At 33.2% G+C, this 57,671-nt stretch carries 54 protein-coding genes (2 of these 54 cut by a window edge); 17 read left to right on the top strand and 37 right to left on the bottom strand.

What is annotated here, in order from left to right:
• The 4 genes in view from F6P99_RS04235 to F6P99_RS04220 are tightly spaced (at most 51 nt apart) and all read left to right on the top strand, a layout consistent with a single transcriptional unit that may run on beyond the window.
• On the top strand, positions 1-636 hold the 3' portion of the coding sequence (locus F6P99_RS04235) for an amidohydrolase (RefSeq protein ID WP_152286182.1). Its footprint begins 150 nt before the window's first position; only the last 636 of its 786 coding nucleotides appear in the window; its start codon lies off the left edge, out of view; the stop codon is at positions 634-636.
• 3 nt (positions 637-639) lie between these two features.
• Positions 640-1,518, top strand: coding sequence for an aldose 1-epimerase family protein (locus tag F6P99_RS04230; RefSeq protein ID WP_152286181.1), 879 nt, complete (start codon positions 640-642; stop codon positions 1,516-1,518).
• A 51-nt stretch (positions 1,519-1,569) separates the two neighbouring features.
• Entirely contained in the window at positions 1,570-2,172 is a 603-nt protein-coding gene (locus F6P99_RS04225; protein WP_152286180.1) for a hypothetical protein, read from the top strand.
• Positions 2,165-3,370, top strand: a complete 1,206-nt coding sequence (locus tag F6P99_RS04220; protein ID WP_152286179.1) for a flavin monoamine oxidase family protein — start codon at positions 2,165-2,167, stop codon at positions 3,368-3,370. The genes F6P99_RS04225 and F6P99_RS04220 overlap by 8 nt, the downstream gene beginning before the upstream one ends.
• 47 nt (positions 3,371-3,417) lie before the next feature.
• Here the strand turns inward: F6P99_RS04220 and F6P99_RS04215 are convergent, their stop codons facing one another.
• The 4 genes from F6P99_RS04215 to F6P99_RS04200 all read right to left on the bottom strand — a co-directional run bounded on the left by F6P99_RS04215 (position 3,418) and on the right by F6P99_RS04200 (position 6,209).
• Positions 3,418-4,410, bottom strand: a complete 993-nt coding sequence (locus F6P99_RS04215; RefSeq protein ID WP_152286178.1) for an acyl-ACP desaturase — start codon at positions 4,408-4,410, stop codon at positions 3,418-3,420.
• A 26-nt stretch (positions 4,411-4,436) separates the two neighbouring features.
• Positions 4,437-5,171 carry a lysophospholipid acyltransferase family protein gene (locus F6P99_RS04210; protein ID WP_152286177.1) on the bottom strand — a complete coding sequence of 245 codons (735 nt, stop codon included), beginning with the start codon at positions 5,169-5,171 and terminating at the stop codon, positions 4,437-4,439.
• A gap of 26 nt (positions 5,172-5,197) precedes the next feature.
• Positions 5,198-5,623 carry a hypothetical protein gene (locus F6P99_RS04205; protein ID WP_152286176.1) on the bottom strand — a complete coding sequence of 142 codons (426 nt, stop codon included), beginning with the start codon at positions 5,621-5,623 and terminating at the stop codon, positions 5,198-5,200.
• A gap of 76 nt (positions 5,624-5,699) precedes the next feature.
• Entirely contained in the window at positions 5,700-6,209 is a 510-nt protein-coding gene (locus tag F6P99_RS04200; protein ID WP_152286175.1) for a hypothetical protein, read from the bottom strand.
• A 94-nt stretch (positions 6,210-6,303) separates the two neighbouring features.
• On the opposite strand from F6P99_RS04200, the gene F6P99_RS04195 reads away from it, so the two are divergent.
• Positions 6,304-7,020 carry a DUF4397 domain-containing protein gene (locus tag F6P99_RS04195; protein ID WP_152286174.1) on the top strand — a complete coding sequence of 239 codons (717 nt, stop codon included), beginning with the start codon at positions 6,304-6,306 and terminating at the stop codon, positions 7,018-7,020.
• Between the two features lie 56 nt (positions 7,021-7,076).
• Here F6P99_RS04195 and pgi read toward each other — a convergent pair whose 3' ends face one another.
• From pgi to F6P99_RS04170, 5 genes are all read right to left on the bottom strand, one after another.
• Positions 7,077-8,639: a glucose-6-phosphate isomerase gene (gene pgi, locus F6P99_RS04190; RefSeq protein ID WP_152286173.1), complete on the bottom strand. Its 1,563-nt coding sequence runs from the start codon at positions 8,637-8,639 to the stop codon at positions 7,077-7,079.
• 27 nt (positions 8,640-8,666) lie between these two features.
• Positions 8,667-9,896: a M23 family metallopeptidase gene (locus tag F6P99_RS04185; RefSeq protein WP_226913010.1), complete on the bottom strand. Its 1,230-nt coding sequence runs from the start codon at positions 9,894-9,896 to the stop codon at positions 8,667-8,669.
• 41 nt (positions 9,897-9,937) lie between these two features.
• A complete protein-coding gene (locus F6P99_RS04180) occupies positions 9,938-10,696 on the bottom strand; it encodes a DUF3108 domain-containing protein (protein WP_152286171.1) in 759 nt (252 codons plus the stop codon).
• 137 nt (positions 10,697-10,833) lie between these two features.
• A complete protein-coding gene (locus F6P99_RS04175; protein WP_152286170.1) occupies positions 10,834-11,079 on the bottom strand; it encodes a NifU family protein in 246 nt (81 codons plus the stop codon).
• A gap of 39 nt (positions 11,080-11,118) precedes the next feature.
• Positions 11,119-12,264 carry an Mrp/NBP35 family ATP-binding protein gene (locus tag F6P99_RS04170; protein ID WP_152286169.1) on the bottom strand — a complete coding sequence of 382 codons (1,146 nt, stop codon included), beginning with the start codon at positions 12,262-12,264 and terminating at the stop codon, positions 11,119-11,121.
• 136 nt (positions 12,265-12,400) lie between these two features.
• On the opposite strand from F6P99_RS04170, the gene F6P99_RS04165 reads away from it, so the two are divergent.
• A complete protein-coding gene (locus tag F6P99_RS04165; RefSeq protein ID WP_152286168.1) occupies positions 12,401-12,685 on the top strand; it encodes a DUF6958 family protein in 285 nt (94 codons plus the stop codon).
• Here F6P99_RS04165 and F6P99_RS04160 read toward each other — a convergent pair.
• From F6P99_RS04160 to F6P99_RS04135, 6 genes are all read right to left on the bottom strand, one after another.
• Positions 12,674-13,030: an MGMT family protein gene (locus F6P99_RS04160; protein WP_226913009.1), complete on the bottom strand. Its 357-nt coding sequence runs from the start codon at positions 13,028-13,030 to the stop codon at positions 12,674-12,676. The two genes, F6P99_RS04165 and F6P99_RS04160, sit on opposite strands and share 12 nt — an antisense overlap.
• Positions 13,008-13,745, bottom strand: a complete 738-nt coding sequence (locus F6P99_RS04155) for a 3'-5' exonuclease (protein WP_152286167.1) — start codon at positions 13,743-13,745, stop codon at positions 13,008-13,010. The genes F6P99_RS04160 and F6P99_RS04155 overlap by 23 nt, the downstream gene beginning before the upstream one ends.
• A gap of 64 nt (positions 13,746-13,809) precedes the next feature.
• Entirely contained in the window at positions 13,810-14,148 is a 339-nt protein-coding gene (locus tag F6P99_RS04150; RefSeq protein ID WP_152286166.1) for a single-stranded DNA-binding protein, read from the bottom strand.
• A gap of 197 nt (positions 14,149-14,345) precedes the next feature.
• Positions 14,346-16,640, bottom strand: a complete 2,295-nt coding sequence (locus F6P99_RS04145) for an inorganic phosphate transporter (RefSeq protein WP_152286165.1) — start codon at positions 16,638-16,640, stop codon at positions 14,346-14,348.
• A gap of 352 nt (positions 16,641-16,992) precedes the next feature.
• Entirely contained in the window at positions 16,993-18,189 is a 1,197-nt protein-coding gene (locus tag F6P99_RS04140) for a hypothetical protein (protein ID WP_226913008.1), read from the bottom strand.
• A 174-nt stretch (positions 18,190-18,363) separates the two neighbouring features.
• The gene (locus F6P99_RS04135; protein ID WP_152286163.1) at positions 18,364-21,120 is read right to left on the bottom strand and encodes a TonB-dependent receptor; all 2,757 of its coding nucleotides are present in this window, start codon (positions 21,118-21,120) and stop codon (positions 18,364-18,366) included.
• Between the two features lie 181 nt (positions 21,121-21,301).
• On the opposite strand from F6P99_RS04135, the gene F6P99_RS04130 reads away from it, so the two are divergent.
• Positions 21,302-21,994, top strand: coding sequence for a response regulator transcription factor (locus F6P99_RS04130; protein WP_152286162.1), 693 nt, complete (start codon positions 21,302-21,304; stop codon positions 21,992-21,994).
• Positions 21,984-23,021, top strand: coding sequence for a sensor histidine kinase (locus tag F6P99_RS04125; RefSeq protein WP_152286161.1), 1,038 nt, complete (start codon positions 21,984-21,986; stop codon positions 23,019-23,021). Before F6P99_RS04130 ends, F6P99_RS04125 begins: the two co-directional genes overlap by 11 nt.
• On the opposite strand, the gene F6P99_RS04120 is transcribed toward F6P99_RS04125, so the two are convergent.
• The 7 genes from F6P99_RS04120 to porZ form a co-directional block, all read right to left on the bottom strand.
• Positions 23,018-24,121 carry a glycosyltransferase gene (locus F6P99_RS04120; protein WP_152286160.1) on the bottom strand — a complete coding sequence of 368 codons (1,104 nt, stop codon included), beginning with the start codon at positions 24,119-24,121 and terminating at the stop codon, positions 23,018-23,020. The two genes, F6P99_RS04125 and F6P99_RS04120, sit on opposite strands and share 4 nt — an antisense overlap.
• A gap of 71 nt (positions 24,122-24,192) precedes the next feature.
• Positions 24,193-25,473, bottom strand: a complete 1,281-nt coding sequence (gene purD / locus F6P99_RS04115; RefSeq protein ID WP_152286159.1) for a phosphoribosylamine--glycine ligase — start codon at positions 25,471-25,473, stop codon at positions 24,193-24,195.
• 11 nt (positions 25,474-25,484) lie between these two features.
• Complete coding sequence (locus F6P99_RS04110) at positions 25,485-26,060, bottom strand: sugar transferase (protein ID WP_152286158.1); 576 nt, start codon at positions 26,058-26,060, stop codon at positions 25,485-25,487.
• Between the two features lie 21 nt (positions 26,061-26,081).
• Positions 26,082-26,456, bottom strand: coding sequence for a ribonuclease P protein component (gene rnpA / locus F6P99_RS04105; RefSeq protein ID WP_152286157.1), 375 nt, complete (start codon positions 26,454-26,456; stop codon positions 26,082-26,084).
• Between the two features lie 58 nt (positions 26,457-26,514).
• Positions 26,515-29,001 carry a TonB-dependent receptor plug domain-containing protein gene (locus F6P99_RS04100; RefSeq protein WP_152286156.1) on the bottom strand — a complete coding sequence of 829 codons (2,487 nt, stop codon included), beginning with the start codon at positions 28,999-29,001 and terminating at the stop codon, positions 26,515-26,517.
• Positions 29,002-29,004: 3 nt separating this feature from the next.
• A complete protein-coding gene (gene recO, locus F6P99_RS04095) occupies positions 29,005-29,721 on the bottom strand; it encodes a DNA repair protein RecO (protein WP_152286155.1) in 717 nt (238 codons plus the stop codon).
• Positions 29,721-32,027, bottom strand: a complete 2,307-nt coding sequence (gene porZ / locus F6P99_RS04090) for a type IX secretion system anionic LPS delivery protein PorZ (protein WP_152286154.1) — start codon at positions 32,025-32,027, stop codon at positions 29,721-29,723. The genes recO and porZ overlap by 1 nt, the downstream gene beginning before the upstream one ends.
• 134 nt (positions 32,028-32,161) lie before the next feature.
• Here porZ and F6P99_RS04085 point away from each other — a divergent pair, with 134 nt between their 5' ends.
• Complete coding sequence (locus F6P99_RS04085) at positions 32,162-32,632, top strand: CYTH domain-containing protein (RefSeq protein ID WP_152286153.1); 471 nt, start codon at positions 32,162-32,164, stop codon at positions 32,630-32,632.
• Between the two features lie 264 nt (positions 32,633-32,896).
• On the opposite strand, the gene F6P99_RS04080 is transcribed toward F6P99_RS04085, so the two are convergent.
• The 4 genes from F6P99_RS04080 to F6P99_RS04065 all read right to left on the bottom strand — a co-directional run bounded on the left by F6P99_RS04080 (position 32,897) and on the right by F6P99_RS04065 (position 36,306).
• The gene (locus F6P99_RS04080) at positions 32,897-34,231 is read right to left on the bottom strand and encodes a sensor histidine kinase (protein WP_152286152.1); all 1,335 of its coding nucleotides are present in this window, start codon (positions 34,229-34,231) and stop codon (positions 32,897-32,899) included.
• A complete protein-coding gene (locus F6P99_RS04075; RefSeq protein WP_152286151.1) occupies positions 34,224-34,964 on the bottom strand; it encodes a LytR/AlgR family response regulator transcription factor in 741 nt (246 codons plus the stop codon). The genes F6P99_RS04080 and F6P99_RS04075 overlap by 8 nt, the downstream gene beginning before the upstream one ends.
• Positions 34,965-35,042: 78 nt before the next feature.
• Positions 35,043-35,684: a PAQR family membrane homeostasis protein TrhA gene (gene trhA, locus F6P99_RS04070; RefSeq protein WP_152286150.1), complete on the bottom strand. Its 642-nt coding sequence runs from the start codon at positions 35,682-35,684 to the stop codon at positions 35,043-35,045.
• 58 nt (positions 35,685-35,742) lie between these two features.
• Complete coding sequence (locus tag F6P99_RS04065) at positions 35,743-36,306, bottom strand: lysophospholipid acyltransferase family protein (protein WP_226913007.1); 564 nt, start codon at positions 36,304-36,306, stop codon at positions 35,743-35,745.
• Between F6P99_RS04065 and F6P99_RS13490 the strand changes: the two genes are divergently transcribed.
• Positions 36,305-36,433 carry a hypothetical protein gene (locus tag F6P99_RS13490; protein ID WP_262884976.1) on the top strand — a complete coding sequence of 43 codons (129 nt, stop codon included), beginning with the start codon at positions 36,305-36,307 and terminating at the stop codon, positions 36,431-36,433. The genes F6P99_RS04065 and F6P99_RS13490 overlap by 2 nt on opposite strands.
• A gap of 184 nt (positions 36,434-36,617) precedes the next feature.
• Positions 36,618-37,586 carry a tryptophan--tRNA ligase gene (gene trpS / locus F6P99_RS04060; RefSeq protein WP_152286148.1) on the top strand — a complete coding sequence of 323 codons (969 nt, stop codon included), beginning with the start codon at positions 36,618-36,620 and terminating at the stop codon, positions 37,584-37,586.
• A 50-nt stretch (positions 37,587-37,636) separates the two neighbouring features.
• Here the strand turns inward: trpS and ccsA are convergent, their stop codons facing one another.
• The 6 genes from ccsA to F6P99_RS04030 all read right to left on the bottom strand — a co-directional run bounded on the left by ccsA (position 37,637) and on the right by F6P99_RS04030 (position 44,368).
• Positions 37,637-38,440 (bottom strand): cytochrome c biogenesis protein CcsA, encoded by an 804-nt coding sequence (gene ccsA, locus F6P99_RS04055; protein WP_152286147.1) that lies wholly within the window; start codon positions 38,438-38,440, stop codon positions 37,637-37,639.
• Between the two features lies 1 nt (position 38,441).
• Complete coding sequence (locus F6P99_RS04050) at positions 38,442-39,692, bottom strand: cytochrome c biogenesis protein ResB (RefSeq protein ID WP_152286146.1); 1,251 nt, start codon at positions 39,690-39,692, stop codon at positions 38,442-38,444.
• A gap of 26 nt (positions 39,693-39,718) precedes the next feature.
• Complete coding sequence (gene nrfA, locus F6P99_RS04045; RefSeq protein WP_152286145.1) at positions 39,719-41,209, bottom strand: ammonia-forming cytochrome c nitrite reductase; 1,491 nt, start codon at positions 41,207-41,209, stop codon at positions 39,719-39,721.
• A gap of 2 nt (positions 41,210-41,211) precedes the next feature.
• A complete protein-coding gene (nrfH, locus tag F6P99_RS04040; protein ID WP_152286144.1) occupies positions 41,212-41,820 on the bottom strand; it encodes a cytochrome c nitrite reductase small subunit in 609 nt (202 codons plus the stop codon).
• A 157-nt stretch (positions 41,821-41,977) separates the two neighbouring features.
• Positions 41,978-43,015 (bottom strand): aldo/keto reductase, encoded by a 1,038-nt coding sequence (locus F6P99_RS04035; protein ID WP_152286143.1) that lies wholly within the window; start codon positions 43,013-43,015, stop codon positions 41,978-41,980.
• A gap of 168 nt (positions 43,016-43,183) precedes the next feature.
• Positions 43,184-44,368, bottom strand: coding sequence for a phosphoglycerate kinase (locus F6P99_RS04030; protein ID WP_152286142.1), 1,185 nt, complete (start codon positions 44,366-44,368; stop codon positions 43,184-43,186).
• A 210-nt stretch (positions 44,369-44,578) separates the two neighbouring features.
• Between F6P99_RS04030 and F6P99_RS04025 the strand changes: the two genes are divergently transcribed.
• Both F6P99_RS04025 and F6P99_RS04020 read left to right on the top strand, forming a co-directional pair.
• On the top strand, positions 44,579-45,721 hold the full coding sequence (locus F6P99_RS04025) for a DNA polymerase III subunit (protein ID WP_152286141.1): 1,143 nt from the start codon (positions 44,579-44,581) through the stop codon (positions 45,719-45,721).
• A 9-nt stretch (positions 45,722-45,730) separates the two neighbouring features.
• The gene (locus tag F6P99_RS04020; RefSeq protein WP_152286140.1) at positions 45,731-46,735 is read left to right on the top strand and encodes a radical SAM protein; all 1,005 of its coding nucleotides are present in this window, start codon (positions 45,731-45,733) and stop codon (positions 46,733-46,735) included.
• Here the strand turns inward: F6P99_RS04020 and F6P99_RS04015 are convergent.
• The 3 genes from F6P99_RS04015 to F6P99_RS04005 all read right to left on the bottom strand — a co-directional run bounded on the left by F6P99_RS04015 (position 46,732) and on the right by F6P99_RS04005 (position 50,857).
• Positions 46,732-49,311 carry a TonB-dependent receptor gene (locus F6P99_RS04015; RefSeq protein WP_193315986.1) on the bottom strand — a complete coding sequence of 860 codons (2,580 nt, stop codon included), beginning with the start codon at positions 49,309-49,311 and terminating at the stop codon, positions 46,732-46,734. The two genes, F6P99_RS04020 and F6P99_RS04015, sit on opposite strands and share 4 nt — an antisense overlap.
• A gap of 25 nt (positions 49,312-49,336) precedes the next feature.
• Positions 49,337-50,260 (bottom strand): FecR family protein, encoded by a 924-nt coding sequence (locus tag F6P99_RS04010; RefSeq protein ID WP_152286138.1) that lies wholly within the window; start codon positions 50,258-50,260, stop codon positions 49,337-49,339.
• An 84-nt stretch (positions 50,261-50,344) separates the two neighbouring features.
• Complete coding sequence (locus tag F6P99_RS04005; RefSeq protein ID WP_152286137.1) at positions 50,345-50,857, bottom strand: RNA polymerase sigma factor; 513 nt, start codon at positions 50,855-50,857, stop codon at positions 50,345-50,347.
• A 133-nt stretch (positions 50,858-50,990) separates the two neighbouring features.
• Between F6P99_RS04005 and F6P99_RS04000 the strand changes: the two genes are divergently transcribed.
• A complete protein-coding gene (locus F6P99_RS04000) occupies positions 50,991-51,959 on the top strand; it encodes a substrate-binding periplasmic protein (RefSeq protein ID WP_152286136.1) in 969 nt (322 codons plus the stop codon).
• 169 nt (positions 51,960-52,128) lie between these two features.
• The gene (locus tag F6P99_RS03995) at positions 52,129-53,139 is read left to right on the top strand and encodes a hypothetical protein (RefSeq protein WP_152286135.1); all 1,011 of its coding nucleotides are present in this window, start codon (positions 52,129-52,131) and stop codon (positions 53,137-53,139) included.
• 241 nt (positions 53,140-53,380) lie between these two features.
• On the opposite strand, the gene F6P99_RS03990 is transcribed toward F6P99_RS03995, so the two are convergent.
• Together F6P99_RS03990 and F6P99_RS03985 are read right to left on the bottom strand one after the other, a co-directional pair.
• A complete protein-coding gene (locus F6P99_RS03990) occupies positions 53,381-54,085 on the bottom strand; it encodes an SIMPL domain-containing protein (protein WP_152286134.1) in 705 nt (234 codons plus the stop codon).
• 19 nt (positions 54,086-54,104) lie between these two features.
• Positions 54,105-55,934 (bottom strand): vWA domain-containing protein, encoded by a 1,830-nt coding sequence (locus tag F6P99_RS03985; RefSeq protein WP_152286133.1) that lies wholly within the window; start codon positions 55,932-55,934, stop codon positions 54,105-54,107.
• A gap of 101 nt (positions 55,935-56,035) precedes the next feature.
• Between F6P99_RS03985 and F6P99_RS03980 the strand changes: the two genes are divergently transcribed.
• The gene (locus F6P99_RS03980; protein WP_226913006.1) at positions 56,036-56,623 is read left to right on the top strand and encodes an RNA polymerase sigma factor; all 588 of its coding nucleotides are present in this window, start codon (positions 56,036-56,038) and stop codon (positions 56,621-56,623) included.
• Positions 56,613-57,671, top strand: the 5' portion of a protein-coding gene (locus F6P99_RS03975; RefSeq protein ID WP_152286131.1) for a carboxypeptidase-like regulatory domain-containing protein. 180 nt of this gene lie beyond the right edge of the window; 1,059 of the gene's 1,239 nt are visible here — the first part of the coding sequence; its start codon is at positions 56,613-56,615; the stop codon falls past the right edge of the window. Before F6P99_RS03980 ends, F6P99_RS03975 begins: the two co-directional genes overlap by 11 nt.

Raw genomic sequence — 57,671 nt, 5'->3', positions numbered from 1 at the left:
GTAATGGAACCGCAACAAATTTCTGAAACCATGGAAGGGATTTCGGTAAATTGGATGAAAAAAACTGCAAAATCAAAGAATATAGCCCTAGGTGGTAGTTTGATTATCGAAGAAAACAATCGCTTTTACAACCGATTTATTTTTATTGAACCTAATGGAAAAATGGTTTGTTACGACAAAAAACATCTGTTCTCTCATGCAGGTGAGCACAACCATTATACATCAGGTACCGAAAAGATTATCATCAATTATAAAGGTTGGAAAATAGCACCATTTATCTGCTACGACTTACGTTTTCCCGCATGGTCAAGAAACCTAGAAGATTATGACATTGCCCTATATGTAGCAAACTGGCCTTCCACCAGAATAACTGCTTGGGACGTATTGTTAAAAGCCAGAGCCATAGAAAATATCTGCTATACCGTTGGCGTAAACAGAATTGGATCAGACGAAAATGGTTTGGAATATATCGGCCATTCTCAAATAATTAATCCACAAGGAAACGTAATAAAAAAATCAACTTTGGCGATAGAAGATATCATCTCTACGACCTTATACAAGGCAGAGATATTAGCCAATCGAAAAGATTTCAAATTTTTAAACGATCGAGATATTTTTACTTTTAAAAATTCGTAAAACATGCAAAACCTCAAAAACAACCACCTACAAATTTCAATTAACGATATTGGAGCTGAACTATCAAGTATTCGCTCAGTCAAAAACAACAAAGAATATTTATGGTGTGGTGATGCTAATTATTGGGGTGGTCAAGCTCCAATTTTATTTCCGTTTGTCGGGCGTTTGAAGGACGACATATTTTATGTGAACAACAAAGCCTATTCACAAAACCAACATGGATTTTTTAGGAGAAGTAATGAAATTTCTCTGATTGAAAAAACGGATTCGAAAATCACTTATCGTCACACTCATACAGAAAAAACATTAAAGGTTTACCCCTATCAATTTGAATTCACTACCAGTTACGAATTGATAAAAAACAAAATAATTATTGTGCATGAAGTAGTGAACTTGGGTAATTCGACCATGTATTTTTCAATAGGAGAACACCCAGCTTTTAATTGTTCTTTACAAAACGAAAATGAAAGCTATGATTCTTGTAGCATTGTATTCGAACAAGAAGAAACAGATGAAACTTGGAATCTGAGTAAAGACGGCCTATTCGACAACACAACAACACCTGTTTTGAACAAAACAAAATCACTCGCATTACACAAAAATTCATTTGAAAAAGATGCCTTGGTTTTCAAAAACCTTAACTCAAAGAAAGTAACCTTGCGAAACGAAACGGAAGGCCTCTTATTGACCGTAGAATTTGCCGATTTCCCTTATCTTGGTATTTGGTCTAAAGCCAATGCCCCATTTATTTGTATTGAACCTTGGCAAGGCTATGCAGATAGTATCAGTGCATCGCAAAAAATTGAAGAAAAAGAAGCCATTACCAAGTTGCGGCCGAAAGAAAAGCACCTTGCATCGTACAGTATTGAGATTCATCTCTAACATAACTACCTAAAAATTTCTTATATTTAATCAACCTTCATTACTTTCACCATGAAAAACTACTGGCTCTCATTTTGGGTAACGATACTGTTAATGACAAGTAGTTTTGCACAAGAAAAAGTCATTCCAAATCAAGAAAAAAAATATACTATACAAGTGGGCTACTTTGCTCCCTATGGTACTCAATATGGGGCAAGAATTGGAACAAATATTCTCATCAAACACTGGTTAGAAAAAACGAAACGTAATGAAAATAGAAGCCATACTCTTAGTATCACCCCCAGAATAGGCTACTTTGTTAATCCGAATATTCAAAAAAATTATTCGCTAGACGCAAATTTAGTTTACAGATGGTACAAGCAAAATCATGCCATCCACCCAAAAATTGGTCTTTCTGCAGGCTACTTAAACAGCCTACAAAATACTGATGGTACATTGAGTCTATCAGACGGAACAATCACTTATAACACGCGTACCTTAAATTCGTTTATTCCAACAATCAACATCGGTTTCGAAAAAAACAGAAAAACATTTATTGGCTATTATATATCACTATTTTATGGAAAAAAAATCACCGCTCAAGAAGTAAATTCTGCATTTTTTGGAGCAGAAATAGGAATCTCGTTTAACTTTAAAAACAAAAACGATGAATAGAAAAGAATTCATTAAAAAAAGTTTAGCTCTTGGTATCGGTCTACCATTGATCAACTTATTTTTAGATTCTTGTACTTCAGATGAAGGGATTGATTTCCCTGTTTTCGAAACAAATTTTTCTGGAAAAGTACTTATTGTGGGGGCAGGTGCTGCGGGTTTAGCCGCAGGATATTTGTTACACAGATACGGTGTAGATTTCGAAATTCTTGAAGCTAATTCTACTTATGGCGGTAGAACAAAACGCAATACTTCTTTAGCAAATTTCCCTATTGATCTTGGGGCAGAATGGATTCATCAATCACCATCTGTACTTGCAGAAATCATTAACAACCCAGAAATTGATGCAACATTAGATTTTATCGTATACAACCCTCAATCGATTAAAACTTACAACAGCGGTAAGCTTTCAAGTATTAATTTCGGAAGTAATTATTACAGCGAGCACAAATTTAAAAACACCTCTTGGTTTGGCTTTTTTGAACAATTTATCGTCCCAGATATTTTACCCAAAATAAGAGTTAACTCACCAGTGACCAACATAAACTATCAAAGTCAAAAAGTGACGGCAACTGTAAACAACACTACGGTTTACGAAGCAGATAAGATTCTAATTACTACACCAATTAATGTGCTAAAATCCGACCTAATTGAATTTACCCCTAAACTACCCTCAGACAAAACTAATGCCATTAATAGTATTACTATGGGAGATGGGATTAAAGTATTTATAGAATTTTCAGAAAAGTTTTATCCTGATATTCTATTATTCGGTGGTGTAGGTGCTTTATTAAGTGATTCGAGTGAAAAAATCTATTACGATGCCGCCTTTAGAAAAAACACTACAAAAAATATTTTAGGTTTTTTCTGCGTCCAATACAACGCTACTCCATATACAAGTCTTGGCTCAGATCAAGAAATCATTGCTTACATTTTAGCGGAACTAGATGAAGTATTTGATGGAAAAGCAAGTAAACATTACCTCAACCATGTGATTCAAAACTGGTCTAAAGAACCCTATATTTTAGGTTCTTATGCTTCTGAATTTGACGGAGATGAAAACGCTATTAAGAATACTATTTCAAATCCGATTGAAAATAAAGTATACTTTGCAGGAGAAGCAATATCAATAGACAATCAATCCACGGTTGATGGTGCCTGTGAGTCGGGATATTTTGCCGTTGAAACTATGTTAACCTAACAACTTAAAATAAAAATCCCAAACCGATTTGGTTAGGGATTTTTTTATTATTTCACAACCAACGGTTGCATCCATTTGAATTTATAATCTGTATCTGGAACCGTAATTCGTTCTGCAATTCTTCTCATTCTATCTGGTAAACGCATCAAGTAAGTTCTAGCTTTATCTGCTTCAGGAGTTAATCCTGTAAACTTATCAATCGCCCAAGCTTTGTTTAATTTCTCAAGAATATCGATATAATCAAAAGCTGTATAGACTCCTGCTCTTTGTGCTACATCAGAAAATTTATCAAACAAAGAAGCTTTTTTCTCGTATGATTCTCTCAAATACATGGCAGGCATTTCAATTTTATGCTTCATCATATCACAATATGCAACCATCATTTCTGATGGGTCTACTGCAAAAATCTGACGAATAAACTCAACATACGCCAAATGATGTCTCATTTCGTCTCCAGCAATAATTTTTGACATTTTCGCCAACCCTTTCATTCCGGCTTTACGCGCAATTTTTGCCACGTTGTTATGCGAAACGTAGGTTGCCAACTCTTGAAAACTCGTGTAAACAAATGTTTTATACGGATCTCTAGCCGTTCCAATATCGAAACCATCAGCTACTAAATGTTGCGTTGTAATTTCTACCTCACGCATATTTACACGACCTGATAGGTAGATGTATTTATTTAAAACATCACCATGACGATTTTCTTCTGCTGTCCAACGACGAATCCAGCTAGACCAACCTTTTTCTTCTCCATGCTGATCTACACCATCTAAATCTAACAACCAAGACTCATACGTAGGTAACGCCTCTTCAGTAATCATATCTCCTACCAACGAAATCCAAAAGTCATCATCCAATTCTTTTGACAATTCTCTAATTTCTTTGATCTCATCAATAAAGTTATCCGATTGAGGATTTGGTAAAAAATCAGTAGGTTGCCATATTTCTTCAGGAGCAATCAAAAACTTACCAAAGGTAGTTTCGATATCTTTCTCTAAAGTTAACATAACTTCTTTACGTACGTTGTGTAGTGACATAGTGTGTTTTTAATTCTTCAAGTAATTTACAAAGTTACAGAGTTTTTTATAGTTTCCTCCACTTTTTGAAACAATTCATCAAAAGGCATAGATTTTACGGCAATAGGCTTGTGTGCATGTAATTTCATATGTACGCCAACTCCTAATGGAAAACTACCATTTCTGACTAATTTCCAAGAATTATTTATTGTCAATGGTACCACATATGCAGAAGGTGCATATTTCGATAAAATCTTTAAACCATTGATTGAAAACTTTTTTGGGACTCCGTTTTTACTTCTGGTTCCTTCGGGAAAAATAACTCCTGCCCAATTATTTTTTTCTAACTGCTTGCCAAATTTTGCCAAAGCCGTCAAAGATTGTTTCGGATCTTTTCTATCTATCAATACCGAACCTCCATACTTTAAATTGAATGAAACGCTTGGAATGCCTTTCCCTAGTTCTTTTTTAGAAACAAATTTTGGGTGAAATTTTCTGAAATACCATGAGATTGGAGAAATTTCATTTGCACTTTGATGATTTGAAACAATAATCAAAGGTACATTTTCAGGCAATTCTTCTTCTATAGAAAAATCTATTCGTGTACCAATTGCATACAACGTCCAAAGTAAAAAGTAGTTTAATGCGTCGACTGACTTTTTATGTACAGAATATCCGAAGACATTCAAACTAAACCATTGGATAGGGTGAAATACACAAATAAAAAGACCAAACAGCAAGTAATGTACTACCGAAAGAGGATAAGACAGGATTTTTTTCATGTTGTAAAATCTAAGTTTTACTTATTCTACATCCATTGAGACCAAGGTATTCTTGATAAAACCAATAAAAAAGCTACTCCATAAAACAATACAAATGTTTTGAATTTTCCTGTATCTGTTGTTTGTTTTTTATGCTTAGACCAACCCACTGTAATCAAAGCTATTGCCAATAACATTGCTATAGGATGTTCAACCGCTAACAAACGTGTTTGAGCATTTTCCATTATCGGTCCCATACCGGTTACTTTCATCGCCTTGTAAACCGGAGACATAAAATACCAACCTAACCCGATTAACAATTGAATATGGGTTACAATCAAGGTAAACAAACCAATACGTAGGTCTTTGTCTTTAAATTCCTTTTTTGAAGTATACCCAATAATTGCATTGATAACTGCCAATGCTAACATAATTACTACTAAATAAGCCCAATAAGAATGTACTTGTTTCATCTTTTATTTATTTTTTTAGATTACAAATGTAATGAAAAGTAGATTGCAATAGTTATTAAATAACTCGCGAACTTTTTTAAAAAAAGACTTGAATGTAAGGTGCGTACGGCGAAGCATATAAATTTTTGTCTTCGTTATACAGAACGTCATATCTCAAACCTATAGCAACGTTTCCTATCACATATCCAGCACCCAAAAACAATGCTTGATAATTGTAGTTGTAATCTTCAAAAAATCTATCGTATCGCTGATTCACAAAAACCTGCTCTAGTTCTGCCGATAATTGAATCTGTCTGATAGGAGTATATATCCCTAGAATAGAAGCTCCATAATTATATAAGTGTGAATCCAAATTTTTAAAATCAGCATATCCAAAACTAATTGTTGCACCAGCAGCAATTTTTGGGTTGAACTGATAGATTGCCGCAGGAGCAATCGTAAAACTCGTAACATCACTAGACAATTCAAGACTCAAACGTCCTCCATAACGCATTTGATCCCAAGAAAATGAATTTGATTTTTTTTGCTGCGCAAATACACTTGCACCAACTACAAACAATAAGAAACTTAATTTTTTAATCATCATATTTTTTTGGCTAATATCAACATATTTAATTTCAAAGAAAAACGATTTTCAGATTAAAGACTTATCTTTATAAGAAACATTTATTCATGAAATTATGAAAATATCAATTACGCTTCTTACGATCATTCTTTTATTCTCCTTCGGATGCTCAAAAGACTCAACTGAAAATCCTCCAGAAACTATATACGAGAGTGCTAGGTTTATTTCGCACAATTATATTAACTCTGACATTCAAATTGATTGGCTTCAAGACACAAAACTTTTATGGGAAAATCAATCGTATGCTTTTGCTGGTAATAGAGAGATTGAATGGGAAGAAAACCAAAATAAATTTACAATTTTTACAAATAACACGAATGACAATACAACAATCGCTTCAAAAGAAATGACTGTTTTTGATGGAAATAGTTATTCAGGATTTCTATACGGAGTTTCAGGGAGCGAAAATTTATTGATCACCGAAAATAACACAACCACACCTCAAACAGGTAACGTTAGAGTACAATTTATCCATTTATATCAAAGCCTTGGTGGCGTAGATATTTATGTAGGCGGAGAAAGTAGTAGCGACAGAGTTGTTACAAATCTTACTTACGGTACTACGAGTGATTATTATGAATTTTTAAAAGCAACAATTGATGCAAAAATTATAATAACAAATACAGGTACTTTACCTGATTCGAACACTGATTTAATGCGTATTGAAAACCATGATGGTCATGCCGTTGACAAAATATATATTGATGTACTGGCTGGAATCAACTACGATGCTAACTCAAAACTAAGTCTGTTCGAAACACCTCAACATTAAGAACAAAAAAAGGCTTTCATGATATGAAAGCCTTTTATATTTAAAACTATAACTACTTAAGAGTTGTATTTTTCTGCATAGATTTTGTTGGCTAAAACCTTACCTAATTCTACACCCCATTGATCGTAGCTATAAATATTCCATACAATCCCTTGTACAAAAATCTTATGCTCATACATGGCAATCAATTTTCCTAACGAAGCAGGTGTCAATTTTTTAATTAAAATTGCTGTACTTGGTTTGTTTCCTGCAAATACTTTAAAAGGAATTACTGCCTCAGCAGTTTTTCCTTCAGCAATTACCTCTTCTTTTGTTTTTCCATTACACAATGCTTCTTGTTGTCCGTAATAGTTAGACATCAATTTATTGTGGTGTTCTTCTTTACCATATAACGACTCTTCGTACCCAATAAAATCACAAGGTATTAGTTTTGTTCCTTGGTGTACCAATTGCATAAATGCATGCTGCATGTTTGTACCCGTACTACCCCAAACTATAGTTCCTGTTTGGTAAGCTATAGTATCACCATTTCTATCTACACTTTTACCATTACTTTCCATAATAGCCTGTTGTAAATAAGGAGTTAATTTTTCTAAATATTGTGAGTAAGGCAAGATTGCTTCAGACTCTGCACCATAAAAATTATTATACCAAACACTGATCAAAGCCAAAACAACAGGAATATTGTCTTCAAAGTCAGCTGTTTCAAAATGACGATCCATTTCTTCAGCACCACCTAACAAGGCTTTAAAGTTATCGAATCCGATTGCTAAACTAATAGACAAACCAACCGCACTCCATAAAGAGAAACGACCACCTACCCAATTCCACATAGTAAAAACATTCGCAGCATCGATTCCGAAATCAGCAACAGCATCTAAATTTGTAGAAACTGCAGCAAAATGCTTCGCAATATCTCCCTCTGAAGCTGATTCTAAAAACCATTTTTTAATTGTCAATGCATTGGTAATAGTTTCTTGTGTTGTAAAAGTTTTTGAAACGATTAAAAACAGGGTCGTTTCAGGATTCAAGTTTTTTACCACTTCAGAAACATGATCTCCATCAACATTAGAAACAAAATGTACATCAAGTGGTGTTTTGTAATATTTTAAGGCATCTACTACCATTTGTGGTCCTAAATCAGATCCACCAATACCAATATTTACAACATCTGTAATCGCTTTTCCAGTATATCCTTTCCAGTCTCCAGAAACAACTTTATTCGTAAATGCTTCAATTTGACCTAAGGTAGCTTGCACATCTTCAACAACATTCTCTCCTTCCACTAACACTTTATAACCTGCAGCTGTTCTCAAAGCTGTATGCAACACTTCTCTACCTTCAGTAGCATTTATCTTTTCGCCTCCAAAATAACTAGCAATAGCACCTTTTAAATCTACTTCGTTTGCTAACTCTACCAATAACTTCATGGTTGTCGCATCAATTCTATTTTTAGAATAATCGATATTAAAATCGTTATTAACAATTGTAAAGTCTTCTTGTCTATTTGCATTTGCAGCAAACAATTCTCTTAAATGCACATCTTTTGTGTCATTATAATGTTTTTCAAGCTTCTCCCAAGCTTGTGTTTTCGATGGATTTACATTCTTTAATGCCATAATTCGAATCTTTGATTTATTTGTATTTTAATTCTCAAAGCCTATTGCATCCAATTCTTCTTTGATTGATTGAATATGCTCAAGGTAATGAGGTATAATTGATTTTTTCATCGGCTCTGCTGCCGGTAATTTTTGTTTTAAAGGATCTACTTGTACACCGTTTTTCCAAAAACGATAACAAACATGTGGTCCAGAGGTGCTTCCTGTCATACCAACTGTACCGATCACTTGCCCCTGCTTCACATAGTCTCCAACTTTTACTTTTCGTTTTTTCATATGCAAGTATTGGGTTGAATAAGTAGAGTTATGTCTTATTTTGACATAATTACCATTCGCTCCTTTATAACGAGACTCAATAACCCTTCCGTTGGCGGTACTCATAATAGGACTCCCTACTGGTGCTGCAAAATCTGTACCCTTATGCGCTTTTACACGACCATAGTGTGCTATTTTTCTCTTTAAGTTGTAACGAGATGAAATACGGCTAAATTTTAAAGGCGCTTTTAAAAAGGCTCTTCTTAAATGATGTGCTTCTTCATCGTAATATTCTTCTAATTGCAATACCGTATCAGCGACATAGTTGAATGCATAAAAAGGTTTACCTACATGTTCAAAATAAGCTGCTTTAATGCTACCGATACCTGCAGGTATGGTATCGTCAATAAACTTTTGTTCGTAAATAACTTTGAACTTATCATTTTTTTGAAGTCTGAAGAAATCGATGGTCCAAGCATATATTTCAGACAAGTCGTTTGCTAGTACAGGATTTACTCCTTGTTTGTCAAGTGCTTCAGAAAGAGAACTTGTGATGATTCCTTTCCCTTTTTTTATAACTGTAGTTACTTTCTTTTTCCCTCTTTGTGCTTTTATAATAGAATCTTTAAAGTCAACAACTGTATAATTGATTAAATCGTTTTGATAAATAAAAACTTGAGCTTTTTCGGTTGAATCTTTTTTGGATAAAACTACATACGGTTTACCAGCTCTCAGACGTCTTACATCAAAAATATTTTTGACTTTTTTAGATATTTCTAAAATTTTAGGATACCAAATATGGTGTCTGTCTAATATCTCACCAAAGCTCTCACCATGCGCAACCGTATCATAAGTAACTTTATAATTGTCTAAGTTATAGCCGAATTTTATTGGTGTTTTTTTAGGAGTTTCTTCTTTGGTTTTAGAAGCACTTGTATCCGCTTCATCTCCACAAGAAACAAGCAAACTAATTGATAAGAAAAGAAAAACTATAAATCTCAAAAACGACATCATTTTAGTAAGCCGCAAATTTAAGCTTTTTCTTATAATTTTTGAGGAAAAGCATGTGTCAATCCTTTATATTCTGTTAAATCCATTTTTAACGACCCAACCGCCAAAGAAGCTTTTAGACGAACCGGAATTTTGTTTTTATCTTCTGATATCCAAATGGTCAAACTTTCTTCTTCTTTAAAAATTCTACCTGATTGCACATAGGGTCTAAATTTATAACAAGGTATTTTACCATATTTTGATTTGATCGTTTCTTTGCCCAACAAAACCAACTTGAATTTAAACGTTTCGGCATCTAAAAATAAATCTAAGTGAATACTACTCCCCACTGCCATGGTATCAATTTTCACACTCCTCATTTTATAAAAAGCAGACATCAAATCTTGAACATCATCGATAGGATATTCTTTCACCGTATTTTGCCTGTGATCTTCAACCTTAGCTAGTTTATTTTTATGATCGAAATATATGTCTCTGTTTTGACGGTAGCCACCCTCTCGAACATCTCGAACAAAATGATCAGGTTTTAAAGTTTCTTTATTCACATAAGATTCATATTGGTCTCTAACTTTAAAAAATACATTGGTCATACCAACTGTCCAGCCCTTGCCAACAAAATGGTAAGCATCTTTATTTTCAGTTACACTCAAAGTAGCATAACCCGCATTCACAATTCCATAATGGATTCGATACTTTAACTCTTCTCCATGCTGAAAAGTTTTATCTAATTGCTGCCCCACTACCATATTGGTTGTACATGCAAAAATAAGGATAAGTAAAATTCGATTCATATAGTCTAAATTTTCTTTAGTCTGTCAATTACAATGCCAAAACTAAAAAGGCTTAACAACTAATGTTGCTAAGCCTTATAAATATATAACTTTGGTTTCTATTTCAAAACCTGTTATTCATTAAGATAATCTTAAAATTACATGATGCTACTCACATCAATAACTTTCTCTATTTGAGGCGCATGTTTTTTTACAGAAGCCTCAACTCCGTTTCTCAAAGTCATTTGGTTAATTGAACAACCTACGCATGCCCCTTCTAATTTTACTTTTACGACGTTCTCTTCAATCGAGACAAGTGAAATATTTCCTCCGTCAGAAATTAAAAAAGGACGAATCTCTTCAAGTGCTTTTTCTACTGTTGCTGTTAATTCTGCTGATGCCATTTTTAATCTTTCCTTGTTAATATAATCCTATTCTGGTTGTTATTTTGAAGAACAACCACTCATTGTTGTAATTTTTACAACCTCTGTTTCTGGCAACTCTTCATTTCTAATCAACAATTGGGTCAACATATTTTTTGTAATGTCGTTGAATGCCGATTCTAAAATAGAGTTCTCTTGTAATGCTACTGGTCTTCCTATATCGCCAGCTTCTCGAATACTTTGTACCAATGGAACTTCTCCCAAGAAAGCTGTATCAATATCTTCGGCTAAATTCTTTGCTCCATTTTGTCCAAAGATATAATATTTATTTTCAGGTAACTCTTCAGGTGTAAAGTAACTCATATTTTCAACAATACCTAATACAGGTACTTTGATGTTTTTTTGCTGGAACATTGCTACTCCTTTTTTAGCATCTGCTAAGGCAATATTTTGTGGTGTACTAACTACCACTGCACCTGTAATTGGCAATGCCTGAACAATCGATAAGTGAATATCACCTGTTCCTGGAGGTAAGTCAATCAATAAAAAATCTAGTTCTCCCCATGCTGCATCAAAAATCATTTGATTCAAAGCCTTTGAAGCCATAGGCCCTCTCCAAATTACAGCTTCATTTGGGTTTGTGAAAAAACCTAACGACAATAATTTGATACCATAACTCTCTACAGGTTTCATTTTTGATCGTCCGTCCACATTTACAGAAATAGGTTTTTCTTGTGCTACATCAAACATCAAGTGCATTGATGGTCCATAGACATCTGCATCTAAAACACCTACTTTAAAGCCCATTTTTGCTAATGAAATTGCTGTATTCGCTGTAATTGTAGATTTTCCTACACCTCCTTTTCCAGAAGCGATAGCAATGATATTTTGAATCCCTGGTAATTTTTTACCTTTAATAAGATTAGGGTTTTCTTCTTTTTCTAGGCTTTTTTCGACTGCTTTTGTAGTTACATTAACTTTTATAACTGCTTTATCAGAAACATTCTCAACAATAACTTTTGCAATTTCTGATTCAATTTTTTTCTTCGCTTGCAACGTCGGGTTTGCTATTTCGACATCTACCACAACTTCTTCTCCGAAAATAACGATGTTCTTTACATTGTTATTCTCTACCAAACTCTTCCCTTCTCCAGGCGCAGTAATCGTTTCTAAAACCTTTTGTATATCTTCTTTAAGAATGCTCATATTTCTGAAAATTTATAGATGCAAAGATACTCTGAAATCTTTAAAAAAATAATCTTATTTATAACTAATACTAATTCGCCAATCAATATCTTATATCGGTTGATTGTATAGTTTTATTGAACTAAATTAGATGCATATGAAAGAAGAAAAAATTACAACGTTACACCCTAAAAACAAAAACGGTGTGCGTATTTCTAAACTGAAATATGAAGTTATCAAAGAATTTATTCTAACAACACTTCAACAGCAAGATGAGATACAGTATAAAGACTTGAATACCCTAGCAAACGAATCATTAAAAAATTCTTTTGATGGAAGTATCTCTTGGTATATCGTTACGGTAAAATTAGATCTTGAAGCACGCAATATTATAGAAAGAATACCTAACACCAGTCCACATAAAATACGTTTAAAGCGATAGTTCTTTTGAAGGATCCCAAAATACTTTTTCAAATTCTTGAATTTGAGAATCTATTATAACAACTCCTTCATTTTCTAATAATTGTTGCATTAAGTTTTTTCCTTCAAAATGATGTTTCCCGGTTAACAATCCTTTTCTATTTACAACTCTGTGCGCAGGAATCTCAATATTCCCATGAGAAGCATTCATCGCCCAACCGACCATTCTAGCAGAGCGAGCAGCACCTAAATATTTTGCAATTGCACCATAACTCGTTACTCTTCCTGATGGTATTAGTTTTGCAACTTCATAGCATTTTTCAAAAAAATTCAATTCATCCATGTTATTCAGGATATACAATTTCATGCTTTTCAAGCAAAGGTTCATTATTAAATCTCAAAAATAATTGTGCAACGGCTACAGTATCTTTTTCGCAATAAGTTGCAATGCGTTTGAGGTCTTTTTCTTTGTAATATACAGCTGCAACTTGACTTCCATCGATATCGTCTTTTGGAGATGGAATATTTAAAATTGTCGTCAATAATTTTAAGGAAGTGTAATGCTTAAAATCGCCAAACTTCCACAACTCTAAGGTATCTAAATGTGGTACCTCCCAAGGCTTTTTTCCAAACAGATTTAATTTTGACGGAAGCGGTATTTGGTGAATGATCATACGACGGGCTATAAACGGAAAATCAAATTCTTTTCCGTTATGTCCACACAACAAATGCTTGGGATCGTTGAAATGATTTTCTATCAAAGTTTTGAATTCATTCAAAACCACAACCTCATCATCACCAAAAAACGACTTTGTTCTAAACCTACGTTCAGAGCCTTGCAACACAAAATAGCCAACTGAAATACAAACTATTTTCCCAAACTCTGCCCATACACCAGCTTTGGAGTAAAAATCTTCTGGTGAGATTTCTTCCTCAGAAATAGTTTTAGGCTTTCGTTGGTAATTTGTTTTTAAGGCAAACAGCTCTTTCTTCACCTCAGTCAATTCTTGAAAATTTTCAACCTCGGGTACCGTTTCGATATCTAAAAACAATATGTTCTCTTTTGCTACTTGAAGATTCATAGGATACAATTTTACACTAAGGTACTATCTTTCATGGAAATCAAAATAGAAAAAACACTTAACCCTATTTTTTATTTCCCAATAGCAATAATTCATTAACGACAATTTCAGAAATATAACGCTTGTTTCCTTCTTTGTCTTGGTAACTTCTATTGGTAAGTCTTCCTTCAATGGCAATTTCGTCACCCTTATTTACATAATTCTCTACAACATTAGAAAGCGCATTCCAAACCACCAGGTTATGCCATTGTGTTTCTTCAATTTTTTCTCCTTTCGAGTTTTTAAAACTATCGTTTGTTGCCATCGTAAACTTTACGAATTTTTTACCTGACTCTAAAGTCATCATTTCTGGTTGAATACCTACGTGTCCGATTAACTGTACTTTGTTTCTTAAACTATTCATAATATTAAAATTTTTAAGTCGAAATTCATTCGTTCATTTCAACACCACAAAGTAAAGAACAGCACCAAAGTATAATAGGTTGCAAAACGCTTACTTTCGAATGTAAGCGTTGTTAGTCGTTTGTATTCGTATAACATTAATACAATAATAAGCCCTGATCCAAACTGAATCAGGGCTTTATATAATAGTTAAACTACTTACAATGCGTCTTGTGTAGATTTATTTGCTTCGTAGTATTCTTGTAATAAATTCATCGTTCCTGTCAACAAATCTTTCGTTTCCAATAACAATCCAAAATATAAAGTTGTGTTTTTCGGACTCGATTCTTCAGTACGTGTTCTTTCGATCTGACTTTGAATTTTATCTGACAAAATATCAAATGCGGTTCTGTCGTTTAAAATATCAGCAATTTTTTCAAAAGACATTTCTTGAAAAGCATCTTTCGTGTTTTCAAAAACTACAAGCAACGACTCTTCAACTTCTTTCAACTCTTTGATTTGACTCATTTTTAGTTTTTTGTGATTGTTGTTTACGTGCTTATTTGTTGCACGAACAATAAACTCTAAAGACTGGGTCATATCTTGTAAGTAAGACAATAAGTTGATATAAAAACTACTCGCAGTAACACTCGACTCATCTAAGTTTTTAATAAAATAGAAAATATTATCTCTTAACTCATCTACTTCGTTCGATAGTTTTTCAATAGTTTTTTTGTTCTTTTTCAACAACACCAAATCTTGCTTTGCAAGTCCTTTGATTGCCACTCCATAAACTTTTCCTCCTCGTTTTACCACAGAAGCAATAGTAGCAGCACTCTCTTGAATTACACCTTGTACTGAAGTACTTTCAGCTTTATTTAAACTATCTTCTGTTTTTTCTTCAATTGCCTTTTTTCTATGAGCAAAAAAGTTTCTTAACAACAAACCAATTGCTAACAACAACAATATCGGAAACATCAACTTTAGGTTTAAGCTCAATAAATACGCAACGAAGGCAGCTGCAGTAAAAGCACAAAACGCGGTAAAGAACCAACCACCAATCACATTGATTACTCCGGCTACTCTATACACTGCGCTTTCTGCCCCCCAAGCTCTATCAGCCAATGATGTACCCATTGCTACCATAAAGGTAACATAGGTTGTAGATAGTGGCAATTTATATGAGGTTGCTATAGATATTAAAACAGCAGCAACCATCAAATTCACAGCAGCTCTTACCATATCAAACGCAGGCAATTCATGTACTTTTTCTTTTGTAAGTGGTATCACTGGAGGAGTAAATTGTTTATCCACTTTCTTCTTTAATTCTTCTGGAAGCAAGTAAGAAACACCTTCTGAAATTCCCATCGCCAAGCGCACAAAACCTCTTGACAAAAAATTGGGCTGAAAACGTTCTTTCGTAGCACTTTGACTTGATAAGTCAATAGAAGTTTTTACAACATTTTTGGCTTTGCTCGAAAACCATAACGTTACTACCATAATAACACCTGCCAAAAGTAACAGTAAATTATTCGTTGGTACCTTTTTAGACAAAATACTCATACTAAACTCATTTGCCTGAACACCGTTTATCGCCCATTCTGCCGACCAAGCTTGATACGATTCCCAAGCGGCTATAGGAACTCCGATAAAGTTTACCAAATCATTTCCTGAAAATGCCAAGGCCAAAGCAAATGTTCCGACTACAATAATTATTCGGTAAATATTTATTTTCAAAAATTGAATTAAAACAAATGAAGCTACAGACCAAAACACCGAACTTATTGCGATAATGATTAGCACTTCATTCTCTAAAAATTCTTTCATGGTTCTACCTCCAAGTATTTCGAAAGACTCTTTCGCATATGAGGTTCCTTTTAAGCCTTTTATAAAAATAAAATAAGTAATTGCCGTTAACGCAATACCACCAAAGAGAGCTCCAATCCATGCGGCCTTATTTTCAAAATTATAAGACAATACCAACCTTGTAATCCATTGTACAAAAGCACCGATTGAAAATGCAACAATCACAGAAAGTACAATTCCAAAAATAATTTTCGTTGCCGTTTCTGTATTTATATAGGTAATTAAATCTGAGAACTCACCACTACCCGTGGTTTTAAATATTTTTAACAACGCCATCGCCACTGCTGCTCCTAACAATTCAAATACTATTGAAACCGTGGTCGACGTAGGCATACCTATTGTGTTAAAAAAATCTAACAACAAAATATCAGTAATCATTACGGCCATAAAAATGATCATAATTTCATTGAAATAAAACTCACCAGGATTAAAGATACCTTTACGTGCAACCTCCATCATTCCACTAGAAAACACAGCACCTACGAGTACTCCAATACTCGCAACAATCATGATTGTTTTAAAAGAAATGGCTTTAGAACCAATTGCTGAATTCAAAAAATTCACGGCATCATTACTAACACCCACCACCAAATCGGTGATAGCTAAAAGCGCTAACGCAATGATCATTAACATATAAATATTATCCATAATTTAATTTTAAAATCTAACACCTCATTTTAAAGGTCGACAAATATCTTAATAAATGAAGGTTCAAAGGTTACCGAATTGTTATATCTATTTTTTTGAATATTTATTTCAATTGTCAAAAATAGATTTTTAATTTGACACAAATTCACATATAACAAAAAAAGGCTACCCTATTGGTAGCCTTTTTTGATTCTAAAACTTTTTAGTTTTTACAAAGATGCGTCTTTCCAAGTCCAAGTTGATATATCTAATATCGTACCCATAGCATTTGTTAACTTTCCTTTAGTTGCAAGAGTATAAAGCAAAAAAAACCGCTAGTGTACTAGCGGTTTTATAAAATATTTGATTAGCCTTATGGTAATGTATAACCTGACCAAGCGAATGCAGAAAAATCTGCTCCTCTACCAGCTTTTACGTCTGAACCATCAAACAAATCAGTTTCTTCAGTAATTGTACCAGTAATCACTCCACCCTCTTTATTATCTCCTACAGAACCTTGCTTGTAAGAACCTGTAATTGTTAATGTACCATTTCCAGAATCATCTGCAGTATCGATTAAATTCCCAAAAGTTGCTGCATTATAAGCAATAAACGCACCATTATTAATTGTAGCGGTAGTTCCTCTTCGAATTTCAGCTCCTGCTTTTAACGCAACAGTTTGATTCAAGTTTAATATTGTTACATCTTGAAAAGTAGGTGCAGAAACAGGAGTTGCATTTGGGTCAGAAGAGTTAGAATCACCTTCAATACCTCTTGGGTCATCAGTAGCCAATGTAAAACCATCTTCTCTAACTCCAAAAGCATTTGTAATTGTTCCTGTATAACCTCCTGTAAAATCAAACATATCATCAGCAATATTAACACATAATAAGTTTGTTACATCCACTGTACTTCCAAAAAACTCGATACCATCATCAGCACCATATTTAAGAACGATATTGTTTATTGTTGTTCCAGTACCAACAGTATACAAAGACAATCCATTAAATTCTTGTTCTCCATTAATTTTTGCTCCAGTATATTCAGCAACCACATAAGTTAACACACCTGAATTATCAGCAGGATCAGCATCAGCAGCTGATTTTCCATAGTTCAAACCTGCTACTTCAGATTGTACTGAGTCTCCTTTATTTGTTTGCGTTTTACCTGCAATTACAATACCACCCCAATCTCCTGCTGCTGGAGTAACAGAATTAGATGTAAAAGTAATTGGGTCAGTAGCTGTACCTGCAGCCATTATTTTAGCTCCTTGCTCGACAGCAACATAAGTATCTGTTTGTCCTGCTTCAACTTTTACAGTTGTACCAGCTTCTATTGTTAAAGTATAACCATCTTTTACCAACAATGCTCCTGTCAATAAATATTCAGTATCCTTATACAAAGTTACATTTGCCTCAACTTGACCTTGTAAGTCACCTGCAACGATATCATCTTGACTTGAAATAATTCCTTCATCTCCACCTCCATTATTTGGATTCCCATCATCATTACTACAAGCTGTGAATGTCAAAGCTGCTACTGATAAAATACTTAATAATAATTTTTTCATTTTAATAGATTTTATTTTCTTGTTTTAAATTTTTCACAAAGAAAGCGTACTTTCCTATTGTTGACGTTAAGCCCCTATTAATTTGCCGTTAACAAATCAAAAAAAATGTAAACTTATTGTTAACCAAAAAAGGCAGCTCAATTGAGCTGCCTTTTTTAACTATTGTATTTATTCTTAAAAATTATATTCTAAAGATAACCCAGTATCAATACCTCTTTTATAAGATCTATTTGTTAATGGATTACTTAAATCCCTAACTCTTTCAATTGAAGGGTCCAATATGTTCTTCACGGCCAACTTAATCGTCAACTTCTCATTAAAACTATGTTTTCCAACAAAATCTAAAGTAGCAATAGATTTTTGAACAATATTTTCTAATCCTATACCCCCTTGATTACTACCTATACTATATAATTTATCTGATTGATAGTTAAAAACAACTGTTGCAATTGTCTTTTTATCGTCTTGATTAATTACATACGATAAATCAGTATTCACTATAACAGGTGCCGCGCCTTCTAATTGAGAACTTGTATTGGTAGGGTTAAACAAACCTGTTGGTTTTAAATTCTGATTTGAATACATCAATGTAGAATTAATCCCCCAATTTAATTTATTATAATTATCTGAATCAACATCTCCTAATGTCAACAAAGTTGTTTTAAATTCCAACTCCAACCCATATACCTGTGCATCACCTGTATTATCATATGAAAATTGATTTTCTGAAGCCGCAACCAATTCAATTCTATTAATTGAATTTTCAATCATTTTTGCAAAAACAGACGCACTGAACAAACCTCCTTTTGAAGGAAAATACTCATACTTAACATCTAAATTTATATTCTCAGATGGTTGAAGATTTCTATTTCCTTGTTCCGTATAATCTACACCTTCGTATACAAATTCAGCAATCTCTTTAAACTGAGGGTATGTATATGTCTGACTTGCTGAAAACCTAAATTGGTTCTCATCATTTAAGCTATATTTTAAATTTAAAGTTGGTAGCAAATATTGCTTGTCAATATTAGACGCTAACAATTTACCTCCAGTTAAATTTGTAGACCAATCAACATCCATATCTATTTGTTCAAACCTACCACCTAGATTAACAAATAATTTTTCAGAGATATTATAATCAATACTTGCATTAACCGCATTGATCAATCTTTTACCACTATAAGTAAATGGATTCAACGCTTTAGATCCGAAACCATACCCAGTGGTTAATTTAAACCCTTCATTATTATTACCATTATTACCCAAATCAAGATTATCTTGGTTAAAATACTCATCCAAATTATCTCTATCAACAATAACAGTTGGATTAAGAATATTATGATCAAAATAAGTAGCTTCAAAATCTCTATCCGTATTTCTAAGTGAATACCCTAAATTTATTGCTCCTTTTGTTTCATCATCATCTCTTTCACCCAAGTAAATCTTACCAACTAAATTCACAGCAATGTCATTTTCATTTAAGTTATGGTAATATCTACTATTATTTCTTGGACTTCCTGTAGCAAACTTAGCCTCTCCAGTCTCTGGATCAACTAAAAATGTGTTTTTCATCCTATTTGGTTCATCATTCTTGATATTGTTATACGCAACCCCTAAATCTAAGTCTACATATTCACCAACCTTATTTTTAGAAATCAATTGATTAACCAATAACATATTTTGATTTTGAGTCTGCAAAATCACATTTACATTCTCATTATCATTAGTATCTCCAAAATAATCTTGAATTTTCTGACCATTTGAATGAATAAAAACAGAATTGTACAATAACTTATGATTTTCGTTTATTGAAAACTCAAAATTACCCATCAACAATTTAGAAGTTGTATAAGAATATTGCTTAGCATCATAATAATCTGTCCCTTTTAAATCTTCAGTTTTATTATTTGTACTAAAACCATCATTATATCTATAATTATTATCAAATGAACCTACTAAGAAAAATGAAAAAGAAGTTCCATTATCAAAAAAATATTTTTTACCTCCATTTAAAGAAACACCTATTGCTGGAGCTGCAGTCGTTCTATTTGGAGAAAAACTATCCTGAAAACTATACTGTTTTAAAGAAGTAATTGGATGATTAACATGCGAAGCGACTCCAACGTAATTTGCTCCATCTATCGTTTTAAAACTTTTAAATGTTGTTTGAGAGTTCATACCTGTCGAAACACTAACCGCAAAATTAGAAGAAGTAGAAGCTTGCTTAGTTACTACGTTAATATTAGCTCCTCCAAAATCACCAGTCGCGTTTGAAGAAAAAGTCTTACTAATTCCTACATTTTGAATAATATCAGTAGAAAATAAATCCAAAGAAATATTTTTTAAACTTGGATCATTTGAAGGCAATGGTAACCCATTTAAAGTTGTACTATTATAACGATCACCTAAACCTCTAACATAAACTTTACTCGACCCTTGTTGTTTTGAAACTCCAGTCACCTTTGCTGTAGCTGATGCGGCATCCGAAACCCCTTGAGAAGACAATTGTTGTGCTCCTACACTCTCTACAATTACAACTGCTTTCTTTTGTTCTGCGATCAAAGCACTTACAGATTCTTTTTTAGATGAACCTTTTACAATTACCTCATCCATCAATACACCTTCACTAGCACCCACTGCTTGGTTCACTGTATAGTTCATACCTGCTTCAACAGTAATCGTTTGTTCCGCTGTTGCATACCCAACAAAACTGAAAGAAATAGTATACTCACCTTCTTCTAAAGAAAGCGTATAATTACCATCAAAATCGGTTGTAGTACCAATTGTTGTTCCTTTGATATACACATTCGCAAATGGAAGTGCTTCATCATTCATCTCTTTGTCTGTCACCTTCCCAACTACAGTTGCCTTTTCTTGCGCAACAACAGAAATGGTTAAAAATAATACGATTAAAACTAATAATTTTCTCATTATATTTATATCTTGTTTTGAGCTGCAAAAATCTATATAATGACCGAGTAGAAGGTTACCTATTGTTTACTGTTATGTAAATTGAATGTTAACTTTAATTAAAAAAGTTAAATGATTGTAAACTAAAAAGACGCTAGTAGTATTATTACTTAGCTTTGTTGCTCAAGAAAATTGATTTTTTATGAAAACTAACGACATTAAAATTTTATTAGTAGACGACGAACCAGATATTTTGGAAATTGTTGGCTACAACCTAAAAAACGAAGGATATAGTGTTTACACAGCTAGCAATGGGATAAAAGCCATTGAAAAAGCAGTCAAACACAAACCTCATCTAATTTTACTCGACATTATGATGCCAGAAATGGATGGTATCGAAGCTTGTGAGAAAATTAGAAACACAGAAGGTTTAGAAAATACAGTGATCTCGTTTTTAACAGCTCGTGGAGAAGATTATTCTCAGGTAGCAGGGTTCGATGCTGGTGCTGATGACTATATCACCAAACCTGTGAAACCTAAAATTTTGGTTAGCAAAGTAAAATCTCTACTTAGAAGAGTCAAAGAAAATGATGCCAATATTGACAAAACAACTTTAGGAAATATCGTTATCGATAGAGAAGCGTATTTGGTAATTAAGGGCGATGAAAAAATTGTTTTACCAAGAAAAGAATTTGAGTTGTTTTCACTTCTCGCATCGAAACCAGATAAAGTTTTTAAAAGAGAAACGATACTCGATAAAGTTTGGGGTAATGAGGTAGTCGTAGGAGGTAGAACCATAGACGTGCACATAAGAAAACTTAGAGAAAAACTTGGAGATGATTTATTCAAAACCGTAAAAGGAGTAGGTTACAAATTCGTTCTGAATGAAAATTAAAAAAACATATGCTTTTGCATTTATAACTTCCATACTGTTTACTATTTTAACGGTTGGAGGTTTTTCTTTTTTACTATATTTTAAATACAATATTATTGATTTAGAATTAATTCTATATTCAGTTGCTATTGTATTTATTATCCTTTTTACCATTCTTCAAAAACGTGTAGAGCAATTTATCTACAAAAGAGTGTTAAAAATCTATGAAGATGTTTCTCTACTAGACATCAATAACATCGACAAGAGAGCTATAACACCAGATATTGAATCGCTTTCTAAGGAGATGCAGAAATTCGCCGAAGACAAACAATTAGAGATAGAATCGTTGAACGAACGAGAAAACTATAGAAGAGAATTTCTAGGTAACGTTTCCCACGAACTAAAAACACCATTATTTACGGTGCAAGGCTATCTTCTAACATTGATTGAAGGCGCTGCTGAAGACAAAGAAATAAGAAATCGCTATTTAGAAAGAGCAAACATTGGCGTTGAAAGATTAGCTTCGATTGTTAAAGATTTAGATATGATTTCTAAATTAGAAAGCAATGATCTGAATCTAAAAATACAACCTTTCAATTGTCTTGAGATGATTCAAAACGTCTTCGATTTATTCGAGATGAAGGTCAAAAAGAAAAACATGACCTTACGTTTTGATAAATTCTACGAGTTCCCCATTTTTGTTTTAGGTGATGCTGCGAAAATTGAACAGGTGTTGATAAATTTAATAGTCAACTCTATTAAATACGGAAAAATTGGTGGAATTATAATGGTAAGCGTAGCACCGCAAGGTAAAAACAAAATTGCCATTAAAGTAAAAGACAACGGAGAAGGAATCAAAAAAGAAAACATTGGAAGAATTTTCGAACGTTTTTATCGTGTGGATAAAAGTAGATCTAGAGACCAAGGAGGTTCTGGTTTAGGGCTATCAATTGTGAAACACATCATTGAAGCACACAAAGAAACCATTACACTAGAAAGTGAATATGGTCAAGGTTCTGAATTTACTTTTACACTAAAAAGAGCCTAAACAGATTTAAAAACTTCCAGCAACGAAGCGTTAAGTTTTGATTCGGATGCCTCTTTAAACCCTTTATAACCAGAAACTTTAGACAAACAACTTATATCAAATTGCTCCTGAATTACAAATGGAGCAATTTTTTTTTGCTCTAGGTAGGCTGCTAAATACTCTTGTTCTGTTTGTCCAGGAGTAGGAATAAAAAATGCTTTCTTCCTCAATTTCGCTAAATCCATAACCGTACTATAACCAGAACGAGCCACAATCAAGTCACTTGAATTCAACACCTTTTCTAGTTCGAAGGAGTTTAAAAAATTAATTATTTCAATCCCTTCTCTCTGCTCCATAACTTTTCGGTGTTGTACATCTCCTCTAATTAACAGCACGCGTCCCTTGTATTTCGAAAACTCCACAATCAATTTACGCTCCAATATGCTACGTTGCGGCTCTGGACCTGATAATACTATAGTAACATCATATTTCTTTTGTGCGTTTTTGAAATTAAGCGGACTCAAATTACCAATATACTCAAGATTAAATTTATCTGATTTTAAATGAGATAAATCACCTGCCAACTTCAATCCAGAAGTCGAATCTGGCACCCAGCAAACATCGTATTTGGAAAATATCTTTTTGTGAATGTAAGTTGTTAAAAACGTAGTAAATCCAGAAAAAACCTTAAGCTGATGCGTTATATAGACAGACGGAATTTTACTGTTTCTAACTCCGAATCGATTGTCAGAAACAATACCACAAAACGTATTCGTTTCGACCAACTCCGCAATTATTTTTTGCTCTTTTTTTATGGCGCTTAGAATAGAAAAGACAGAAAAAAACAGCTTCCATTTTGTAAAAAAGGCATGCTTAGTGTATCGAATATTGTAAGATGGCAACTCAACAGTTTCCAATAGAGGAAACTCATTCTTTAAATAAGTCAAAGCAATACCATCACTGGCAATTACAGGTGTAAAATTATTCTCTAATAACAAACAAACAATCGAAACACACCTGGTTGCATGCCCCAAGCCCCAATTTAATGGGGCCACAAGCACCTTATTCTGATTTCCTTCAAGAGAAGGATATTCTTTTATATTAGTTTTTATTTGAATCATTTAGAGTTTCGAAAACAATACCTCAAGTAAGGTAAATTCGCTGAAAACTGAAACTCTTTCTCGATAAAATCTTACAAATCTTTTAAATCGAAACCAATATCTTTACGGAAGTTCATTCCTTCGAAACTTACTTTCGAAATATTTTCATACGATTTCTCTAAAGCAGCTTCCATGGAATCAGCAAGTGTCGTAAAAGTCATCACACGACCACCATTTGTGACAACAGCATCATTCGATAATTTAGTACCAGCATGAAAAACTGTAGTTCCTTCAACGTTTTCTAAACCAGTAATTACCTTCCCTTTTTCATAAGCTTCAGGATAACCTCCAGCTACAACCATAACAGTAGTTGCAGTTTTTGATGTCAAAGCAAACGACTTTTTATCTAAGGTTTGCGTAGCTACACCTTCAAACAAGTCTAATAAGTCTGAATCTATTCTAGGTAACACAGCTTCTGTTTCTGGATCTCCCATTCTTACATTGTATTCAATCACAAAAGGGTTTCCATCAATATTCATCAAACCGATAAAAATAAATCCTCGGTAATCTATACCGTCTTTTTGAAGTCCTTCAACAGTAGGAATCACAACACGATCTTCTACTTTTTGTAAAAAGTCATCATTCGCAAATGGAACCGGAGAAATTGCTCCCATACCTCCTGTATTTAAACCTGTATCACCTTCTCCAATTCTTTTATAATCTTTCGCAGATGGCAATACTTTGTAACTTTTCCCATCAGTTAATACGAAAACCGATAATTCTATACCATCTAAAAACTCTTCAATCACAACTTTTGAAGATGCCTCACCAAATTTATTATTGGTTAACATATCTTCTAATTCTGCTTTTGCTTCTTCTAAAGTTTCTAAAATCAACACTCCTTTTCCGGCAGCCAAACCATCAGCCTTCAATACATAAGGAGCTTTTAATGTTTCTAAAAACGCCTTTCCTTCAGCTAAAGTTTCTTTTGTAAACGCATCATATGCAGCCGTTGGAACATTATGACGTTTCATAAATTTCTTAGAAAATTCTTTACTACCTTCTAGCTCTGCTCCGTCTTTTTTAGGCCCAACAACAGGAATATTTTTTAACGCATCATCTGCTAAAAAGAAATCGTGAACACCCGCTACTAATGGAGCTTCAGGTCCAACGATTACCATTTCAATCTTATTTTCTAAAACTGCATTTTTTACAGCTGGAAAATCTACAGGATCTATATCTAAATTCACCGCGCAATTTGCCGTACCTGCATTTCCTGGAGCGACAAATAACTTAGATAATTTTTTACTTTCTGAAAGTTTTAATGCAAAAGCATGCTCTCTTCCTCCTGAGCCTAAAATAAGAATATTCATTGTTTGTGTTTTTATTTTCCTTTTCCTTTAACCACCACAATTAAGGTGTAAAGAATTATTTTTATATCCGTCAGCAAAGATACATTATCTAGGTAAACTAAATCGTATCTAGCGCGCAATTTCATCTGCTCAATACTATCGGCATATCCATAGCGAATTTGACCTAAAGAAGTAATTCCTGGTCTTAATTTTTGCAATTCTTTATATCGAGGAATATGAGAGATTATGGTATCTAAAAAAAACTGTCGTTCTGGTCGCGGTCCAACCACACTCATTTGACCTAAAAGCACATTAAAAAATTGTGGAAATTCATCGATTCTATATTTCCTTAAAAATTTCCCGAATTTTGTGATTCGTACCGATTCTTCATCCGACAACAAAGGATCATTGACAGGAGGTACCCCACGCATACTTCTAAATTTATAAATCTGAAACAACTTTCCATTTTTACCTACGCGTTGTTGTCTATAAAAAGGACGCTCCCCTGTTGTCACAAAAATCAAAATGGCCACTAAAGGAACCATCCATACCAAAATACAGAAAACTACGGCTAGTGAAAAAATGATATCAAAAACTCTTTTGATCATTATTTTATGGTTATTGCTTCGTTAGAGTTTGGTTTTTTCAAGAAATTTTTCAGCCAATTTTTGCATCTTTTTTGTCAATGCTTCTTGATCCCATTCTTTCGAATCAAGATACAACAACATTGCGATATACTGACCATCAAGCTCTTTGACAAAAGTATGTTTATTTTTTCTATAAACTTCTCTTAAAACTCTTTTGATTCTATTTCGGTCAACCGCCTTATTGAACTTCTTTTTGGGAACAGACAAACCTAATTTAACAGGGGCCTCTCCACCATGATTTTGTTTTAAAAACACCAAACGCATTGGATAGGAAGAAACAGAAGTACCTTCTATAAATAGTTGCTCGATTGCTTTGCGACTTTTTAATTTTTCTTGTTTCCCGAATGTAAATTTCATCGGGACAAAAATAGAAATAATAGTTGAAAGTAAGAACAGTAGAATTTTGTTAATTTGTTTAGAACAAATAACGAACAGATGCTGAAAAATTTCTACCTGGCGCACTGATTCCGGAGGCAAATTCTTTATAATGAACATCAAAAATATTCGATGTTTTCAATTGCAGCTCCAAATCTCTATTCACCTCATAAAACACAGAAAAATTCACGATTTCCCAACTAGGGCTACCCGCATATTTTTGCTCATCACTATCTGCATCATGACTTACAATAGGAGTCTGTTCAATATTATCTATTCCTTCAGAGAAGTTATAGACCTCAGCCTTTTTAGCTGCATTAAATTCATATTCAAGGTCGAAATCAAACTGTTGAATTCTATACGTTAACCCCAAGTTTCCGAATAATGGCGGAATTGACGAAAGATACTCATCAGTATCATAGGTTTTTCCTTTGGTAGAAGTTATACTACCTCGTGAAATCCAATGTGGTGTGATTTCTCCACGAAAACTAAAAGTTCCTCCATAAACATATGCAGTACCACGGTTTACATTTGCAAAAACAGTTGCAGTCTCCCCATCATAAATAATTTCTGAATGTCCTTCTTGTTGCGAATTGATGTCATAAGGAGCGCGAATAATATAATTATCCAACAGAGTATAGTATCCATTTAAGCTAACACTAAAAGATTGATTTTTGAAATACTTACGGATCCCTATTTCAGAATTATATGCGAACTCAGGTTTCAAAGTTACGTTCGGTACTGTTACATTTCCGTTTTTCTCTCTAATTTTACCGATATCATCAATATTTGGCGACCTGAACCCAGAAGATAAAACAGCACTTATTTTTACCGATTTAGTAGGTTTATATACGTGCCCAATTGTTGCAGTTAACGCTGCATTATTTAGATAAATTGCTTCATCTGGGAGACTGATAAAAGTATCATCTACCCAATTAGCTTTCAGTTGGGTACTCGTAAAACGAACTCCCGTATTTAAAGTATTCTTGGCATTTAAATCTTGTCGATACTCGGCATACAACGCCTGTGTAAAATAACTACTGCCTCCATCTGGATACCTGGATTGCACAGCAAAATTTCCTAACACTCCAGTAATCATATTCGAGCTTTCGTCAATCTCTAAAAAATCACCATATGAACTTGAACTCACATCATTATATACAAGCTCTATTCCATATGAAAGCGTTCTGTTTTTCGATAAATCGACTGAAAAATCACCATTCAAACTAAAAACATCTACCTGTTCGTTTCTATACAACCGTTCGTCAATCGCTGCAAATTTTCTTTGGATTCTAGATTCTCCAATATCCTGATATGCCAAAGTTACGGTTCCTTTATCCATCCAACTATTGATATCTTTAAACAACAACTGGCTTGATGCTAAAAGTCTTTTTTGAGGCCCATATGACCATTCCGCAAATTTTAGGTCACCGGTTCCTGTCAATTCCGTCAAGCGATCAAATCTAGGAATATCAGAAGAATTTGAATATTGAATATTAAACAAAACATCAAATCGTTTTGAAATAGGGATAAATAATTTTTGTAACAAATCGAATTGAGAAAATCCCGTATTCTTTTGAACATCTGTATCAGAATTTACAACTGAATTAGGATTGGCAATTGTGTTAGAATTATCGGAATACTCAAATACTTTTCCCCAATCTACATAGCCATGTTTTCTGTTTTTTCCCATTCGTAAATCATCAAATTTACTATAGGAAACACTTGTATATGATGCCCATCTTTGAAACTTTAATTCTGTACCAATATGAGTTGTAAATTCATTGTTAATCGAACTTACTCTAGAAAATATTGATGTATTCACTTCATTGACATCAGAAACTTCAAGATGCTTAGTGTAATAATGTATCACACCTCCTAAAGCATCGGAACCATAAATTACCGAAGAAGGACCGAATAAAACTTCGACTCTTTCTAAAATTGATGGAGAAACAGTAATTCCGTTTTGCAAATGGCCTTTTCTGTAGATGGCATTGTTCATTCGAACACCATCAACTACGAGTAACACGCGATTGGCTTCCATTCCTCTCAAAACAGGGCTCCCGCCACCAAACTGAGATTTTTGAACCTTTATACTAGGTGTCTTAGCCAATAAATCTGCTGAAGATTGTGGAGAAATTCTATTTATTTCTCTACTATTCACAACCTCTATCTGCTCAGCGATTCTATTTTTATTTTGTTTATTTCTTGTAACAGAAACAACCACTTCGTCTAATGCTTCGGTTAAACGCTCTAATTCTACCTGTCCTTTTTCAAGAAGTGTTTTTATTGGAATCTTTTTCTTGTAATACCGATAATGAGACAAAAAAACCACATCCTTATTTCCAAATGGAGAAAGATCAACCTGCCCATTGGTGTCTGTATAATATGTTAATGTTTCTAGTTTATTTGTAACAGCAACACCTTCAATAGGCACAGTAGAACCACTTCTTGTAACAGTGATTTTCTGTGCATGTATCAAGTTTGTAACAAATAAAAAAGCAATAACTATTAGATGCTTGTACATTAACTAAAATAAATTTTTCAAAACCGCTATCGATTTTGGTTCATAAAACCCAGTCAAATGTAACTCGTAATAATTGACAATTATTGCCAACAAACGTTGTCTTGATTGAACACTTAGGCTTAGATTGTGTGACTCATCAAATTTTATGCCTAAAATTGATCTGAAAAGCTTCAAATCTTCATGATGTAAACCTGGACCAACAAAAGCTTTGTTCGTAAATACTCCTTCTCGCAAATCAAAAGCACTTGAGTCGCTTTTTGCTTCTCCTGGATAAAACCCTAAATAACGAGTTAAATTAATTAAAAAGATCAAGTGAAAATTTGATACTTTATCATGCAGATCTAACCATTTTAACGAAATTTCTAAATAGGCGTATAAATCTTCGTTCGCTTCTTCCTCTCTCACTGAATTATACAACATTTCAGCAATAAAAAAAACGATGGATTGTTTTACATAATTCAAATAAACATCTTCGTAAGCATATGCAACTCTGACTTCTTTAATTGTATGCAAAGAGGCTTTTTTGGAATGACTCGCAACCAAATCAAGCTGAGATAAAGGCTGAAAATAAGCTGGCTTTAACGATCCTTTTTTTGATTTTAATATGGAACGAAGTAAATAACTTTTTATACCAAATTCTTTAGTATAGCAACGAACAATTAAACTAGAATCTCCGTATTTTATAGACGAAAAAACAATTGCTTTGGTTTGTACTTGCATTAATTGATTATTGCTATTTTCGTTGAAGATGTTTGCTTTCCTTCGGAATTAAACATTAAAACTATATAAATACCAGAAGCAACTTTTCTACCTGAAAGATTTCTCTTATTCCATACAAATTTACCTCCCGTAGTAGATTGAGTCTCGATTGCATTTGACTCAAAAACCAAATTCCCTGAAACGTCTAGTATTTTGATATTTGTTCCTTGCGGAATATTTGAATTTTTACCCGTTATTGATATTTGATTGTGCTGTTTTAATACTGGATTAGGATAAGCGTATATTTCTGATAATTCATCACCATAAGACGCAACACCTGTTTTGTAGGCTACAATTCCTTTTTCTGTTCCAAAATAAATGGTTTCGTTTTTTTCATCCATACTTAACGACAAGACTTTATTTGATGGCAACGGAGAATTGTCTGTATTAAACCCTAACAATGTGTTTTTTCCTGTAGCATTAGTTTGTAGCACGCCTCCTGATTCAGTAGCAAACCAAACATTTCCGGCACCGTCAACGAGTATATCGTTTATCCTTGCATTATCTAATAATTCAGATGCACCATCAGGACCGTCTATAATTACAGGAGCAGCAGGTCTAAAACTTCCAGAGAAAATCCTATCTACATCAGAAAAAAGCACCAAACCTTGCAATGTCCCTATCCAGACATTATTATCAATCCCTACAGCAACTGCTCGAACATTGTCTGTAGGTAACCCATCATTTAAAGATGTTAAGTTAATACTTTCTCCTTCATCATCACCTTGTACAAATACTCCATTTCTTCTAGATCCAATCCATTTATTATTATTCAGATCTATATTTATATCATTATAATTAAGGTTATTATTTTCTAATTCGAAACCACTCCAATTTCCTTGACTGGAATATCTTTTCAAAGCCCCACTACCATCTGTCACAAAAGCGTTTGTAATCCATAAATCACCATTTTCATCAAAAACCGTATTATGGATTCTAGTTGTAGTGTAAGTGGGATCTGTTACAGGTGAGAAATTTGATAATCCACTATTCACAGGATTCCAAAAATCAAAAAACTTGTCATTCTTCAAAATCAAAATACCTCCTTTGTCAGTCGAATTTGGATTTCCTCGCCCTTGTCCATACGAACTAACGTACACTTTATTTATATCATTAGGATCGAAATTTACAAATACCAAATCTTCTGAATTATGTTCAGAAAATGGTATTTCAACCCAATGATCTCCATTAAAATGATCCAAACTACTTCTAAACTGCAAAGGTTGATACCATGGAAAATACCCACCATACACACACCAAATATGATTGTCTTTTACAGAAATTGAAAACAAATCATTTGATGTTGGGCCGTCTGGATGAATTTCAATAAAATCATTAGGGGCTATGTTTGTAGATCTTAACACTCCTCTTTCATTAGAACCTAAAAACAAATTCTCGCCTTCATAAACCACTGACGACAATGTAACATCTGATGAGGTAGTTGAAAAAACCAGGTTATACAGTGTGTCATACACAAAACCCTGTTTTTCTGTCACAAAACTTATATTTGCCACATTAGCATACAAGTCTAATACATTAGAACTCAGCGTCAATTTTAACTCAAGGGTATTGTTGTTTTTAATCAGACTAACCTGTCTATCTTTTACTGCGACAACTTCATTATCAAAAGAAATTAACCCAGAAAAATCTCCTGAAAAATTTTTCACCCAATTAACAGGGTTACTTAAATTTGAAGCATAATCAGCAATATATACACCATCTTCAGAAGCTGCATAGATATATCCTCCAGAAATAACTATATCATTGACAAACACATCAGAAGAATTCGCACCAATAAAAAAAGTATCTTCAAACTCAAGGTCTTCCATGTTATAAACTACAATACCAAATCCCATCGAAAGGTATAAGTTATCTCCTGAACCGTAAATTGAATTGATATTTTTATCTGTGGCAATATTTGAAAGAAGAATATCTACAACTTTTTTAACGTTACCATCTTCATCTATAATTTCCATCAAACCATTTTCATAACCTATTACGACTTTTTTTGTGCCCTGATGGTAATGAATTGAGGAAGTTGTGTTTCCTGATAGACCATTTACAGTTGAAAATTTACTTACTTCATTTGTACTGATGTTGTAAATAAATGCAGCATTCGCAGTAATAGCATAAATCACATCATCCTGCTTTACGAAATCTACAACTTTATTGTATGAGAAAAAATCTTTCCAATCTCTAGAGTAATCGGTCTGAGCAGTCAAACCAGATACAAAAAGGAAGATCAAAACCTTAAAAAATAATTTCATTTACTTAAATTTAATCTGTTCATTTCTTTCTAAACAGAAGAATTAAACATCTACAACTTTGTCAAAGATACTATTTAACTGCGCATTTTTCATATTTTTACCTACATCAATCAACAACAACACAAAATTTACCTATGCCTTTAGAAATTGAAAGAAAATTTCTCGTTATAAATAATTCTTTTCAACAAAACCCTGAAAAAAAAAGCCACATCATACAAGGATTCTTGAACTCTGATAAAAACAGGGTTGTTCGCATTCGAACCATTGACCAACAAGCTTATATTACCATAAAAGGAATCACCTCAAAAAATGGAACCACTCGTTATGAATGGGAAAAGGAAATTGCTTTTAGCGAAGCCAAAGAATTATTAAACCTTTGTGAAAAAGAACCAATAGAAAAATTTAGATATATCATAATTCATAAAAATCATACTTTCGAAGTAGATGTATTTCTTGGGATAAATGAAGGTCTTATAGTTGCTGAAATCGAATTAGAATCAGAAAATGATGAATTCGAGAAACCAGAATGGTTGGGAAAAGAAGTTACAGGGATAAAAAAATATTACAATTCTGAATTGAGTAACACCCCTTATAAAACGTGGTAAAAAAAACTTAGGCTTTCAAATAAATGAAAGCCCAAGTAATAAATAAATCCTACCCCTAAGATTTATATTGTAAATATTTTATAGTGTAATATACTTTATAATTTGATCACAAACAAGCTTCAATAGCACAAATTAACAAATGTTAATTATGTGTTAATTGTTGTTTGGGTTGCAAATATACACAAACATTATCTTTAGTTAACTAAATAAAACACAAAACATTAACATTACACAACAAATAGTACATTCTAAACTACAAACGGATTAATTATCTTTTCTTAATGGAAACTTAATACAAACTTCTGTTCCACTACTCTCTTTTTCCAAAATATTCACTGTTGTAATATCGACTTTAGAAGATTCGTGTAGTAATTTTATTCTTTTTTCAGTTGCCAATGAGCCGAAAAATTTTCGTTTTGAAGATTTCTTATTTTGGCTTTTTACTTTTTCATTAATACCGACACCATTATCTCTTATAAAAATTACAACTTCTTCTTTTTTTTTCAAAATAGTTAAATCGATCCGCTTTTCTCCTTCTTTCCCTGCCAAACCATGCCAAATTGAATTTTCAATATACGGTTGTAGAAATAATGGAGGAACACTTATTTCGTGTAAATTTAGCAAGGGATCTATTTCCTTGTGAAACTCAAAACCACCAGTCACTCGTTTTCTTTCTAAATCGACATATATATCTAAAACTTCTAATTCTAAAAATAGAGAAATCTCAGAATTTTCTGAATTCTTTAAAATTCGACGAATTAACTTTGAAAATGAAGTAATATAATCTGAAGCTTCTTCTTTTTTGTTTTTCAGCACAAAATTATTGATTGAGTTTAATGAATTAAATATAAAGTGTGGATTCATTTGACTCTGGAGCGCACTCATTTTTAATTCAGCCGCCTCCTTTTGTTTTAAGGCATATTGAATCTTCAAATCCGTCTTTTTTTCTAGCACTTGCTCGAAAATATTCCCCATGATATAAGTAAACATAAAAGCCTCTAGCATTACTCCCAGGTAACAAAAAAAAACTGGCTCAAAAAGCAAATTCTCGATACTATTCCTATTTAAAAATCGATAATAGATTCCCCAGTTTCCAAAAATTAAAAAAAAGCTTGAGCCTATTATAAAATTATATGCGTTTCTACCTTTAATTTTTGAAATTTCAAAATAAGTTAAAACCGTAAAAACACTCAATAAATTTAAAAGAATAAACACTACGGTAATTAGTACATGAGACCCAAACAAATATTGGACAAAAGGCAAAATACTAGCTCCAATTACAATCGAATATTGTTCGAATTTAAAATACTTGTCCCACCTTGGTGTATTCACACTTGTTGTTAAAAGGATTCGTTCAAACTCTATGTAAAAAACAAAAGAAAGAAACAGAAACGAATAACCAAATAGGCTATAAAACTGGTGAAAACTCTCAGGAACTACCGATTTTATAAAGTATAAAAAAACAAAAAGTAAATAAAGTGAATAATTTAAAAAGAGTCTTTTTCCGTTTTGCAAATACAAACCTGCATTGATTAGGAACAATAATAATATTGCTCCTCTTATCCAAGAATACAACTCAGAATTTAAATCACTAAACATTTAACTGAAGCTTTTCAATTAATTCGTTTTTCTTATTTCTACTAACATTAGCCGTTAGTTCATTGGTTAAAATCAACTCTCCACCATCTCTTTTTAAGTATTCTTTTACATGAGACAGATTAATTAAATAAGAGTTATGTACTCTATAAAAAGACCTTGATTGAAATTTCTTTTCAACCTCTTTTAGAGTTTTAGAAACAATGATTTTTTTATTCGTTACTAAATAAATCGTCGTATAGCTTTTGTCTGATTGCAGCATCACGACATCATCTTCTTCTAAAAAATAAATTTTACCATCAGCCGATATATTTATCTTAGGTGACTTTGTTCCCATAGAATACAACATAGCATCCATTTTAAGCTCTAAGTTGTTCTTTTGAAGATTCTTTCGAGCTTTTTCAACTGCTAATATCAAATCCTCTTTGTCTATCGGTTTTAACAAATAATCAACAGCATCATTTTTAATTGCTTGTAATGCAAATTCATCAAAAGCTGTTGTAAAAATCAACTGGAAATCTCTTTCTGGAAGTTTTTCTAAAAAACTAAATCCATTCATCTCTGGCATCTGAACATCAAGAAAAACTAGATTAGGATTTATATTTGGAATTATTTCAAGCGCTTTTTTAGGACTCGAACAGGTAGTTATAGACACATCAGTGATATACGTTTTTAACTTCCATTCTAGCACTTCTAAAGCGTCCTTCTCATCATCAATTATTAATATTTTTAACATCTTTTTCAATTTTATACGAAAATAAGGATATTTCAATAAATTTAATAGTAAAAGATACGTTTCCCAACATTAAAAAATTCAAATCGAATAACAATAAATAGCTAAAAAATGGCACAAACTTCCAAAAAGCACCAAAACATGGAAAATAGCATGGTTAAATTTTAATTTTTGCAATGTAAAAAACAATGCCCCAACTGAATAAAAAATACCTCCTAGCAATAAAAACAAGACGCCTTTATCAGAAAAATTGTTTAGTAATGGTTTGATAACAACTATCAACATCCATCCCATCAAAACGTATGACATTATAGAAAGGGTTTTGTATTTACCAATAAAATAAACCTTATATACAACACCAAATATGGCAAGCAACCACGAACCACCAAAAACCAACCAGCCCAACCTCCCTTCTAAAACTACCAAAGCAACCGGAGCATATGTACCAGCAATAAGTATATAAACAGAAGCATGGTCGAAAATATTTAAATAGTACCGATACTTCTTATTTTTTGCACTGTGATATAGTGTTGATGCTACATACAAAATAATCATACTAGATCCGTAAATAATAAAACTCAAAATGACTTCAGGATCTTTTGTTTTGAAAGCTTTAATAAGCAAAAAGGGAAAAGCAACAAGACTTAATATTGCACCGAGACCGTGAGAAATAATATTTATTTTCTCTTCTTTTTCCGGATAATATGTCACATTAAATTCCATGATAATAAAACTGAGGTCGTCTTATTAATTTACGAAATTTTCGCCAGATTTAAAAATATTACTCATTCATAAACAGGTCGTTATACAACAACGTATAACAGTCATTTTGCAAGGTATTCATCCCTGAAATCTCAATATCTTTTGTCTCTATAAATGGATGTATTTTAACACGTAGTCTCCCCGGAGATCCGCTAAAAAAAGTATATGAAAACCTCTTTTTACAATCATAAAAGCTCAGTGGAACAATAGTCAATTTGTGTTCTATCGCTAATTTAAATGCCCCTTTTTTAAATTCAGACAACACTATCGATTCATCATCAGGTACCATACCTTCCGGAAAAATACAAATACTCAAACCAGCATCTATATGTTTTTGTGCTGCCTTAAAAACCTTTTGTTTACTTTGGATATTATTTCTATCCACGAGAATGCAGGTTTTTTTATAGAAATAACCAAATACTGGCATTTTTGCCAATTCTTTTTTACCAACAAACACAAATGGATTTTTAACTACCGCTAGCATGAGCAAAACATCTAAAATAGATGTATGATTTGCAATAAAGATATAACTCTCATCTTGTTTTGGTGTTTGCAATATTGTTTTATCAATTACAAACCCCATGCAAAAAAGAATCGTTTTGGCCCATAAAGATGCGATCATAGAAAAAACGGGATACCATTTCTCTCGAGCTGTTACAATAAGTAACAATGGTGAAAAGATCAACACGGTACCTGTGAACAACGTATAAAACCAGATTCTCCATAACAAACGGAGTATATTTTTTAAGATAAAAAGCATAACTCAAAAGTAGCATTATTCTAGCAACATCTAAATCAAGTCAAATGAATTAACAAAAGTTTGATTATTTTCAAGTCGCTATCCAAAAAAAATCGAACTGCTTTGCTTACTTTTGCTTTTCAAATTATCAAAAAATGTCAAGAATTTTAACCGGTGTTCAAAGTACAGGAACACCACATTTAGGAAATTTATTAGGAGCCATTATTCCTGCTATTGAAATGGCAAATGACCCTTCGAACGAATCATTTTTATTTATTGCAGATCTTCATTCGTTAACTCAAATAAAAGATGGTAAAACTCTAAAAGAAAACACATACAGTACAGCTGCAGCTTGGTTAGCTTTTGGACTTGATGTAAATAAAACTGTTTTTTACAGACAAAGTGATATTCCTGAAACGACAGAACTAACTTGGTATTTGAATTGTTTTTATCCATACCAACGATTAACATTGGCACATTCTTTTAAAGACAAAGCCGATCGATTGGAAGACGTAAATGCTGGCTTATTTGATTACCCAATGTTAATGGCTGCAGATATTTTGCTGTACGATGCAGAAATTGTTCCAGTAGGAAAAGATCAATTACAGCACTTAGAAATGACAAGAGATGTTGCCGGACGATTTAACCATCAAATGGGTGAGACATTTGTATTACCCGATGCAAAAATTCAAGATGCTACCATGTATGTTCCAGGAACAAATGGTGGAAAAATGAGCAAGTCACAAGGGAATATTATTGACTTGTTTCAAACAGATAAAAAATTGCGCAAACAGGTGATGAAAATTCAAACGGATAGCACACCGATGGAAGCCCCTAAAGACCCTGACACTTGTAATTTATTTGCTTTGTACAAGCTAATTGCTTCTGAAGAACAAATCGCTACGATGCGTGCAAATTACGAAGGTGGGAATTATGGTTATGGTCATGCCAAGCAGGCGTATTATGAATTATTGGTTGAAAAATACGCGGTAGAACGTGAACGTTACAATTATTATATAAATAACTTAGATGAAATAGATAAGGCATTGGCTATCGGTGCAGAAAAAGCAAAAAAAGTTGCTCAAAAAGTTTTATCTAGAACTCGAAAAAAATTAGGATATTAATTCTACATATATAAACTACACAACCTCTTTGATCTAATTAAAGAGGTTTTTTATTGCTGTGTATATGTGTGAACACTTGTTTGTGCGACTGGCAAATAATTCACACCAAACCAACAAACCAATAACACTACAAAGGCCAATGCCAAAATTGTAAGTGACTGTTTTGTTTTATGTGTATGGAAGTATCTATAATGAATATAAGTCAAATACCCCATCCAAGTTAAAAAGGCCCAAATCTCTTTCGGATCCCAAGTCCAGTAATGCCCCCATGCTTCTTTTGCCCACATCGCACCAAATAACAGACCTAACGTTAAAAAAGCAAAGCCAATGTATACCAAGTTATCAGCGAGCTTTAAAGTTTCTTCAGAAAGATTGTTTTTCGACAAATCATATATGCCCTTCATTGCAACGATACTCGAAGCAGCCAATACGGCATAAGAGAATAAATACACCAATACATGAGGTACGAACCAAGGACTTTGAAGTGCTGGCATTAAGGTTTTTGAATACGTTTCAGGATTTAGATAATTGATCGTTAAAAACACCGACGCTAAAACAATACTATACGCCAAAAACCATTTGTATCTCCATCTAAAATAAGTTACAAACCCCACGAAAGGTAAAAAGGTAGCATACCACAATCTTGTTTCTCCTAAAGTTCTCATTGGTGGTCTATCTAACTCCATCCATAGTTTCGCCACAAAAAGCAACAACACTCCCCACCCTATAAATAAAATAGGCAAAGCAATATTTAATAATTGTTTTTTTCGATAAGACCACAATAAAAACACTAAGCCTATCAGCCAAATACAACCAATAATTCCACTATACAAAGGAAAATCTATCCAAGTCATCTTAGTCTTCTTTATTTATTTTATTCCCTAACCAAAACATATTCATTGCCCCAATAATCATCATAAAAATTCCAGAATAGATTACCGGAAGCCATGGGTCACGAACCAATTCTACGACACTTAAATCAGACCATTTACCCATTTTTTCATCGTAACTTAACTGGTAAATATCCCATCCTTTGTAATAATAAGCTTCGTTTACCAACAGAGTTGTATTGATTCGTTCTCCCTCTTTGGTTAAGATATCAATATCAGAACTAAACTCTTTAGGTTCAGGAATTGTCATTACGATTGAATATGCGTCACTAATTTTAAGCGACTCATACGGATAACGAAAACTACCACTACTGATCCAACCTTTCACAATACTATTATCTTCGGTATTCGTTACAGTAACTTTAGCTGCTGGGGGTGAGCCCACTTCATTTACAAAGAAATAATTTGCTCCATGTTTCCCTGCATTTTCTAAAAAATCTTCAATATGAACTTGATAATTCTTAAAATAATAGGTTTCTCCTTTCTCAACCAGGTATAAGTTTTTTCCGTTGTTATGAGCAATGCTACCTGTTTTATTATCAACCAAAGCCAATTTAGGATTGTATTCTTTGATGATAAAATCGTTCAAATAAATTGCAAACGGAAGCTCTACTTCTTGCTCGTCATCGTCAAAAGCCATAACACTAGGCTTTCCTTCATATACATTTAACGACAAACGTTGTAGGTCTCCACTTCCTAACACTCCCGCTACTATCGCTATAAACAGTCCCAAGTGACTTACTACAAATCCAAAATTGGACCAACTGAATTGCAAAAGGCGTTTTATCGTAACCAATCCCAAACAGGTTAAAAACTGAAATAAAATCAACAAAAATGCCCAATGCGTTGTGATGTGATTTAAACCCATTTTTGTAATTGTTGGGTTCGGTGATGGTATTTGTGGTACAACCCCCATGATCATCACCATAAATGTCACCAAGACAATTGAAGAAATAGAGGCTGGTACTTTTGTCAACCAACGAATCAACTGAATGTTAGAAAACCTGTAGTATACAACAAAAAGCAACACAACATACCCCGTTAAAAAGAGTACATTAAATGGGTATGAGATTAAAAACTCTTCGTTAGAAGGAAAGAACACCTCCATCATAAAACCAGTCAGGAGCAGTCCTGTACCAATGAAAAATGATTCCATATAGCTCCAAGGGTGCTCCCAAAAGTCTTTATTTTTTTTCTTAGATGTTTCTTGCGTCATAGATGAAAATAAACATCGCTAAGGTACTAATATTTAGCTTCTCTTTGCTTCGCTTCTTCATCCCATTTTGGCAAAACATTCTTTTTAAAATCTGCTTTTTCAGCTTCTAATTGATCCATTGGCAATCCAATGTATTTTTGAGCCGCAGCTTTGGTTTGAATTGGTGGATAAGGAACTTCTCCACTAAAACCTAATTGCATCAATAATTTACCTAACTTGATTCTGGTTTCTTGCGTAATATCGATTCCTTTACCAATAACTCTACCTAATTCTACCGGTGCGTGGAAAGATCCTCCATGTGATGCTGCAGCATAATCCCATCTCCATTGACCTAATCTAATTCCGTGTAAAATATCTTTCATTTGAGCTTCAGTTGCTCCTAAATCCCAACATTTTTTAGCTTCAACATGTGCACGTACCAACAATCTTTCTAGTTGATCTCTGTTTTCTAAGATACGATCTTGATTGTCGTAAACATTTTTAGTCAACACATCTTTTTCTTCACGGTGACATACTTGACAAGAATTCGCCACGTTGTTTAATGGAGACTGGATATGATGATCTGTAAATTTCTGTCCACCTTCTGTTTTGTATGGCATATGACAATCTGCACAAGACACACCTCTCTGACCATGAATACCCATTTTGTATACTTCATAACCTGGATGTTGCGCCTTTAACATAGGAGCTCTACTTAATTTATGCACCCAGTCAACATGCCCTACTCTATCGTAATATGTTTCCATATCTTCAACTGTTTGACCATCGTCCCATGGGAAAACTAAATATGGTGTACCTTCTTTTCCAGGTAATTTTTTGTTGAAATAGTACTCAACATGACATTGTGCACATACCAAAGAACGCATTTCGTTATGTGTTGCTTGTTTGATGTCTTTTCCTTGTCTTTCAAAAGCTTCAATCAATGCAGGTCTTGTAACCTTTAAATTCATCGTTTCAGAATCGTGACAATCAGCACAACCAATTGGGTTTACAATTTCAGCACCTAATTTCCCCCATTTTCCTTTGTAGAATTCTTCGACTCCTTGTTCGTTCATAATTCTTGGAACATCTGGAGACTTACATGTCCAACATGTAGAAGGCATTGGCCCATCGTCTTTACCTTTCGGCCCTCCCGTTCTCAAAGAATTTCTTAAGTCCTCCACAGCATAAACGTGACCACGACCTTGGTTGTAATCTTTAGAAAAACCATAACCAGCCCAAAGCACTACCAAACGAGGGTCTACTTCTAACATGTCAATCATTGCGTTTCCGTTATGCTTTGATTTAAAAGTTGAATCGGCAGTTCTATAATAAGATTCAAATTCTCGAGGAAAATTCTCTCCCCATACTTCATTCCTTGGTTCACCTTGTTTGATTTTATTCATAGGTGTATAAGCGTATTTCGCCTCTATTTTACGTTCTGTAATTGTCGAAACTAACAATCCTAGTAAAAATACTAGCACCATTGATGCTATAAACAACACCCAATTTTTCCAAGGTTCTCTTTTTGCGCTCATAATTATTCTTTTGGTTTATTATCTAAATCTTTCATATATTTTTTTAACCATTCTGGCACCGTCTCCTGATGCTCTTGTGGCACTTTCCCATAGTATTTTACAGAAGACAAACTATGTATTTTTCCATGAGGGACTTCTTTATGACATTCCCAACATTTTCTGTCGGTCATATTCGCTTTATGATTGTCTACGGTACTTGCTAATTTAACATCAACTACTTGGTCTTGATGACAGCGAATACAGTTGTTATGCACTACTTCGTTACCCGCTTCTCGCATACGAATTACTTCAGGCTCATTTCTAGTTGTAAAAACTGAAGCATGATACAACCCATCCATCGCCTTGAAAGCATATTTTTTGAATACGTTGTCATGAGGAACATGACAATCATTACACGTTGCCCATTCTCTATGAGAGCTATTCAACCATGTTGTATATTGAGGCGTCATTACATGACAGTTAACACAAGTCTTCGGATCGTCTGACAAATATGAAATGGCTTTCGATTCAATCATTGCATATAGGGTAAGTCCGAAAATAGCCCCTAATAAAATAACTACTGGTGTACGCCATTCTTTTGGTGGAATAATTAATCCAAGTAACTTACTCATGATTCGCAATTTTTAAATTCTGTCCTGTTTGCTAAATTTAACACAAATTTAGGTTTCCACACAAATAAAAAGATGATAGATGTCACTTTTTATTTTTATTTCAAAAAAAAATAGGCTGTATTTCTACAGCCCATTGTGTTTTAAAACAACTTATGTTTTACGGTGCAGGATACGGCTGCAATTTATGTATTTCATCAACCTCTGCTAACAACTCAGGGGTTAAGTTAACATCAATAGTGGCAATATTTTCTTTTAATTGCCCTATAGTCGTCGCTCCGATTATAGTAGAAGTCACAAAAGGTTGAGTTTCTATAAACGCAAGTGACAATTCAATCAAACTCAACCCATATTTTTTCGCAAGTTCTTGATATTTTTCAGCCAAAAACATCGCTTGATCATTGCTATATCTCGAATAATTTGGAAATAGTTTCAAACGTGATTTTTCGGGTAGTTGTCCGTTAAAGTATTTTCCTGAAAGCACCCCAAAACCAAGAGGAGAATAGGCTAGCAAACCTATATTTTCTCTCATAGAAACCTCAGCCATCCCAACTTCATATGATCTATTTAAAATCGAATAAGGGTTCTGAATAGATTTTGCCCTTGTGAGGTTATTTTTAGTACTTTCTTGAATATGACGCATCGTTCCCCAAGGTGTTTCATTAGAAACACCATAGTGACGAATTTTACCTTCTTTTACCAAACTGTCTAATTTTAAAATAATTTCATGAAAATTATCTTCCCACTGCTCATCATCCTTATGTTTATAGTTAAGTTTACCAAAAAAGTTCGCATTTCTTTCTGGCCAATGCAATTGATACACATCAACATAATCTGTTTGTAAATTTTTCAAGCTTCGCTCTAACGAAAAATCAATTGACTTATCAGAGAAATCCATATTTTCTCTAATATATTTCAAACCAGGGTTTGGTCCGGTAATTTTTGTGGCAACAACAAAATCTTCTCTTTTTTGATCCTTCAACCAAGACCCCACAAATCTTTCAGAGTTTCCTTGTGTTTCTTTTCTTCCTGGAATCGAATACATTTCAGCAGTGTCAATAAAATTAACCCCTTCACCAGCAGCATAACTTAATTGTATATGGGCTTCTGCTTCGGTATTTTGCTCTCCAAATGTCATGGTTCCTAAACAGATTTTACTAACCTTAATATCTGTATTAGAAATTTTTGTGTACTTCATAAATGCTTCCTATTTCTTTTGAGTATATTGGTCTAAAACTTTGAAAATACTTACCATTTAATGCTAATTATTTCTAAAATTGAACCGTTCGATAAAGATATTTAAATAATAAACACAAAAAAAGCCTCACGTAGTTCGCAAGGCTTTTATTATTTATTATATTATTCTTTATGCTTTCAAAGCAGCAATTCCAGGCAACACTTTACCTTCCATATATTCTAACAAAGCACCACCACCTGTTGATACATATGATACATCATCACCAAAACCTAGATTGTTAATAGCAGCTGCAGAATCCCCACCTCCTATTAATGAAAAAGCTCCATTTTCAGTAGCTTCTTTTACTGCTTTTGCTACTTCAATCGTACCTGTTGCATACAATGGTATTTCAGAAACTCCCATTGGTCCATTCCAGATTACGGTTTTAGATTCTTTGATAATAGTTGAGAATTTCTCGATTGTTTGTGGTCCAATATCAAATCCTTCCCAATTATCAGGAATTTGTCCTCTCAACACAACTTGTGTATTTGCAGTGTTTGAGAAATCATCTCCTAACAAATTATCTACAGGGAAAATTAAATTTACACCTTTTGCTTTTGCTTTTGCCTCTAATTCAAGAACGTATTCTAACAAATCTTCTTGACATAAAGAATTCCCGATACTACCACCTTCAGCTTTTGCAAATGTATAAGACATCCCTCCACCGATAATAATATTATCAGCAACATCTAATAATTTTTCAATAATTAAGATTTTGTCAGAAACTTTTGCACCTCCCATAATAGCAGTCACAGGCTTGTCTCCTCCTTTTAATACTTTATCAGCATTTACTAACTCAGCTTCGATTACAAAACCAGCTACTTTTTCTTCAAAAAACTGTGCTACAATTGTAGTAGAAGCATGTGCTCTATGCGCGGTACCAAAAGCATCATTTACATAGATATCTCCTAATTTAGACAACTGTTTAGAGAATTCAAGGTCTCCTGCAGTTTCTTCTTTGTGAAAACGTAAGTTCTCTAAAATCAAAACCTCTCCAGGTTGCAAAGCCGCAACAGCTGCTTCTGCATCAGCACCAACACAAGAATCAACAAATTTTGCTTGAACACCTAAAACCTCACTTACCTTTTCTACTATATGACCTAATGAAAACTTAGACTCAACTCCTTTCGGACGACCTAAATGCGACATCAAAACTGCTGCACCACCATCTTCTAAGATTTTTATAATTGTTGGTTTTGCTGCTTTAATTCTTGTAGTATCTGTTACGTTAAAATCTGCATCTAATGGCACGTTAAAATCAACACGAACTAAGGCCTTTTTACCTTCAAAACTAATGTCTTTAATTGTTTTCATTGTTTGTTTAATTAAAATTTGTAAGCAAATATACTTATTTTACATGGGTGTTTTTAAAAATCTAAAAAAAGCTACTACAACGTTTTTGTAAAACATTGTAGATGTTTTTATTGGTAAAACTTCTATGGTTGGACAAAACTACTTCTCAAGTGTGCACATTTTTAAGCTCCATTCTTATACAAGTAGCAGAGTATATTCCTATATTTGCTCATGCTTTTTTCAGAACTAATTGGTCAAGAACACATCATCAATCACCTTACTACTTCAGCGGATAATGGAAGAATTCCGCATGCGCAATTGTTTGTAGGGAACGAAGGGTCAGGCACACTGCCAACTGCCATTGCTTATGCTCAATATTTATTGTGCAGCAAGAATGAAGATGCAGCAGCTTGCAATTTAAAATGTGATAAATTGGCGCACCCTGATTTGCATTTTGCTTTTCCGGTAGCCACAAATGACAAGGTTAAAAAACACCCTGTGAGTAATTTGTTTTTAGACGATTGGAGAAGTTTTGTAAAAAATCAACCTTATGGAAATCTTTTCAATTGGTTCCAACATATAGGAATAGAAAACAAACAAGGGATGATTGGTGTTGATGAAGCAGAACAGATTGTAAAATCATTACAACTAAAATCTTACGAAGGAGGGTATAAAGTAATGATTATTTGGATGGCAGAAAAAATGAATAGTTCTGCGGCTAACAAATTATTAAAATTAATTGAGGAGCCACCTGAAAAAACAATTTTCATTCTGATTGCAGAAGATCAAGAACAGATTATCAATACAATCTTATCGAGATGTCAAGTATTGCATTTTCCCGTACTAAGTGAAAATGACATAGCAAACGCATTGATAGAACACGAAAATTCTTTTCCTGCTGAGGCTTCAAAAATTGCACATCAAGCAGAAGGAAATTACAACAAAGCTATTCATTTATTAAAACACGATTCGAACGATTTAGTATTTGAACAGTGGTTTGTTTTATGGGTAAGAACCGCTTTTAAAGCAAAGGGTAATGCAGCTGTGATTCAAAACTTAATTGAATGGAGCGAAACGATTGCTAAATCTGGTAGAGAAACACAGAAACGGTTTTTACACTATTGTCTACAGTTTTTTAGACAAGCCTTATTACACAATTACAAAGCAAACGAATTGGTGTTTTTAGAAACCCAAACAGCAGGATTTGCCTTAGAGAAGTTTGCTCCGTTTATCCATGGAGGAAATATTCTTGATATCGAAAAAGAAGTTAGTGACGCACTCTACCATATTGAAAGAAACGGGAATGCTAAAATTATTTTATTAGATTTATCAATTAAACTAACCCGCTTGTTGCATACAAAGGAAGTATCTTAAACAATTACAATGAAATATTACAATCTTTTAAAACTGAATCATTTTATCAAAAATGACCGAATAAAACTTTTAGGGTTGTATATACTTCATGTTTTAAACAAACGTTATTTAGCAGTGCATTTCGACCCCGTAAATGCATGTAACTTGCGTTGTAAGATGTGCTATTTTACAGACAAAGATTACGTAAAAAAACTGAAAGGTGTTTTTCCTGAAAACGAATTACCAATATTCGCAAAGGCTATTCTAAAGAGAGCTGTAAAGCTTCAAATCGGATGCGGTACGGAACCCACTTTATACAAAAACTTAGAAAAAATTATTCTGCTCGCAACCCAATACAAAGTTCCTAACATTTCAATGACTACAAATGCCAACACTATTGAAAAAGAAACGCTATTTAAATGGTGTGAAGCAGGCTTAAACGAAATCACAATTTCTTTACATGGTACAAAAAAAGCGACCTATGAAGAAATGATGGGAAAAGGTAATTTTGATCGTTTTATGCAATCGGTTTCTTATATCTCTGATGCAAAAAAGACTTTTCCCGATCTTCAATTGAGAATCAATTATACATTCAATGAAGATAACTTCGATGAACTAAAAGATTTTGGTACAGTATTCAAAGACCTCTCTGTTGATGTTTTACAAATACGACCTATTGTAAAAATGGGAAACACAGCCTATTCAAATTTTAGTATGGAACAAATAATTCCTAAATACGAAGCACTACATACTCAATTAAAAAAAGACTGTAAAACGAATAACACTTTGTTTATTGCTCCTGAAATTTCTCAATTACAAAAACAAGTGTCTAACTCAAGTATTGTTTACAATTATACGTACTGCTATATTTCTCCCACTGCTTTTTGGCAAGAAGATTTTGACTGGAAGAATGAAAACTTTAATACCTATTCTAGAAGAACTAATTATGGACTTGGCATTCTGAAAATGGTATTTGCATCAAAAAAGAAAATAAATACTTTGTTAAACGGGAAACTAAAATATTCTATATCTTAAAAATCAACTCTAAAAACCAAATTGGGAGTAAAACCAATAGATATTTGATCTGTTTCAACTAGTGTTCTTTCTATCGATTGCCCAATTCTCTCCGTTTTAATTTCATAGTTTCTATCTAAGATATTTCTTGTGTTAAAAATATTCATCAATGAAATACCGAACTTTCCGTGCGTTGTTCCGTTTTTAGATAATGCAAATTTGTAGGTGGCTGACAAATCTATTTTATTGTACACAGGTAATCTGTTTTTATTTACCTCATCTTCATATACAATTCTATAGCTTCCTCTTGGAGTTTGTTCTATGCTAGTTCCTTTGGTGTATGGAGTACCTGAACGAAGTTTCCATCCCAAAGAAAATTCAAATTTTTGCAACATCAATGTGTGCGACCATACCAACGAATGTGGGATGTCGTATTCACCATCAAACTTTTCTCCATCATTTAATTGATCGTATTGAAATTTTGTTTTCGAGAGTGTATAACTGATCCATGATCTATAGATACCAAAACGTTTCTTTAATAAAACATCTACACCATTGGTAGTACTTTTCCCTGCCAAATATTGTGGTACTCTATTCGCTACATCTTCAGTCAGGATTGTAATTCCATCAATCCTTCGATTGTAAAGATCGATGTCTAAATTCCACCCATCTTTTTGAAATAAAAACCCAGCAGAAACCTGATAATTATTCAAGACCGGAATACGGTCCCCGTCAGATAATGCCCATATTTCATTTTCTAAACCAAAGCCATTATTTCGAAACTCGATTAACTGACTGATAACCTGGTTTTTTATTTCAGCTGAAAACTTTAATTGAAACGCTTCATTGAGTTGATTTGACACAAAAAAACGTGGCTCTAAATACAGTTGTTTGACAACAGAAAAATAGTTCGCACGCAAACCTAAATTTAAATTCCATTTCTGATCTTTACTCAGCGAATATTCTGTAAAAAAGGCATGTGTTCTATTTTGAGAATTATCTGACTCAAAAATTTGATCTTGTTCGTTATTGTTATTACTGTTGTCAAAAATATAACTGACCTCATTTTTTGACAATTCATATCCGTATTGCCAAGTTGAAACCTCATTTATCCTATTCGTTAAGTGTAGTTTTAAGCCAACATCTTTTACATTGTTATATTTCTCAAAAACATTTGTACTTGAGTTTTCTGGATTTCGACGTGTAATTTCACGTATTCCCGCATAATCAAGTTGGTAATTCGACTGATTTATTTCAAGATGGCTAGACCATTTCTCATTCCAATTCCTCATCCATTTTAAATCAGAGCCTCGGTTTTTAATCGCCAAGTTATCGGTGTTTATTTCGTTGAATCTTTCGTTTTCTGAATAGTATTCTAAATTATTATTATTGTACAAATTGCTAAAAACCAATTTGTCATTTTCAGTAACATCAGTGATAACTTTTAAATTGTAATCGTGGAAAAAGAAACTGTTATTTACATTGGTAATATCATTTGCCCCTTCGGTTTCGTCTTGAACAATTCGTGTATTTTGAAAAACACTTTCAGAAAACTTTTGGTAGGTTATCGTATTCCAGAAATCAGTAAGTGAACGTCTTCCTGATAAAATAACTCCTACTTTATCGTTAAACAAAGGCGTCTTAACATAGGCATCTGCATGCAATAAATTCAATCCAAACCCTGCATTAAATTCAGGTACAGCATCTCCAGAACTGATATCTAAAACCCCTCCAATTCGATCACCGTATTTGGCGCTAGTACCGCTTCTATAAAACTCTATTTTTTTTGTTACATAAGGGTTGAATGAAGATATTAGTCCAAAAAAATGCCCACTTTCATACATTTTTATCCCGTCAAACAATACTAAATTTTGATCTGGTGTTCCTCCTCTTACATGCAAATCAGAGGCAGTTTCACCTGGACTTTGTACTCCTGGTAATAATTGTAAACTTTGCAATACGTCAGGCTCCGTTAAGCCAGGTAAAATCCCCAAGTTTTTAGGCGAAACACGAATGGCTCCATCTCGCTTTTTTGACATTCCTTGTGTAAGGTAATCACTGATTAAAACCTCTTCTAATTCTTCATTAGTTTCAGCCATCGGTATTTGAATACAATCTATATCTATTAACTTATAAACTGAATTCTCTAAACTATAGTAGCCTAAATAATCTATTCGAATGACCCAGTCAGACATAAGTTTGTCTAACATAAAATAGCCTTTTTCGTTTGATGAAGTACCAATGGATTTCCCCTCAACCCAAATAGTTGCATTTGCTATTGGAAGTCCTGAAGCTTCGTCTATCAAAAATCCACAAATTGAGATATCGTGCTTAGGTGCTCTTTTTTTTATTACAATGTATCGAGCATCTAATTTGCTAAAATCTAAGTAGGTTTCTTCAGCTAAGAATTTTAATTTTTCTTCTAAAGTTTCTTCTTTATCAAATGGGAAACACTGCTGTTGCTCTATTAATTCTGAATCAAAAGAAAACCGAACATCAAACTCCTTTTCTATAGAACTTAGCAGCTCTTTAAGAGGAATTTGATCTTCGGTTTTTTTAAGATTATTTTGAGAGCTTACAGAAAATACAAGACTCAAAAAAAATAGTACAAAATAATGATATTTACCTTTCACTCAGTTTTATATTACCAGATTCACCAACCACATATGTGATTTGTAAAGGTATAAAAACTGTTTGTAAAGCTATTTCTTTATTTTTATAGGTAAAACTACCTGAGTACAACTGATTTACATCAATTGCAGAATGATCTATTGTAATTTTGTATTGTTTTTCAAGTTCTGAAATCACAACATGTAACGGTGCTTTTTCAAAAGTACTTTCTCCAGAAACCCAACTAGGACTTGTTTCTTTGAATGTAGTGTTTTTTCCTTTTGTCCCTTCTATGCGTTGAAACCCATTACCTGGAATTAATATTGTGTTTTGATTTTCACTCTCCACAGAAACTTTTCCTTCGTAACATTTTACGTCAAAGAATTGCTGCGTTTTTTTAACGTTAAACTGAGTACCTAACACACTAACAGAACCCATTTTTGTGCTCACTGTAAACTTAGATCCTTTTTCTACGACAAAATAACCCTCTCCTTCTAAAGTCAAATTTCTTTGACCTTCTTTCCATTCTTCTTCATCTAAAGTTAAAGTAGATTTTGCATTCAATTGTACCTTGGATCCGTCTGGTAAAACCACTGCCAATTGCTCACCATAATTGGTTTCATAGATTGTTTCAGATGGCATCATAAAATACACACCTAACAATACTGCAACCGATGCTGCAACCGATGCTGCAACCGCATATGCCCAATTCGGAAACAATTTTCTTACTTTTTGCTTGTTCTGTAATTTATTCTGAATTGCATTAAAAACAGATTTCTGATCAAATTCTGGTGCCTCAAAAAGTGCTGTTTTTTCTATAATTTTTGAATACTCTTGAAATGCTTTGGTTTTTTCAAAAGCAATCTTCTCCTCTTCATTAAGGTCATTGTTTAGCCATCTGGCTAAAAATGTATCGTCTGTGTAATTTTGCTCCATAATAGTATCCTTTGTTTATAGAACAGTTTATTTGAAAACTACCCTACCTCTATTTTAGGTTTTTTTTAACTTTATAGAAAACCTCTAAAACTTACCGTTTATTTTATCTCTCATTTTCAATAAAGCTCCGTGCATTCTTTTCTCAACAGCTTTCACAGATATATTCAACATTTCGGCAATTTCTTTGTAACTTTTTTTATCAATCCTACTCAATAAAAACACTTCACGCTGACCATCAGTTAAATCAGCAATGGCATTTTGAAGCTTTACCATAAACTCTTTTTCTTCTAAAATAAATTCTGGATCTTCATTTGTTGCTTCTGATCTAGGTATCTGTTTGTATTTTAAAACCACCTTGTTGTGAGCAACTTCGTTCAAAAAAAGATTATTTACGACTGTATATAAAAAGGATTTCGCTTTTTCAAAAATAACTTTCGCACAATTGTTCCACATTTTAATAAATGCTTCTTGTACCAGATCTTCTGCTTGATCTTGGTTACCACATTTATAATAAATAAAATTATAAAGCGACTTCGAATGATTGGAATACAGTTCTTCGAATACTTTCGATTCACAAACCGATTTTACTTCTGACATATAGCGATTATTTAAATTCAAAAATAGCTATTTTTTTATCTAAATCAATTAGATTTTTTTAAGTAGTAATTACCATTATAAATCTAAAATTATACTTATTATCTTTGAAACCAACCTACTTTAAATAACACCTATGAAAATGCCGTTCTCAAAAACAACCTTATTAATTATTTCTTTCATCTGTATACAGTCTTTTGCTCAAGACCTAAAACTTGCTTCTGATGTTTGGCCACCTTTTACAAATGTTGAAAAAGAAAAATCCGTTGCTATTGATATTGTTTCAGAGGCTCTCTTGCGTTCTAATATTTCTTGTAAAAACTACATTGTAGATTTTGACACAGTATTAAAAGGAATAAAATTAAACGACTATAACGGAAGTGCTGCTTTGTGGAAAACGAAACAAAGAGAAGAAACCATGTTGTTTTCTAAACCCTATTTAGAAAATCAATTGGTGCTGGTGAGTAGAAAAGGTACAAATGTTTCTGTGGCAAACTTTGAAGAATTGAACAATAAAAAACTTGGATTAATTGCTGGGTATGCCTACAACGAAACAATCACAAACCATAAGAATATTGAATATGTGTACAGTAAAAACAACCAGCAAAATTTAGAAAAATTACTCTCTGAAGAAATTGACTACTTCTTAGTTGATAACCTTTTAATTCAATACATGTTAAAATTCCAAGTAAACGATGTAAACAAATACCTATCCATTTCTAAAAAACCATATGCTACAAAATCCCTTCATTTTGCAATTAATAAACAGGTTGCCAATGCAGCAGAAATTATTGACCTTTTCAACAAAGAAATAAAACTCATGATGCAAGATGGTACCTATAATAAGATCATGGAATTAGATTGGATAAAAGTAGATATTGACGATGATGGAGTTTCAGAATTGATCTTAAATGGAGATGCTGTGGGTAAAGAAGCTCCAGAAAAATCGTATTCTCTTTTTTATGATGAATCGAAATCCAATGGTTTTTATATCAATAACAAACATTATCCTGATTGGGAAAGCGTTCCTGACGCATACAAAAACAAAATACCTGTTCAGAACAACCAGCAACTTGCCCCGGTAGGTATTCAAATAAAAATATAATTTCAAGTTAAACCCACAACTCTTTTAAAAGGCACCTATTATATGGGTGTCTTTTTTTTGTGATTTTATAAAAATTTAAAAAAAATAACTTTTTTAGGTAGGGTTATTTATTACATGCATGTTTTATATACAGAAGCACGAAATAAAATAAACTTTAAATCAAATAATCATGAAAAATTTCACAAAATCGGTTGCAGCATTATTTATTGCATTAGGAGTATTAACTTCTTGTGACCAAAGTCTAACAGAAGAAATTATTGCGTCTGAAAACTCAAGTGAGTTATCAAATGAAGAAATCAAATCGGCAGTAGAAACGATGTCTTTCAAATATTCTATTTCAGCTTTAGAGGAAGACGATACCGAAGTAATTATCTCTAGTGATGAAGAATTGACAGCCTATGGTGATAGAACAGGAAGACCTAGAATTGTTTTTCCAATAGATATTACAGTAGACGGAGAAACGATTACTGTAAACAGTAAAGAAGAAATGAAGGCTTTGGTTGGAGAAAAGAAAAGAAGACATAGAAAACCACCATTCGAATTGGTATTCCCAGTATCAGTTGCAACTGCAGAAGGTGAACTAGCTATCGAAGATAAAGAGGCTTTTAAAGCTTATAGAGAATCTTTAGAAGAAGACACAAAACCAGCATTTGTATATCCTATTTCGGTTGTATTCGAAGAAGAAACGATTGTAATTAACAGCGAAGAAGAATTGTTAGCATTGAAACCAGAAAGACCAGAAAGACCTACTCGTCCTGAATTGGTATTCCCAGTATCTGTTGTTACAGCTGATGGAAATGTAGAAATTGCTGATGCTGATGCGATGAAAGCTTACAAAGAAACTTTAGAAGAAGGTGTACGTCCTGAGTTTGTTTTTCCTATTTCTTTAATTATTGACGAAGAAACGGTAACAGTAAACAGCGAAGAAGAATTAGAAGCTTTAAAACCAGAAAGACCTGCTCGTCCTGAATTGGTATTCCCTGTATCTGTTGTTACAGCTGATGGAGATTTAGAAATTGCTGATGCTGATGCATTGAAAGCATATGCAGAAACTTTAGAAGAAGGAGTGCGTCCAGAATTTGTATTTCCTATCTCATTAATTATCGATGAGGAAACGGTAACGGTTAACAACGAAGATGAGTTGAAAGCCTTAAAACCTAAAAAAAGAAGACGTAAATAATCACAATAAAGATCAGCGAACATCTTTCGTTGATCTTTGTTTTTTTGTTTGTTAAAATATACCTCCCCCTAGATCCCCTATTAAAAATATTTATTCTTGATTATTTCAATCAAAACAATAAAAAAAGCTAAAGAATTAGAATAAAACAGTAGTAGTAATAGGGTTAAAACTCCTGGAAGCATTATTGCTGAAAGGAGTTTTATATTTATATAATGTTTGGAAAAAAATTATTTCCTATTATTTATTTCAACTCAAATTTTACGGAAACTGTTGTTTCGAGCAATATTTTTTCGAACTCGACCTCTATAGGTTTGTAGTCCTCTTTCATTTTAGTACCATAGCCTATTACCACAACTTCATCTAATTGATTATTGTGATACCTATTTAACTGATTATTTCTATCCATAATATATAGCGCTTTTCCAACTTCTTGTCCCAAAGCATTTGTTAAATATTCTGCCTGTAGTTTCGCTTTTTTTATAGCTTTCATTTTTAAAAACAATTGCAACTGATCTGAATTAGAATATTCGGTTTTCTCTAAAAAAACATTCGAAATCCCTTCTTTTTCTAAAGCGACAAAAACAGTATTTGCTGTTTTGGCATCTCGCAACAGTAATGAAAATGATTTGTTTTTATGAATATCCTTTTTCTTTAAAAAATACTGTTTATAATTGCTCGACATATCAGTTACCTGAAGATCTTTTTTTGTATTTATTGCGAATGCTGTTAATACTTTTTCTAATTTTTTCTCTAAGTCTTCGATAGAAACTTTTCCTTTAGAATCTTCTTCTTGCAATACAATCGTTACAAATATTCTATCGGGCACCACCAAGGTATCTACTTTGGCAGTAGTATCTACATAGGGTTGATCGATAAAATTTTTTGTTTGTGCGACTGCACTGAATACACTTACAAATGCGATTACTATTATTCCTAATTTTTTCATGTTTTATACTTTTTAAATTTTACAATAAAGACGCCATTTCTACCATTTTGATAAATTCTGCTCGGTAGCCATTTTCATCCTTTCCTTTTGCTTGCTTTGCCATTTTTTCAATCGTTTCAAAAGACAAGTTTTCTTTATAATCAGAGTTTTTCAACAACATACCAAACCCTGCAACTGCAGATGAAAACTGAAAATTATTTGAGGTGTTTTCAAAACCTATCACTTTATTTTTCAAGGGCAACTCAATTAAAGTACTCTTATTTTTATTTGGCTTTTTATACCTAAATTTTACTGTTGCCAATTCAGAGTTAAATAATTTTTTCGACACTGGATCTATTGTCTGATATTTTAAATCTGTGTCAAACTTTTTCGAACTTCCTACAGGTACTATCTCATACAACGCAGTAACCGTATGTCCGGCCCCTAGTTCACCTGCGTCTTTTTTATCATTCTGAAAATCTTCATCAGCCATTAACCTATTTTCATATCCTATCAATCGATACCTTTTCACTAAATTCGGATTGAATTCAATTTGAATCTTTACGTCTTTAGCAATGGTGAATAAAGTTCCTCCAAACTCGTTGATAAATACTTTTTTTGCTTCTAACATCGTATCTATATAATTGTAATTTCCATTTCCTTTATCGGCAATAATTTCCATTTTACTGTCTTTATAATTACCCATTCCAAATCCTGTAACAGAAATATAAATACCTTTATCTCTATGGTTAACTATTAACTTTTCTAAATCTGCGTCACTTGATTGTCCTACATTAAAATCACCATCGGTGGCCAATATTATTCGGTTGTTACCTCCTTCAATAAAATTTTCTTCAGCGACTTGGTATGCTAATTTTAAACCTTGAGCGCCAGCTGTACCTCCTCCAGACTGAAGTTTATCAATCGCATTTATAATTTCCTTTTTTTGATCTCCCGATGTTGAAGGCAACACTACACCAGAACTTCCGGCATACACAACAATCGCAACTTTGTCTTTTGCTCTCAATTGATTTACTAACAAACCATAAGCTTTCTTTAAAAGTGGTAATTTATTCGGTGCTTCCATGGAACCAGAAACATCTATTAAAAAAACCAAATTACTTGGTGGAGCAGCTTCTGTATCTAATTCTTTTCCTTGTAAACCTATATGCAATAATTGATTTTCTGTATTCCAAGGACAATTGGCCAATTCGTAATGAATCGCAAAAGGATTCTTATCGTCTGGTTGTTTGTAATCGTAATCGAAATAGTTGATCATTTCCTCTAATCTCACTGCGTCTTTGGGTGGTAATTTACCTTGATTTAAAAAACGTCTTATATTACTATAAGATGCTGCATCTACATCTATAGAAAATGTAGATAACGGTTTTAATACTGGATTTTGAAAACCATTTTCATTTATAGTGGCATAGCTTTCATTCACAAATTCTTCGTTGTCAAAAAGCGCACGTCCAGAAATATTTGTCTTTTGAGCTTTGCTATGAGAAACACGCCTTACCGCTCCGGTTAAGCCTCTTTTCTTTTGAGTTACATATCCGACAACAACTACTTCTTCAAGTATTTCTTCCGAAGCTTCTAATACAATTGATAAACGATTAGATTTACCAACTTTCACTTTCTTTGAAACAAAACCTATATATGTTAATTCTAAAACATCTCCTGAGATAGCATCGATAACAAACTTTCCATCGAAATCTGTAACAGTACTTTTAGCGGTATGTTGCACAACAATTGATACACCAGGCAACGGGTCATTATTTTGATCTTTTACAAAACCAATTATCTGATTTGCAAATGTTGATGTGCTTAATAATAAACACAAAACTACTAGTAGGTTTAATTTTTTCATGATTTTTTATTTAAATGAAACTTCGTTTTCTAATTAGATGCACCAAGAAGTATTATTCCATAAAAATTTTTTCTTTTTTTTTTAATGTGTACATTCGAAATGTGATTTTCAACTCAAATAAGCCTGATAAACAAAGTGATGAGACCCTGCTAAAACTTTTTCAAAAAGAAAAAGATTTAGAAATATTGGGGCAGCTTTTCAGTCGATATACACACCTAGTTTATGGTGTTTGTTTGAAGTATTTTAAAAATCGTGAAGACAGTCAAGACGGTGTAATTCAAATTTTCGAACTACTTGTTGAACAATTGCCAAAACACTCAGTACTTAATTTTAAAAGTTGGCTCCACAGTGTTACCAGAAACTTTTGCTTGATGCAACTTCGAAAATCTAAGGCCTCAAAAAATCAGCTGGAAAAATATAGCAACGATTTTTTTATGGAAAATGAAGAAACGATGCATCCAATAGATACAGAAGCGAAAAATGAAATAAACAATGCATTGCAATTGTGTCTAGAAAAACTCAAAGAGCTACAAAAAAAATGTGTCTCCTTATTTTATTATGAAGAAAAATGCTATCGAGAAATTTCTGAGGAACTTCATCTTGAAGAGAAAAAGGTAAAAAGTTACATACAAAACGGAAAACGAAATTTAAAAATTTGTATTGAGAAACAAACTAACGATGAAGCATAAGAAAAACACATACTCAGATTATCAAAAATATCTGCACAATGAATTGTCAGATAAAGATCGTTATGTGTTTGAAAAAAACTCACAAAATAATTCGTTTGAATTAGAAGCATTAGAAGGAATAGACCAATTGAAATCTTCTAATTTTATCAAAGACACTGACTCTCTAAACAAACTGATATCAAAGAAACAACCGAAAAAAGGAATCTTAAAAACCTTACGTAGATACAATGCGGTCGCCTCGCTATTATTGATTGTTGGAATGGCAAGTTATTTTTATTTCACTCAGCAAAACAAAACACATGAAGACGAAATATTCAATCCCCAACATACACCATCTATACCAATTGTAATAGATGCACCTGTACCAAATAACATCGAACACGAAAAAGAAGAAATTGTTTTTGAAAGCAATGAAGAAAATTCAAAGAAAATTCGAGTTACAACACAACATAATCAAAAACTACAACGTAAAAAAGCTCCGATAAAACTAAATCAAATAGACGAAATTCAAATATCAGAAGCTCCAACTACCATCCTAGAAGAATCGAAAAATGTTGAAGGAACTATATTAGACAACGAAGGCAACCCCTTACCTGGTGTAATGATTTCAATTGATGGAAAAGAACAGGTTGCAACTTCTGACTTTGATGGAAAATTCAACATCAACATTGACAGCACAGAAAATTTAACGTTTGATTATTTAGGATTTGAGCAAGCGATTAGACCTGCAAATGATTCTATGTTGATCGTGCTTCAAGAGAGTGATGAAAGCCTAGACGAAGTAGTTGTCGTCGGATATGGAACTGTTAAGAAAAAAGAAGTTACAGGCTCCATAACAAGTATTAAATCGAAAGACCTAGAAAAAAACATACACCCCGATTTAGAAAAAGCCCTCTCTGGCAATGTCGCTGGGGTATCTATCCATAAGGACTCTATAGGGTCTATTTTATCTCTGCCTCCACAGGGAGATTTAGAAGACTTTACAGATTGGATTATTGATTCTTTTGATGAAACTCTTGTTTCTGATGATGAAACCATCTGGATTTAT

This window comes from Flavicella marina (genome assembly GCF_009193215.1).
In the GTDB taxonomy this organism is placed as follows: Bacteria; Bacteroidota; Bacteroidia; order Flavobacteriales; family Flavobacteriaceae; genus Flavicella; species Flavicella marina.
The sequence above is the reverse complement of the archived record's forward strand: the minus strand, read 5'-3'. Positions and strand labels throughout refer to the sequence as shown.

Coding starts and splice junctions, on each gene's coding strand:
- recO (WP_152286155.1), bottom strand. CDS start 29,721: ATGCAAGTACAAACCAAAGCAATTGTTTTTTCGTCTATAAAATACGGA.
- ccsA (WP_152286147.1), bottom strand. CDS start 38,440: ATGACTTGGATAGATTTTCCTTTGTATAGTGGAATTATTGGTTGTATT.
- F6P99_RS03985 (WP_152286133.1), bottom strand. CDS start 55,934: ATGAAAAAATTAAACCTACTAGTAGTTTTGTGTTTATTATTAAGCACA.
- F6P99_RS04225 (WP_152286180.1), top strand. CDS start 1,570: ATGAAAAACTACTGGCTCTCATTTTGGGTAACGATACTGTTAATGACA.
- F6P99_RS04230 (WP_152286181.1), top strand. CDS start 640: ATGCAAAACCTCAAAAACAACCACCTACAAATTTCAATTAACGATATT.
- F6P99_RS04085 (WP_152286153.1), top strand. CDS start 32,162: ATGCCTTTAGAAATTGAAAGAAAATTTCTCGTTATAAATAATTCTTTT.
- F6P99_RS04195 (WP_152286174.1), top strand. CDS start 6,304: ATGAAAATATCAATTACGCTTCTTACGATCATTCTTTTATTCTCCTTC.
- purD (WP_152286159.1), bottom strand. CDS start 25,473: ATGAATATTCTTATTTTAGGCTCAGGAGGAAGAGAGCATGCTTTTGCA.
- F6P99_RS04170 (WP_152286169.1), bottom strand. CDS start 12,264: ATGAGCATTCTTAAAGAAGATATACAAAAGGTTTTAGAAACGATTACT.
- F6P99_RS04025 (WP_152286141.1), top strand. CDS start 44,579: ATGCTTTTTTCAGAACTAATTGGTCAAGAACACATCATCAATCACCTT.
- F6P99_RS04145 (WP_152286165.1), bottom strand. CDS start 16,640: ATGGATAATATTTATATGTTAATGATCATTGCGTTAGCGCTTTTAGCT.
- F6P99_RS04035 (WP_152286143.1), bottom strand. CDS start 43,015: ATGAAGTACACAAAAATTTCTAATACAGATATTAAGGTTAGTAAAATC.
- F6P99_RS04030 (WP_152286142.1), bottom strand. CDS start 44,368: ATGAAAACAATTAAAGACATTAGTTTTGAAGGTAAAAAGGCCTTAGTT.
- F6P99_RS04005 (WP_152286137.1), bottom strand. CDS start 50,857: ATGTCAGAAGTAAAATCGGTTTGTGAATCGAAAGTATTCGAAGAACTG.
- F6P99_RS04165 (WP_152286168.1), top strand. CDS start 12,401: ATGAAAGAAGAAAAAATTACAACGTTACACCCTAAAAACAAAAACGGT.
- F6P99_RS04210 (WP_152286177.1), bottom strand. CDS start 5,171: ATGAAAAAAATCCTGTCTTATCCTCTTTCGGTAGTACATTACTTGCTG.
- F6P99_RS04200 (WP_152286175.1), bottom strand. CDS start 6,209: ATGATGATTAAAAAATTAAGTTTCTTATTGTTTGTAGTTGGTGCAAGT.
- F6P99_RS04205 (WP_152286176.1), bottom strand. CDS start 5,623: ATGAAACAAGTACATTCTTATTGGGCTTATTTAGTAGTAATTATGTTA.
- F6P99_RS04220 (WP_152286179.1), top strand. CDS start 2,165: ATGAATAGAAAAGAATTCATTAAAAAAAGTTTAGCTCTTGGTATCGGT.
- F6P99_RS04140 (WP_226913008.1), bottom strand. CDS start 18,189: ATGAAAAAATTATTATTAAGTATTTTATCAGTAGCAGCTTTGACATTC.
- F6P99_RS03990 (WP_152286134.1), bottom strand. CDS start 54,085: ATGAAAAAATTAGGAATAATAGTAATCGCATTTGTAAGTGTATTCAGT.
- nrfH (WP_152286144.1), bottom strand. CDS start 41,820: ATGAGTAAGTTACTTGGATTAATTATTCCACCAAAAGAATGGCGTACA.
- F6P99_RS04065 (WP_226913007.1), bottom strand. CDS start 36,306: ATGGGGTTTGTAATTGATAAAACAATATTGCAAACACCAAAACAAGAT.
- F6P99_RS04130 (WP_152286162.1), top strand. CDS start 21,302: ATGAAAACTAACGACATTAAAATTTTATTAGTAGACGACGAACCAGAT.
- F6P99_RS04120 (WP_152286160.1), bottom strand. CDS start 24,121: ATGATTCAAATAAAAACTAATATAAAAGAATATCCTTCTCTTGAAGGA.
- F6P99_RS04110 (WP_152286158.1), bottom strand. CDS start 26,060: ATGATCAAAAGAGTTTTTGATATCATTTTTTCACTAGCCGTAGTTTTC.
- F6P99_RS04180 (WP_152286171.1), bottom strand. CDS start 10,696: ATGAATCGAATTTTACTTATCCTTATTTTTGCATGTACAACCAATATG.
- rnpA (WP_152286157.1), bottom strand. CDS start 26,456: ATGAAATTTACATTCGGGAAACAAGAAAAATTAAAAAGTCGCAAAGCA.
- F6P99_RS04075 (WP_152286151.1), bottom strand. CDS start 34,964: ATGTTAAAAATATTAATAATTGATGATGAGAAGGACGCTTTAGAAGTG.
- F6P99_RS04050 (WP_152286146.1), bottom strand. CDS start 39,692: ATGACGCAAGAAACATCTAAGAAAAAAAATAAAGACTTTTGGGAGCAC.
- F6P99_RS04160 (WP_226913009.1), bottom strand. CDS start 13,030: ATGAAATTGTATATCCTGAATAACATGGATGAATTGAATTTTTTTGAA.
- pgi (WP_152286173.1), bottom strand. CDS start 8,639: ATGGCATTAAAGAATGTAAATCCATCGAAAACACAAGCTTGGGAGAAG.
- F6P99_RS04175 (WP_152286170.1), bottom strand. CDS start 11,079: ATGGCATCAGCAGAATTAACAGCAACAGTAGAAAAAGCACTTGAAGAG.
- F6P99_RS04135 (WP_152286163.1), bottom strand. CDS start 21,120: ATGAGAAAATTATTAGTTTTAATCGTATTATTTTTAACCATTTCTGTT.
- F6P99_RS04010 (WP_152286138.1), bottom strand. CDS start 50,260: ATGGAGCAAAATTACACAGACGATACATTTTTAGCCAGATGGCTAAAC.
- porZ (WP_152286154.1), bottom strand. CDS start 32,027: ATGAAATTATTTTTTAAGGTTTTGATCTTCCTTTTTGTATCTGGTTTG.
- F6P99_RS04155 (WP_152286167.1), bottom strand. CDS start 13,745: ATGAATCTTCAAGTAGCAAAAGAGAACATATTGTTTTTAGATATCGAA.
- F6P99_RS04215 (WP_152286178.1), bottom strand. CDS start 4,410: ATGTCACTACACAACGTACGTAAAGAAGTTATGTTAACTTTAGAGAAA.
- F6P99_RS13490 (WP_262884976.1), top strand. CDS start 36,305: ATGCAAAAAAGAATCGTTTTGGCCCATAAAGATGCGATCATAGAAAAA.
- trhA (WP_152286150.1), bottom strand. CDS start 35,684: ATGGAATTTAATGTGACATATTATCCGGAAAAAGAAGAGAAAATAAAT.
- F6P99_RS04100 (WP_152286156.1), bottom strand. CDS start 29,001: ATGTACAAGCATCTAATAGTTATTGCTTTTTTATTTGTTACAAACTTG.
- nrfA (WP_152286145.1), bottom strand. CDS start 41,209: ATGAGCGCAAAAAGAGAACCTTGGAAAAATTGGGTGTTGTTTATAGCA.
- trpS (WP_152286148.1), top strand. CDS start 36,618: ATGTCAAGAATTTTAACCGGTGTTCAAAGTACAGGAACACCACATTTA.
- F6P99_RS04080 (WP_152286152.1), bottom strand. CDS start 34,231: ATGTTTAGTGATTTAAATTCTGAGTTGTATTCTTGGATAAGAGGAGCA.
- F6P99_RS03995 (WP_152286135.1), top strand. CDS start 52,129: ATGAAAAATTTCACAAAATCGGTTGCAGCATTATTTATTGCATTAGGA.
- F6P99_RS04150 (WP_152286166.1), bottom strand. CDS start 14,148: ATGAATAGTTTAAGAAACAAAGTACAGTTAATCGGACACGTAGGTATT.
- F6P99_RS04000 (WP_152286136.1), top strand. CDS start 50,991: ATGAAAATGCCGTTCTCAAAAACAACCTTATTAATTATTTCTTTCATC.
- F6P99_RS04125 (WP_152286161.1), top strand. CDS start 21,984: ATGAAAATTAAAAAAACATATGCTTTTGCATTTATAACTTCCATACTG.
- F6P99_RS04020 (WP_152286140.1), top strand. CDS start 45,731: ATGAAATATTACAATCTTTTAAAACTGAATCATTTTATCAAAAATGAC.